This is a genomic window from Vicinamibacteria bacterium (assembly GCA_035570235.1).
Classification (GTDB): domain Bacteria; phylum Acidobacteriota; class Vicinamibacteria; order Fen-336; family Fen-336; genus DATMML01.
The window spans coordinates 1-40,451 of sequence record DATMML010000019.1 but is presented as its reverse complement, the minus strand read 5'-3'; the positions used below and the strand labels follow the sequence as shown (position 1 = coordinate 40,451).

37 protein-coding genes are annotated in these 40,451 nt (G+C 67.6%); 20 read left to right on the top strand and 17 right to left on the bottom strand.

The annotated features are described in order from the left end of the window. The coding region (locus tag VN461_03655; protein ID HXB53853.1) for a chromosome partitioning protein ParB at positions 1-843 on the bottom strand (843 nt) is incomplete at its 3' end. 55 nt (positions 844-898) lie between these two features. Here VN461_03655 and VN461_03650 point away from each other — a divergent pair. Continuing rightward, positions 899-3,586, top strand: a complete 2,688-nt coding sequence (locus VN461_03650) for a PIG-L family deacetylase (protein ID HXB53852.1) — start codon at positions 899-901, stop codon at positions 3,584-3,586. Positions 3,587-3,589: 3 nt separating this feature from the next. Here VN461_03650 and VN461_03645 read toward each other — a convergent pair whose 3' ends face one another. Further along, the gene (locus VN461_03645) at positions 3,590-5,293 is read right to left on the bottom strand and encodes an amidohydrolase (GenBank protein ID HXB53851.1); all 1,704 of its coding nucleotides are present in this window, start codon (positions 5,291-5,293) and stop codon (positions 3,590-3,592) included. A gap of 699 nt (positions 5,294-5,992) precedes the next feature. Between VN461_03645 and VN461_03640 the strand changes: the two genes are divergently transcribed. Further along, positions 5,993-7,714: a vanadium-dependent haloperoxidase gene (locus tag VN461_03640; protein HXB53850.1), complete on the top strand. Its 1,722-nt coding sequence runs from the start codon at positions 5,993-5,995 to the stop codon at positions 7,712-7,714. Positions 7,715-7,770: 56 nt separating this feature from the next. Here VN461_03640 and VN461_03635 read toward each other — a convergent pair whose 3' ends face one another. The 10 genes from VN461_03635 to VN461_03590 all read right to left on the bottom strand — a co-directional run bounded on the left by VN461_03635 (position 7,771) and on the right by VN461_03590 (position 13,254). Further along, positions 7,771-8,994, bottom strand: coding sequence for a DNA polymerase IV (locus tag VN461_03635; GenBank protein HXB53849.1), 1,224 nt, complete (start codon positions 8,992-8,994; stop codon positions 7,771-7,773). Beyond that, the gene (locus VN461_03630) at positions 8,973-9,248 is read right to left on the bottom strand and encodes a hypothetical protein (protein ID HXB53848.1); all 276 of its coding nucleotides are present in this window, start codon (positions 9,246-9,248) and stop codon (positions 8,973-8,975) included. The genes VN461_03635 and VN461_03630 overlap by 22 nt, the downstream gene beginning before the upstream one ends. 3 nt (positions 9,249-9,251) lie before the next feature. Then, positions 9,252-9,524, bottom strand: coding sequence for a EutN/CcmL family microcompartment protein (locus VN461_03625; GenBank protein HXB53847.1), 273 nt, complete (start codon positions 9,522-9,524; stop codon positions 9,252-9,254). Between the two features lies 1 nt (position 9,525). Beyond that, positions 9,526-9,792 carry a EutN/CcmL family microcompartment protein gene (locus VN461_03620; GenBank protein HXB53846.1) on the bottom strand — a complete coding sequence of 89 codons (267 nt, stop codon included), beginning with the start codon at positions 9,790-9,792 and terminating at the stop codon, positions 9,526-9,528. A 7-nt stretch (positions 9,793-9,799) separates the two neighbouring features. Then, positions 9,800-10,069 carry a EutN/CcmL family microcompartment protein gene (locus tag VN461_03615; protein HXB53845.1) on the bottom strand — a complete coding sequence of 90 codons (270 nt, stop codon included), beginning with the start codon at positions 10,067-10,069 and terminating at the stop codon, positions 9,800-9,802. A gap of 15 nt (positions 10,070-10,084) precedes the next feature. Next, complete coding sequence (gene eutM, locus VN461_03610) at positions 10,085-10,369, bottom strand: ethanolamine utilization microcompartment protein EutM (protein HXB53844.1); 285 nt, start codon at positions 10,367-10,369, stop codon at positions 10,085-10,087. Between the two features lie 49 nt (positions 10,370-10,418). Then, entirely contained in the window at positions 10,419-11,186 is a 768-nt protein-coding gene (locus VN461_03605) for a class II aldolase/adducin family protein (protein ID HXB53843.1), read from the bottom strand. Then, complete coding sequence (locus tag VN461_03600) at positions 11,183-11,458, bottom strand: hypothetical protein (GenBank protein HXB53842.1); 276 nt, start codon at positions 11,456-11,458, stop codon at positions 11,183-11,185. The genes VN461_03605 and VN461_03600 overlap by 4 nt, the downstream gene beginning before the upstream one ends. Then, positions 11,455-12,045 (bottom strand): tetratricopeptide repeat protein, encoded by a 591-nt coding sequence (locus VN461_03595; protein ID HXB53841.1) that lies wholly within the window; start codon positions 12,043-12,045, stop codon positions 11,455-11,457. Before VN461_03595 ends, VN461_03600 begins: the two co-directional genes overlap by 4 nt. Before the next feature lie 75 nt (positions 12,046-12,120). Next, complete coding sequence (locus VN461_03590; protein HXB53840.1) at positions 12,121-13,254, bottom strand: citrate/2-methylcitrate synthase; 1,134 nt, start codon at positions 13,252-13,254, stop codon at positions 12,121-12,123. Between the two features lie 133 nt (positions 13,255-13,387). Between VN461_03590 and VN461_03585 the strand changes: the two genes are divergently transcribed. Beyond that, positions 13,388-13,852, top strand: a complete 465-nt coding sequence (locus VN461_03585) for a universal stress protein (protein HXB53839.1) — start codon at positions 13,388-13,390, stop codon at positions 13,850-13,852. Between the two features lie 2 nt (positions 13,853-13,854). Here VN461_03585 and VN461_03580 read toward each other — a convergent pair whose 3' ends face one another. After that, positions 13,855-14,565 (bottom strand): SDR family oxidoreductase, encoded by a 711-nt coding sequence (locus tag VN461_03580; protein HXB53838.1) that lies wholly within the window; start codon positions 14,563-14,565, stop codon positions 13,855-13,857. Positions 14,566-14,578: 13 nt separating this feature from the next. Next, complete coding sequence (locus VN461_03575; GenBank protein HXB53837.1) at positions 14,579-15,583, bottom strand: beta-ketoacyl-ACP synthase III; 1,005 nt, start codon at positions 15,581-15,583, stop codon at positions 14,579-14,581. A gap of 312 nt (positions 15,584-15,895) precedes the next feature. Here VN461_03575 and VN461_03570 point away from each other — a divergent pair, with 312 nt between their 5' ends. From VN461_03570 to VN461_03525, 10 genes are all read left to right on the top strand, one after another. Continuing rightward, complete coding sequence (locus VN461_03570) at positions 15,896-18,007, top strand: tetratricopeptide repeat protein (protein ID HXB53836.1); 2,112 nt, start codon at positions 15,896-15,898, stop codon at positions 18,005-18,007. Positions 18,008-18,127: 120 nt separating this feature from the next. Beyond that, positions 18,128-18,556 (top strand): PaaI family thioesterase, encoded by a 429-nt coding sequence (locus tag VN461_03565; protein HXB53835.1) that lies wholly within the window; start codon positions 18,128-18,130, stop codon positions 18,554-18,556. Positions 18,557-18,566: 10 nt separating this feature from the next. Beyond that, positions 18,567-19,070 carry a 5-(carboxyamino)imidazole ribonucleotide mutase gene (purE, locus tag VN461_03560; protein HXB53834.1) on the top strand — a complete coding sequence of 168 codons (504 nt, stop codon included), beginning with the start codon at positions 18,567-18,569 and terminating at the stop codon, positions 19,068-19,070. Positions 19,071-19,078: 8 nt separating this feature from the next. Continuing rightward, the gene (locus VN461_03555; GenBank protein HXB53833.1) at positions 19,079-20,071 is read left to right on the top strand and encodes an NAD-dependent epimerase/dehydratase family protein; all 993 of its coding nucleotides are present in this window, start codon (positions 19,079-19,081) and stop codon (positions 20,069-20,071) included. 79 nt (positions 20,072-20,150) lie between these two features. Continuing rightward, the gene (locus VN461_03550) at positions 20,151-20,312 is read left to right on the top strand and encodes a hypothetical protein (GenBank protein ID HXB53832.1); all 162 of its coding nucleotides are present in this window, start codon (positions 20,151-20,153) and stop codon (positions 20,310-20,312) included. A gap of 603 nt (positions 20,313-20,915) precedes the next feature. Further along, positions 20,916-22,838 (top strand): multicopper oxidase domain-containing protein, encoded by a 1,923-nt coding sequence (locus VN461_03545; GenBank protein ID HXB53831.1) that lies wholly within the window; start codon positions 20,916-20,918, stop codon positions 22,836-22,838. A 97-nt stretch (positions 22,839-22,935) separates the two neighbouring features. Further along, positions 22,936-23,553, top strand: coding sequence for an SCO family protein (locus tag VN461_03540; protein HXB53830.1), 618 nt, complete (start codon positions 22,936-22,938; stop codon positions 23,551-23,553). A gap of 89 nt (positions 23,554-23,642) precedes the next feature. Further along, complete coding sequence (locus tag VN461_03535; GenBank protein HXB53829.1) at positions 23,643-24,803, top strand: hypothetical protein; 1,161 nt, start codon at positions 23,643-23,645, stop codon at positions 24,801-24,803. 197 nt (positions 24,804-25,000) lie between these two features. Further along, a complete protein-coding gene (locus VN461_03530; GenBank protein HXB53828.1) occupies positions 25,001-26,221 on the top strand; it encodes a carbohydrate ABC transporter substrate-binding protein in 1,221 nt (406 codons plus the stop codon). An 80-nt stretch (positions 26,222-26,301) separates the two neighbouring features. Further along, positions 26,302-26,913: a TlpA disulfide reductase family protein gene (locus VN461_03525; GenBank protein HXB53827.1), complete on the top strand. Its 612-nt coding sequence runs from the start codon at positions 26,302-26,304 to the stop codon at positions 26,911-26,913. Between the two features lie 202 nt (positions 26,914-27,115). Here the strand turns inward: VN461_03525 and VN461_03520 are convergent, their stop codons facing one another. Next, positions 27,116-27,502: a LuxR C-terminal-related transcriptional regulator gene (locus tag VN461_03520; GenBank protein ID HXB53826.1), complete on the bottom strand. Its 387-nt coding sequence runs from the start codon at positions 27,500-27,502 to the stop codon at positions 27,116-27,118. A gap of 1,442 nt (positions 27,503-28,944) precedes the next feature. Here VN461_03520 and VN461_03515 point away from each other — a divergent pair. From VN461_03515 to phnE, 4 genes are read left to right on the top strand one after another with little or no spacing between them, the layout of a single operon-like run. Beyond that, the gene (locus VN461_03515) at positions 28,945-29,790 is read left to right on the top strand and encodes a putative selenate ABC transporter substrate-binding protein (protein ID HXB53825.1); all 846 of its coding nucleotides are present in this window, start codon (positions 28,945-28,947) and stop codon (positions 29,788-29,790) included. Positions 29,791-29,829: 39 nt separating this feature from the next. Next, on the top strand, positions 29,830-30,648 hold the full coding sequence (locus VN461_03510) for an ATP-binding cassette domain-containing protein (protein ID HXB53824.1): 819 nt from the start codon (positions 29,830-29,832) through the stop codon (positions 30,646-30,648). Next, positions 30,645-31,475: an ABC transporter permease subunit gene (locus tag VN461_03505; GenBank protein ID HXB53823.1), complete on the top strand. Its 831-nt coding sequence runs from the start codon at positions 30,645-30,647 to the stop codon at positions 31,473-31,475. Before VN461_03510 ends, VN461_03505 begins: the two co-directional genes overlap by 4 nt. Further along, positions 31,472-32,233, top strand: a complete 762-nt coding sequence (gene phnE, locus VN461_03500; protein HXB53822.1) for a phosphonate ABC transporter, permease protein PhnE — start codon at positions 31,472-31,474, stop codon at positions 32,231-32,233. Before VN461_03505 ends, phnE begins: the two co-directional genes overlap by 4 nt. Positions 32,234-32,302: 69 nt before the next feature. Here phnE and VN461_03495 read toward each other — a convergent pair whose 3' ends face one another. Both VN461_03495 and VN461_03490 read right to left on the bottom strand, forming a co-directional pair. Next, entirely contained in the window at positions 32,303-33,331 is a 1,029-nt protein-coding gene (locus tag VN461_03495; protein ID HXB53821.1) for an ion channel, read from the bottom strand. Between the two features lie 157 nt (positions 33,332-33,488). Further along, on the bottom strand, positions 33,489-34,412 hold the full coding sequence (locus VN461_03490) for a hypothetical protein (GenBank protein ID HXB53820.1): 924 nt from the start codon (positions 34,410-34,412) through the stop codon (positions 33,489-33,491). A gap of 118 nt (positions 34,413-34,530) precedes the next feature. On the opposite strand from VN461_03490, the gene VN461_03485 reads away from it, so the two are divergent. The 3 genes from VN461_03485 to VN461_03475 all read left to right on the top strand — a co-directional run bounded on the left by VN461_03485 (position 34,531) and on the right by VN461_03475 (position 40,237). After that, complete coding sequence (locus VN461_03485; GenBank protein HXB53819.1) at positions 34,531-37,743, top strand: two-component regulator propeller domain-containing protein; 3,213 nt, start codon at positions 34,531-34,533, stop codon at positions 37,741-37,743. A gap of 368 nt (positions 37,744-38,111) precedes the next feature. Beyond that, on the top strand, positions 38,112-39,068 hold the full coding sequence (locus VN461_03480) for a VWA domain-containing protein (GenBank protein ID HXB53818.1): 957 nt from the start codon (positions 38,112-38,114) through the stop codon (positions 39,066-39,068). Between the two features lie 98 nt (positions 39,069-39,166). Next, on the top strand, positions 39,167-40,237 hold the full coding sequence (locus VN461_03475; protein ID HXB53817.1) for a tetratricopeptide repeat protein: 1,071 nt from the start codon (positions 39,167-39,169) through the stop codon (positions 40,235-40,237). The last annotated feature ends 214 nt before the right edge of the window (positions 40,238-40,451 follow it).

Sequence of the window (40,451 nt, the reverse complement as noted above, 5' to 3'; positions counted from 1 at the left end):
CTTGGTCGTGTCGAAGGCCTCGAGGGCGGAGAGCAGCTTGGTGAAGGTCTGGTCGAAGGAGGGCAGCGTCTTGCGCTGCCGCGTCAGGGGTGTGGTGCGGGCGAGCACGTAGTTCTTGACGAAAGGATGCTTGATCCCCCGCTTCTTCAGGGCCGCCACGACCTTGGCCAGGGCCTCGTCCACGGCCCGGACCTTGTCCGCCCGCTCGACCCGCGTCTCGAGGGTCTCCACGAGCTTCCCCTTCAGGAACTTGTCCACCCGCTTGAGGATGGGGGCGAAGGCCCCCCCCGCGAAGCGGCGGTTCTCCTCATAGAGGAGGCCGAGGGTGATGAGGTGGGGGGCCTCGAACTGGAAGGCGTAGTCGTCCTCTCCGCTCCTCGGGTCCTCCTTGGCGAGCCCCCGGTACATGCGGATGACCTCGAGCGACTTCTCCTTCAGGTTGTGGGCCTTCTCCGTGTTCAGGGCCAAGATTTGATACGCCACCTCGGCCTCCGGGATGAGGATAGCGGGCACCCACTCCGCCTTCAGCTTCTCGAGGACGGTGCGGCGGTGGTGGCCGTTGGGCGTCCAGTAGACCCCGGGTTGCGGGGAGACGACCACGATCGGGTCGATGAAGCGGCCCACCTTCCGCACCATCTCCTGGAGCCGCTTCGCATGGGTGGGGGAGAGGTCCCGCTGATACGGAGTGGCCACCACTTTCTCCAGGGGGAGGGCGCAGAAGGCCTGCCAGTGTCCCCCCAGGGGTTCGCGATAGACGGCCAGCACGTGACCCCCATCCTCCTCCACCCGGGCCAGAAGGCCGGCCACGGCCTTGGGCGGCTCGCCGTCTTTGGGTGCGGGCACGTGCGGAGGCTACCACAACCGCCCCCGGTTAGAATTCGCAGAGAAAGGAGCCGTCATGACCGCTCTCCGCCGCACCCTCTATCGCGTCGCCCTCCTCTTGGTCTTCCTCGAGACCGTGGCGGCCCCTGCACGGGCCCAGCTCGTCCCCCTCCCCCCGGACCGGGGCGGCAATGGCCTCGGCCTCGCCCTCCGGCGGCTGCCCGTCACCGGCCGCGTGCTGTACATAACGGCCCACCCCGACGACGAGCACAACGGAGTGCTGGTCCGGCTCTCCCGCGGCCTCGGCCTCCGCACCGGGCTCTTGACCTTGACGCGCGGCGAGGGCGGCCAGAACGCCATTGGCCCCGAGCTCTTCGAGGCCCTGGGCGTGCTGCGCACGGAGGAGCTCCTGGCCCTGCACCGCTACGACGCGGTGGAGCAGTACTTCTCGAGGGCCTACGAGTTCGGCTACTCCTTCAGCGTGGAGGAGACGTTCGAGAAGTGGGGGCGGGAGGAGACCCTGGGGGACGTGGTGCGGGTCGTGCGGGTGTTCCGTCCGGATGTGATCCTCACCCTCCCCCTGGAGGCGGGAGGCGGAGGCCTGCACCACCAGGCCTCGGCCCGCTTGGCCCGGGACGCCTTCCGGGCCGCCGCGGACCCGGCCCGTTTCCCCGAGCAGATTCGGGCGGGGCTCCACGCCTGGCAGGCCCGCAAGATCTACCAGGGAGGGACCGGGGGCTTCCCGGAGAAGATCGGGGGCACGCCGGTGCGCGTTTCCACCGGCAACTACGACCCCCTGCTCGGCATGTCCTGGCAAGAGTTCGGGAGCCTCGCCCGCGCCAGCCACCGCTGCCAGGGCGCCTCCCAGATCAAGGCCGACCCCGGGCCCGCAGAAGGCGTCTACTACCTCGTGGACAGCGAGCCCCGGGTCCCGGGCCCGGAGAGCGACGTGCTCGACGGCATCGACATCTCCCTCAAGAGCCTGCTCCGGTTCCTGCCCGGCACGGAAGGGAAGGCGGCGCTCTTCGCTCCTGCCCTCGACACACTCCAGGCGAAGATCGTGGCCGCGCAGTCGGTTTTCGATGTCCGCTCCCCGGAGAACACGGCGGCGCCCCTGGCCGAGGCCTTGAGGACGCTGCACGGTCTAGAGGACGCGACGAAGGAGCTCCCGGAGGCAGCGCGCTTCGAGCTCACGGACCGCCTGGGTCAGGAAGAGAAGGGCCTGCTCGCCGCCCTGGCCTTGGCTCAGGGTCTCGTTTTCGAGGCCCGGGTGGACGACGGGGAGGTCGTGCCCGGCCAGACCGTCGGGGTGAGCGTCTCCCTCTTCAACCAGGGAGCGAGGCCGGTGAGCGTCGCCGGGATCGAGCTTCGCGCGCCCGCGGGATGGACGGTCCGGCGCACGTCCGGGGATCCGCCGCCGGTCTTGCCGGGAAGAGAGGGCCTCCGCCTGGCCTTCGCGGTCACGGTGGGGGAGAGAGCACGCTACTCCCAGCCCTATTGGCATCGCCGGCCGCAAGGGGACCGGCTGGATCTGGACGTTCCCGCGGACGAGACGCAGCCCTGGAGCCCTCCCGACGTCACGGCCTCGCTCCGCTACGGGGTCGCCGGCGTCTCTGGCCGCCTGGAGACGGCCGCCCTGTGGCGCTACGAGGGGCCGTTCGTGGGAGGCGAGAAGCAGCACGTGCTCGAGGTCGTGCCCGCGCTCTCCGTGCGGCTCTCCCCCGAGATCGCGATCCTTCCCGTGGGGACCACGCCCCGCCGCGAGTTCCGCGTCTCCGTGCGGAACAACGACAAGGGAGCAGCCGCGGTCAAGGTGCGGCTGGAGGGCCCTGCGGGATTCGCGATCCAGCCTCCCGAGGCCCCGCTCGACTTCCGCTACGAGGGCGAGGAGATCGCGGCCCGCTTCTTCGTGAGTCCCCCCCCCGGCCTCAAAGAGGGCGAGGTCGCGCTCAAGGCGGTGGCCGTCCGGGGGGGGCAGGAGTTCCGGGAGGGCATCCAGGTCGTGGCCTACGACCACATCCAGGAGCGGCACCTCGTGCGTCCCGCGGCCGCCCGGGTCCTGGGCCTCGACGTCCGCACCCTGCCCGGCGCGAGCGTGGGGTACGTGCTGGGCCCTGGCGATGCCGGGCCCGACGCCCTGCGCCAGCTCGGCGTGCCCGTGAGCCTCCTCGGCCCCGACGACCTGGCCTATGCCGACCTCTCGACCTACACCACGATCGTGGCCGGCATCCGGGCCTACGAGGTGCGCGAGGACCTCAAGGCCTACAACCATCGGCTGATGGCCTATGTGGAGGGGGGAGGGCACCTGGTCGTGCAGTACAACCGCGCTTCCTTCAACTCCCTTCCCGGCGCGCGGCCCCCGGCCGCGGGCCAGCCGGTGGCGGACAGCCCCTACGTGCCCTATCCCGCCCACGTCACGTCCAATCGGATCACGGACGAGACGGCACCGATGAAGGTCCTGGTCCCCGAGCACTGGCTCCTCACCACTCCCAACCGCATCGGGGCGCGGGACTGGGAGGGCTGGGTGCAGGAGCGCGGCATCCAGTTCCTGGAGGCCCGCGATCCCCGCTACCTCGAGCTCCTGGCCGCCACCGATCCCTTCCCTCTGAACCCGGGGGAGAAGAAGGGCATCCTGGTGGAGGCGAGGGTCGGCCGGGGGACCTGGACCTACGTGGGCCTCGGCCTCTTCCGGCAGCTCACGGCGGGGACGCCCGGGGCCTACCGGATCCTGGCCAACCTCGTGAGTCGGCCGCGAGCCCGCTAGCCCTCAACGGGCGGGGGTGGTCTTCTCGAGACGTATTTTCCCGTCCACGATCGTATAGATGACCTCGGTCTTCATGATCTCCCCGTCGGGGACGGTCATGATGTCCTTCGACAGCACCACGAGGTCGGCGAGCTTCCCGGGCTGGATGGAGCCCCGCGTCTCCTCCGCAAAGGCGCCGTAGGCCGCGTCCAGGGTGTAGGAGCGGAGCGCCTCCTCGCGGGTCATGCGCTGTTCCGGGTTGAACCCCCCGGGCGGGTTCCCGGTCGCGTCCTGGCGGGTGACGGAGGCGTGGAAGTTCTGGATCGCGCTCAGGTCCTCCACGGGGGCGTCGGTGCCGTTGATGAGGCGGGCCCCCGCCTTGAGGAGCTTCCGCCAGACGTAGAGCTCGTCCTGGACCCGGGCGCGGCCCAGGCGGCTCTCCGCCCAGGGCCCGTCCGACGGGCAGAAAATTCCCTGGACGGAGGCGATCACGCCCAGACGACCAAAGCGCGGGACCTCGGCCGCGTCCAGGATCTCCGCATGCTCGACGCGGAAGCGCGGATCCTTGACCTGGGGGAATTCTTTGAGGGCCTTCTCGTAGACGTCGAGGACCATCCGGTTGGCTCGGTCTCCGATGGCGTGGGTGCAGACCTGGAAGCCGTGGGCCAGGGCGTAACGCGAGGCCTCCAGGATGGTCTCTGGGGGGGTCGTGAAGAACCCGGAGTTCCCGGGGTCGTCGTTGTAGGGGGCGAGGAGGGCTGCCCCGCGCGAGCCCATGGCCCCATCCGCGTAGAGCTTGACGGCCCGGATCGTGAGCAGCCCCTCTCCCAAGTTGATCTCGGGCTTCGTGACGCGGCGCAGGGTCTCGAGGCCGGACAACATCACGTAGATGCGCACGGGCAGCTTGCCCTGCTGCACGGCTTCCTTGTAGAGGGCTACCGTGTCCAGGTCCACGCCGGCATCGGCCAGGCTGGTGATCCCCTTCCTCACGCAGTCCTCGAGGGCAATCTGCAGGGCCCGTCGCATCTCCTCCGGCGGGGGCTTGGGGATGTGCACCAGCTCCTGCGCCCGGTCCACCAAGATGCCAGTGGGCCGGCCGGCCTCGTCCTTGATGATCTCCCCCCCTTTCGGGGCGGGGGTCTCCCGCGTGATCCCCATCAGCTCCAGGACTCTCCGGTTCACGAGCATTGCGTGGCCGTCGACGCGCGTGAGCACGACCGGGTTGTCGGGAGAGATGGCGGAGAGCGCGTCTTGGGTGGGAAAGCCGCGAACGGTGGGGACGCTGGGCTCCGTCCATTTGCCCTCGTTCCAGCCCCGGCCGCGGATCCAGTCCCCCGCCTTCTTGCCCTTCACGGCCCCGGCTACGCTCTCCACGACCTCCCGATAGTTCCGGGTCCCCTGGAGGTCCACGCCTAGGCGCGCGGCCCCGACGGAGAGAAGGTGGACGTGGCTGTCGCTGAAGCCGGGGATCACGGTCTGGCCCTTGAGGTCGATGACCCGGGTAGTGGGGCCCACCAGAGCCGCCACCTCCTTGTCCGTGCCCACGGCGCGAATGAGGTTGCCGGCGATCGCCACCGCCCGGGCCTTGGGCCTCTGCGCATCCAGGGTGTATACGGTGCCGTTCTTGAGGACGAGGTCGGCTTTGGGGTTCTGCGCCTGGGCGAGGGCGGCGAGGCCGCTCAGGGCCAGGGCCACCCCCCCGGGGTGGGTCCATTTCTTGAGCTTCAAGACCAAGGCTCCTTTCTACGGGTCAGCAGTATATCGTTGCCCTTGCCCGGGCCCGGCAACCCCCTCCCGTCAATGGCCCGCGCGCTCCTCCTGGAGGAGCACCTCAGCACCTTTCCCACCATCGCCTTGGAGGTCCTTCCGGAACTCGACCCCCCCGGGAGGAAGCTTTGAAGGGGTGACCGCCACCCGATCGCCCTTGCGAACCCCGAGGCTAAGAAGGGCGGTCGCGAAGGCGTCGGAGAGGCCCTCCAGCGTGCCCGCCCCAGCCGAGCGCTCTTGAGAACGACGAACGGGTGGTCGGGCCGCCGAAGGGCGGTCTCCGCCAAGAGCTCCAGGAGGGTCGTCTCCGGACAGGGGACGAGCGACCGGGGGACGCCCGGGTCGTAGCGCCAGCCACCTCATGGAGCGCGCCAAGGGTATCACTCGCTGGAGCTCCCCACGATACGGGCGGTCGGCCGGTGCGGAAACGAGGGGCGGGTCCGCGCCGGGCCGGCCTCAAGGTAGCCTGCCGGGCGGCTCATCGGACTCTTCTCGGACCCGAACGTGACGCACGCCACCGACGGGGGCGGGCGATGCGGTCACACTCCTGCGCGAAACGAGGTCGTCGAGAGTTGCTGGCGGGGCCACCCCACTCGCAGATAGGGCTCGATGAATCACTCTCGGCGGGATGGTCCTCCACTTTTCAAGGAGTCGTCTTCCATGGACAAGACAAGCAATCTCAGAATCGGAAACGGGGCCGCGAAGAATCAAGGCCAAGTCTCCACCGCTGAGTCTTGCGCGGGCTCCAGCCGGCGTGCGTTTCTGGGCCAGATCCGGGGAGCGGCCGCGGCCACTCTTGCCGCGAGCGCAGTAGAACTGGGCCCCTTAACGAGACCAGTCGGCGCCCAAGAAAGGACGCGGGGGGGGGACGAGCGCGCCCGAGAATCCTTTGAGGTTCGGGAGCGCGCCGCAGAGGAAGAACGGGAACTTCCGATTCCCCCCCAGGTTCCAAACGGAGATGAAAAGCGCTATCGCAACTTCCTAGGGAATTTTTCCAAGGGATTGCCCCACAACTCGATCGGCGAAGTAGACCGGGAATCCTATGAGCAGCTCCTCGATGCGGCGGGCGATGGTACGGCGGCTGCCTTTGAGAAGGTTCCCCTCGGTGGAAACGTCAAGCTTGTAAATCCTATGGCCGGCCTGGCCTTCGACTTGGAAGGGACGGACTCCCACCAACTAGCCATCGGACCCCCGCCCGCCGTCGCCAGCCAGACCCGTGCCGACGATATGGTGGAACTCTACTGGATGGCCCTGTGTCGGGACGTGAATTTCACCGATTACGGCAGTGATCCAACGGCGCAGGCAGCCTCTGCCGAGCTGTCCTCTCTTGCTGCCTTCGCGGGGCCGAGATCTGGCGGCGACGTCACCGCGCAGTCGCTTTTCCGGGGTTTTACTGGGGACGACGTGATTGGGCCCTATGTCTCACAATTCCTCCTGAAGCCCTTTAACTATGGGCAAATCCCCATCAGGGGGCAGATCACGACTTATCTTCCGGGAATAGACTACTTAACTACCCAGGCGGCGTGGCTAGCGGCACGCAACGGCCAGGGACCATTCGCCAAAAACCAGAACGATCCCGATCTCCGGTACATTCGGAACGGGCGTGATCTGAGTGCGTATGTTCACGCCGACCAGGTTTTCGAGGCGTTCTACAACGCCGGAATTTGGCTCTTCACCCACGGGGCGCCCGCGAACCTGGGCAATCCCTACTCGGGCCTTTCGAAGCAGTCGTCCTTTGCGACCTTTGGCGGGCCCCATTTCTTGACCCTGCTGGCCGAAGCCGCAAACCGCGCGCTCAAGGCGGTGTGGTACGCGAAGTGGTTTGTGCACCGCACTCTAAGGCCGGAAGACTACGGTGGGCTCGTGCACGTCCATAAGACCGGCCAGGCCAGCTATCCACTACACACCGACGTGCTCAAATCGAACGCGCTTGCCCGGACCCTCGCGCAGTACGGCACGTACTTTCTTGCCCAGGCTTATCCGGAAGGATGCCCGCAGCATCCCTCCTACGCACAGGGCCATGGCTCTGTCGCGGGTGCCTGCGCAACCATTCTGAAAGTGGCAATAGACGGGGACGTCCAATTCAACACCCTGACCGGCGGCACCATCCAGATGGCCAGCGAGGACGGCCTCTCTCTGGTTCCGTACGCGGGTTCGGATGCGAACCAGATCAACGTCACCGGCGAAATCAACAAACTCGCCTCCAATGTCGGAGTTGCCCGCAACCATGCGGGCGTTCACTGGCGAACCGACTACTCTGATGGTCTGAAACTCGGAGAAGCCATCGCCCTGAGCATCCTCCGGGATCAAAAGGAGGTCTACGGCGAGACGTTCTCAGGCTTCAGGATCACAAGGTTCGATGGAACCGCGGTGACCGCCTGATTCTGGCGTAGGGGTGGGGACGAGCGTCCGCGGCACTGCTCTCTAATCTCGCCTGATCAGCGCCCGCGGGGCGGCTTGGGCAGGGGCGGGCTCGGGCGGAGCAGGCTGGCCCGGGTGAGGGTCCCCTCCCCGAAGCGGTTGGCCACGCGGTCGCGGATCTGGTCGGCGGCGGAGGGGAGAACGGGCGGCGCGAAGAGGTCGAGCTGGGAGGCGGTGCCCCCGAACCCGGAGGCGTAGACTCCGAGCAGGCGCACCTTGCGGGAGCCGTGGACACCATCGAAGAGCCGGCGGATCACCCGGAAGAGCTCGTTTCCCGAATCAGTCGGTTCGGCCAGCGTTTCCGCCCGGGTCAGGGTCCGGAAGGTCTCATCTCGGTACTTGAGGGTGAGGGTCCGTCCGCGGAGTCCCTGGCCCCGCAGCCGCCGGGCCACGCCGTCGGCCAGGTCCAGGAGGGTCCGCCGCAGGACCTCACGGTCGGCGGTGTCGGTGGCGAAGGTGTGCTCCTGGCCGAGACTCTTGGCCTCGCCCGGGTCAGCCACCACCGGGCGGTCGTCAATCCCCCGGGCCAGCAGGCGCAGGTCGTGGCCGTGCGTGCCCAGGCGCCGCTGCAAGAGGCGGGCTTCGGCGGCGGCAAGGTCCCCGATGGTGACGATACCCACCTTCTGCAGCTGCTCCTCCATCTTGGGGCCAACCCCCCAGAGCTTGCGGACGGGGAGGGGGGCCAGGAACTCCGCCTCTCGGGCGGGGGGCACGACCACCAGGCCGTCCGGCTTTCTCATGTCGGAGGCGATCTTGGCCACGAGCTTGGAGGAGGCCACCCCCACCGACGCGGTCAGCTCCGTCTCCCGTCGCACCGCGTCCTTGAGCTTGCGCGCGATCTCCTCCCCCGGGCCCAGGGCGCGCCGGCTCTGGCTCACATCCAGGAAGGCCTCGTCGATGGAGATCGGCTCCACGCAATCCGTGAATCGGCGGAGGACCTCCATGATCTCTGTGGAAACGCGCGCGTACTTCTCCATGTCTACGGGAAGGTAGACGCCCCGGGGGCAGAGACGGTAGGCCTGGGAGATGGGCATGGCGCTCGCGACCCCGAAGGGCCGCGCCTCGTAGGAGGCGGTGGACACGACCCCGCGACCCCGACCTCCCATGGGGTCGGCCCCCACGATGACGGGCAACCCCCGCAGCTCGGGGCGGTCCCGCTGCTCCACCGCGGCATAGAACGCGTCCATGTCGACGTGGAGGATGGTGCGGGGGAGCTTCTCTAGTGGCCGAGGGTCCGGCACATGCCGCTCTGCACGCAGGGTTTGTCCGGCTCCATCACGCACCGGTCCCCACCGGCGGAGACGCCGAGGAGGGAGTGGCTGGGGTGAACCAGGGCCACGACCACGGCCGCGCGGCCGGCTCCCCCCTCGCGCACCGCCGCCTCCAAGGCCGCCACCCGGGCCTCCAGGCTGGGGGCATCTCCCGGCCCGGGCACCGCGCCCCGGACGTCGAGGAGCACCTCCTCCGCGAGTTGTCGGATGCGTTCGTCGTCCATGGCCTAGTCCAGGTGCTCCACCGTGTCCACGACCCCGACCACGGCCGCGTCCACCGGGGCGGTGCCCTGGCCGAGCACGAGCTGCGCCGCCCGGCCCTCCTGCACGAGGAGAACACGATCCCCGGGGCCGGCGTCCACCCCATCGATGGCCAGCACGGGGGTCCCGCGGGGCTGGCCTTCGAGGTCGAGCGGCTGCACGAGCAGCAGCTTGGAGCCCTCGAGCTTGCCGTTCTTCTGGGTCGAGACCACGTTCCCCAACACCCGGGCGATGAGCATGTCAGCCCACGTTCCAATGGTCCACGATGCCGATGATGGCGGCGTCGGTGGGGACCTCCGCGGGCAGGAAGGGGAAGGAGGCCTCGCGGCCGCGCACGTAGAAGACCTCCTCGCTGACCCCCGCCCCCACGGAGTCCACCGCCACCAGGGGCGGGCCCGCGACCGCGCGGTCGGGGCGCAGGGGCTGGATCACGAGCAGTTTGGTGCCGAGGAGGCCCTCGTCTTTGCGGCTGGCCACCACCGTGCCCACAACCCGGGCCAGGAACATGCGCGCGCTACTCCTTGACCTCGACCGCGTCCACCACCCCCACGATGGCGGCGTCCACGGGGCAGTCCTTGAGGCCGGAGGCCATGCGGGCGGAGGAGCCAGTCACGATCAGGACCCGGTCCCTAAAGCCCGCGTCCACGGTGTCCACCGCCACCAGGTACGATGCTTCGTCCTTGCCGTGCGGGTCTTGGGCACGCACCACCAGAAGCTTCGCCCCCAAGAGGCGCTCGTCCTTCCTCGTGGCGACGACGGTGCCGACGACCCGGGCCAGAATCATGCCGGGCCTCCGGGCTTACTTGGCGGCCTTGCCGATGGGGAGGACGTCTTCCAGGTTGGTGTGGGGCCGGGGGATCACGTGCACGGAGACGAGCTCGCCCACCCGCCGGGCGGCCGCCGCCCCCGCGTCGGTGGCGGCCTTCACCGCGGCCACGTCCCCGCGGACGAGGGCGGTGACGTATCCCGATCCGATCTTCTCGTAGCCCACGAGGGTGACCTTGGCCGCTTTCACCATGGCGTCGGCGGCCTCGATCATGGCCACCAAGCCCCGCGTCTCGATCATCCCCAGCGCTTCACCCATGCTGCCTCCCCTCGGACGGCCTAAGCTTTCCCGCGCCCCACCTCAAAAGTCAAGCGCCCGCGAACCGTTCCACCGCCTCCGCCACCAGCCGCACCAGGGCCTCCCGCGACAGGACCACGCTCTCGCCGGTGCCCACCGGCACGGGGTGGCCGCAGGACGGGCAGTCCACGCAGGAGGGCGGCGGGTAGCCGGCCGCCACCCGAAGGTCCCGCAGCCGCTCCACGTCGGCGGGGGGGAGCAGGTTGTCTTGGCCTAGGGTGCGCGCCACCAGGGCCACCCGCGCCAGCTGCTCCAGGGTCTCCATCCGCTCCCAGGCCCGGAACACGTGCTCCCCCACCGTGAGCGCCCCGTGGTTGGCGAGGAGCAAGCCGTGGCCCTCGCAGGCCGCCCGGCCCACGTTGTCGGCCAGCTCCGGGGTGGAGGGGGTGGCGTAGGGGATCACCCGCACCGGACCCAGGGTCACGACCGCCTCCGCGATCAGGGGGCGGTCCAGGGGGATCCCCGCCACCGCAAAGCCGGTGGCGGTCGGGGGGTGGGCGTGGACCACCGCTCCCGCGTCGGCCCGGCGCCGGTAGATGGCGGTGTGCATCAGGACCTCGGTGGAGGCGCGGCCTCTGCCCTCGGCCCGCCCCTCGAGGTCGGTCCGCACGATGGCCTCGGGGGTGAGGAAGCCCTTGCAGGCGCCGGCGGGGGTGATGAAGAGATGGTCCCCCTCGCGGACGGAGATGTTCCCCTCGTTGCCCGAGATCAGCCCCCGCGCATAGAGCCGGCGCCCCACCTCCACGATCTCGGCCCGGATGCGCGCCCCCTCGCTCACGAGGCTTGGGAGACGGCGAGGAGGGCCCGGTCGCGGCAGGCGGCCGAGCAGAAATACTCCTCGTGCCCGCCCACCACCGCCCGCAGCGCGCGGCTCCGGGGCAGGAAGGTGTTGCAGATCCGGTCCCGCACCAGATCCTCGGGGGGCGGGGGTTTCCCGGGCCCGGGAGCGGCCCCCCGGGGACCGAGCCAGGAGGAGAGCGCCCGCATGCCCAGCCGCACCAAGAGAAGGGCCATCAGGAAGCGGAACAGAATGGCCAAGAGTCGGATCAAGAGGACCTCCGGGCGGCCCGGACCTGGTCGATCTGCTTGCGCAGACCCTGGAGCTGGGGGTCGTCGGGGAAGCGCTTCAAGAGGCTCTCCCAGACGGCCACCGCCTCCTGGGGCCGGCCCGTCTCCATGAGGGCGATGCCCTTGTTGAAGAGGGCTTTCTTGTGGCCGGGGTCCTTCTGGAGGGCCTTCTCGAACTCCATGAGCCCCTCGGCTGGCTTGCCCCCGTTGACGAGGCAAGCCCCCAGGTCCACGCGGACGTCCGGCTGGTCCGGGTTCAGGGCCAGGGCCTCCCGGTAGTAGCGCGCGGCTTCATCGAAGCGGGAGTGGTCCATGAGCAGGTTGCCGAGCTCCACCCGCACCTGGGAGTTGCCCTTCTCGCGCGCGGCCAGGGACTCCAGGGCCTTGAGCTCGTTGGGATCGAGAGCGGGGGGGCTCGCGGGGGGGCGGGAGCGGTCCGCCGCTCCGGCCATGGAAGGAGCGACCGGCCGGGGGTCGCCAGGGCTGCTCCCCAGGTTCGCCACCATGTAGCCCAGAACGAAGCCGAAGAGCATTCCCCCCACCGCAAAGACCATTGGTTCGCGTTTCATGCCCAGACCGGATGAGAGCGCAGAAGATCAAGAATAGGTCGTCCCGCGGAGGGCGTCAACGCGGGCCCCTCCCGCCTACCCCCGCTGGTCGAGGGGGAGGTAGGGGACGTTGCGGGGGCCGGTGTAGGCGCTCTCCGGGCGGATCAGCTTGTTGTTGGAGAGCTGCTCGAGCACGTGGGCGGTCCAGCCCGAGATGCGCGAGACCGCGAAGACGGGGGTGAAGAGGTCGGTGGGGATGCCGAGGGAGCGGTAGGCGGAGGCGGAGTAGAAGTCCACGTTGGTGTTGAGCCCCTTGCGGGCGCGCACGATCGCTTCGATCCTCTCGGAGAGGGCGTACCAGCGGCCGTCCCCCGCCTCCTCGCCCAGGGCGCGGGCGAGGGGACGGAGGTGGGTGGCCCGCGGGTCCTCGGTGCGGTAGACCGCGTGGCCGAACCCCATGATCTTCCGCTTGGCCGCGAAGGCCTCGGCCAGGAAGGCCTCCGCCCGATCGGGGGTCCCCACCGTCTCCAGCATGTGCATGACCGCTTCGTTGGCTCCCCCGTGGAGCGGGCCCTTGAGGGTGGCGAGGGCGGCGGTGATGGCGCCATGCATGTCGGCCAGGGTCGAGGCCGCCACCCGGGCGGCAAACGTGGAGGCGTTGAACTCGTGGTCGGCATGCAGGACGAGGGCCACGTCCAGGGCGCGGGCCGCGGTCGCGGTGGGCCGCTGGCCGGTGAGCATGTAAAGGAAGTTGCTGGCGTGGGGGAGGGCGGGGTCGGGGGCCACGGGGTCCGAGCCCCGGCGGACGCGGTCGATGAGGGCCACCAGGGTGCTCATCTGGGCGGTGAGGCGCCGGGCCTTGGCTTCGCTCGCGGCCACGCCGTCGTCCTCGGCCGCAGGGTCGAGGGCGCCCAAGGCGGAGACCAGGGTGCGGAGGGCGGTCATGGGATGGGTTCCCGCGGGCAGGTCGCGCAGGACCCGGACCACGGGCGGAGGCACCTCCCGCTCCGCGGCCAATGCCTCCGTGAAGGCCTTGAGCTCGGCCGGGCGGGGGAGGACGCCCCGGTGGAGGAGAAACACCACCTCTTCGAAGGTGGAGCTCTCGGCGAGCGCGTGGATGTCGATGCCCCGGTAGGCCAGGATCCCGCGCTCGCCGTCGATGGACGAGATGCGGCTCTCGCTCACCACCACGTTGCGGAGCCCGCCCGCCGGTTTCTCCGTCTCCGCCATGCCCCGCGCCCCTTTAGGGGGATTATTCCGTCCCCGGGCGCGCCAGGTCAAGGTGGGTGCGGAGGCGGGGAAAAAAGGCTCGACCGCCAGAACCCGGAGGTCTAGAATCTCGTTTGTTGGAGTCCCCCCAAGGATGATCAACCTCAAACGGATCCTGGTTCCCACCGACTTCTCGGAGAGCGCGCGCCACGCCCTGACCTACGCCGTCTCCTTCGCCCGCGAGTACAAAGCGGAGATCATCCTCCTTCACGTGGTGGAGAACCTGACCGTGGGCTACGCGAGCGACCTCTTTCCCGTGCCCATGGCCGAGGTCTTCGAAGAGATCTCCGGCTACGCCAAGATCGAGCTCGGCAAGCTGGCGGCCGAGGTCCGCTCCAAGATGGCGGAGGTCCGGGAGCGCGTGATCCAGGGCAAGCCCTCCGCCGAGATCCTGCGCATCGCGCGCGAGGAGACGGTGGACATGATCGTGCTCGGCACCCATGGCAAGGGTCTCCTCGACCAGGCCCTCTTCGGGTCCACCGCCGAGCGGGTGCTGCGCAAGGCCCCCTGCCCCGTCCTCACCGTGCGCCTGTCCGAGCACGAGTTCGTCGAAGAGTAGGCCTACCAAGCGACCGCGCTGCCGTCGTAGTGGGTGAAGGTCCCCGACCGCTGCGCGGTCAGGCCGGCGATGAGGCGACGCAAGCCCCGGACGCTGTCCTCCTTGTTCACGGGGGCATCGGGGCCGCCCATGTCCGTTCGCACCCACCCCGGACAGAGGACCGCCACCTTGATGCCCCGGCCCGCGAGGTCCCGGGCCAGGGAGGCCATGACCATGTTCACGGCCGCCTTGCTGGAGCGGTAGGCGTAGAAGCCTCCGCTGGTCTCCGCGATGGAGCCCATCGAGCTTCCAAGGGTGATGATCTTTTGCTGCTCGCTCGCCGACACGTGCTCGACGAAGGCCTCCGCCATCTTCAAGGGGGCCATGGTGTTCACGCGCATCACCTGGGCCCAGGCCTCAAAGTCGACGGCCCCGAAGAACTGGCCCCGATCTCCCCCGGCCCGGAGCCGGGGCCCGAAGATCCCGGCGTTGTTAAGGAGGACGTCGAGGGCGGTCCCGGCAAGGTCGTGGGCCAGCGCGTCGATCTGGGGGAAGTCGGCCACGTCCAGGGCATGCACGCGGAAGCGAGCCCTCGTCGCCGCAAGCGCGCGCAACTCGTCCGCCCCCTGCGGACTCCGGCAGCAGGCGTGCACCTCCCAGCCCTCGGCCGCGTACTGGCGGACGAACTCCAAGCCCAGCCCGCGGTTTGCTCCCGTGATCAGTATCGTGGGCATGCGGCGGGAAGGTCTAGGGCCAGTCCACTCCCGACCAGCGCAGCAGAACCGACCCCACCGTGAAGCCCGCCCCCACCGCGGCCAGCAGGACCAGGTCGCCCTGGTGCAGGCGCCGCTCGTCGAGGGCGGTGCCCAGGGCCAGGGGGATGGTGGCGGCGGTGGTGTTGCCGTACTTGTGGATGTTCCTCACCACTTTCGCCTCCGGCAGGCCCAGCCGCTCCCGGGCGGCTTCGATGATACGGGCGTTGGCCTGGTGGGCCACGAAGAGGTCCACCTGGTCCACGGTGAGGCCATTCCGCTCCAGCACCCGCCGGCTGGCCTCGGGGAACTTCCGCACCGCGTACTTGTAGACCTGCTGGCCCTCCTGGTGGACGGTGTGCATCTTCTTGTCCACTGTCTCGTGCGAAGCGGGATGGGCGCTCCCCCCCGCGGGCATGTAGAGGAAGCAGCCCCCGGAACCGTCGACCTCGTGCTGGAAGTCGAGGATTCCGGACCCGTCCTCGCCCGCCTCCAGGAGCACCGCCCCCGCCCCGTCCCCGAAGAGCACGCACGTGGCCCGGTCCTGGTAGTTCAGGATGGAGGTCATCACATCCGCCCCGATGACGAGGACCTTCTTGTGGGCCCCCGTCTCGATGAACTGGGCGCCCATGGTGAGGGCGTAGAGGAAGCCCGAGCAGGCTCCGGAGACGTCGAAGCCCCAGGCGTGGGTGGCCTTGAGCTTGTCCTGGATCAGACAGGCGGTGGCGGGAAAGATCATGTCGGGGGTGACGGTGGCCACGATGATGAGGTCCACCTCGCCCGGCTCAACGCCCCGCCGGGCCAGAGCGTCGCGGGCGGCGCGGAGGGCGAGGTGGCTGGTGGGGGTGCCCGGCTCCACCACGTGCCGCTCCTGGATCCCGGTGCGGGAGCGGATCCATTCGTCGGAGGTGTCCACGATCTTCTCGAAGTCCGCGTTGGTCATGACCCGCTCGGGGACGTAGAGTCCGAGGGCGGTGATGCAGGCCCGTCTCTGGCTCATCGGCTCCTTCCTCATCCTCGCCGCGCGGGCGGCGAGGTAGTCCGCTATTAGACTGGAGGGGGCGGACTAGGGTCAAGCCGAGCGGGCGATGGGCGTGGCCGAGCTCCCGCCGGTGCCCGTTAACCCGGCTCGGCTCGCCAACCTGGGACTCAATACGGCGCCCGGACGCGGCGCCTGATCGGGCTCTGGACGGAGCCAGGCGCGGCCTTGACAGGGTGCGGCGGCCTGCCTATGTTCAACTGAACCTCGGTTCCACAAAGCATACGGCTCCGCGCTCGTGCCCTGGGGGTACCCCGCGCCCGAGAGGCCTCCATGCGAACGACAGCCATAGCCGCCGCCACCCTTCTAGCCAGCGCGGCGCCGGTATGGTCGGGCCCCCCACCCTGGCTGGGCGTGAGGAGCCCGCACTTCATCGTAGCCACCGACGGGAGTCAGAAGCAGGGCCTGGAGGTGGCGCACCAGTTCGAGCAGATCCGGGGGTTGTTCCAGACCGTTTTCCAGGCCCGGGTGGACCCCGGCGAGCCCATCCTGATCCTCGCCGTCAGGGACGAAGGGGGGATGAGGCAGCTGGTCCCCGGTGCGTGGGAGCGGAAGGGTGGACCGCACCCCGCGGGCATCTTCGTGAGCCAGGAGGACAAGCACTACATCGCGCTCCAACTGGGGGCGGGAGCGGTGGGCGTGGGTGAGACGCAACCCTACCACGTGATCTACCACGAATACGTGCACCTGTTGACCCGGCTCAACTTCCGGCACCTGCCCGTCTGGCTCAACGAGGGCTTGGCCGAGTTCTACGGCAGCGCGCGGATAGATGACAAGGAGATCCGCTTTGGTCTGCCGCTGCCCGCCCACATCCAGCGCCTGCGGGCGACCAAGCTGCTCCCGCTCCGCGAGTTCCTGGACGTCGACAAGACGTCGTATTACTTCAACGAGGCAAGTCGTACGTCGATTTTCTACGCCCAGGCCTGGGCGCTCACCCACTACATGATGATCGAGCAGCGGCAGCAGAAGAAGTTCGTCCTCAGTGACTTCGTGAAACGGCTGCAGGCGGGCGAGGACGAGCAGACCGCAACCCGCGAGGCCTTCGGTGATCTGGGCGCGCTCGAGTCGGCCCTCTACTCCTACGTAAGCCAGCTCCGGTTTCCGTCTCTGAGGACCCAGGCCATCCTGCTTCCCGCCACCTTCAAGGTCTGGACCATGTCGGAGGCAGAATCGGCGGCCCTCAAGGGGGACTTCCTCATGCGCACGGGCCGAAGCCGTGAAGCGGAAGCGCTCCTGGACGAGGCGCAGCGCCTGGATCCGAGCTTGGGCCTGGCCCCGGAGGCGATGGGCCACCTCCGGAGGCACCAGCGGCGCTCGAGGGAGGCGACGGCCTGCTTCGCCCGCGCGGCCGAGCTCTCTCCGCAAAACTACCTGGCCCTTTACTATCACGCCACGTCCGAGGCCGAGGAGGGAGAAGCGGTCGTCGAGCGTCATCGGCAGGAGCTCCGGCGGGCCATCGCGATCAACCCGGCCTGGCCCCCCGCGCTGGCGCATCTGGCCTGGATGGACCTGAACTCGGGCAAGGACCTGCCGGAGGCGCTCGATCTCGCAAAGAAGGCGGCGGACCTCACCCTCTCGAGCCCCGCCCATGCCCTCCTCCAGGCCCGCGTCCTGGTGAAGCTGGGCCGGCCCGACGACGCCCGCCGGACGGAGGACGCGGTCCTCGGCTGGACTCGCAGCGACCCGGACGCATTGCGGGCGCTCCTTGAGTTCTACGAGAAGGACGAGCGGCTGCCGGATGCAGAGCGGGCGATCCTGGCCGCCCGGCAGGCCAATCCCAAGAACCTCCGGGTCAGCGTCGAGGCGGCGCGGTTTTTCGAGCGGCACCAAGGCTGGGACAAGGCGGAGGCCGTGCTGCGCGATGCGGTCGCGACCCGCCCGGACGCCCCCGAGGCTTACGCCTCCCTCGCGGGTTTTCTCGATGCGCGTGATCGCTTCGAGGAGGCGGAGGGGGTGCTACGCGCGGGACTGAAGAGCCATGGAGACTCCTCCGTGCTCCAGAACCATCTCGGCTACCTCTATGCGGACCGCGGCGTACGCGTGGAGGAAGGGCTCGCGCTCATCAACAGGGCCCTCTCGACGCGGCCGGACTCGCCCGCCTACCTGGACAGCCAGGGATGGGCCCTGTTCCGCCTGGGCCGCTTGGAGGAGGCGGAGCGGGCCATCGCAAAGGCCCTCACCACCTACGAGGGCGCGACCATCCTCGATCACATGGGCGACGTCCTCTCCCGGCGTGGGCGGCGAGACGAGGCCCTGGACTACTGGAGGAGCGCTCTGGCCCGACCGGCCTTGGGCGACCTGCGGTGGCCGGGGCAGAAGGCGGCCCTCGAGCGGAAGATCAAGGATGCGGAGGGTCCCAGGCCCTCGCCCACCGCGACACCCTGAACCATCCAGCGGCGGTTCAACACGCCTTGACCAGCGCGGAGATGCCGGAGGACCCTCCCGACGCCATGGGTGCGGGCGCGGTTTGACCCACCGCCGCCGGGCCTCTAGAGTGGCGGGGCCATGAGCTTCGGCCCCCGCGACGTGCTCAAGATCATGGAGGAGCAGGTCCCCTTCAACAGGTTCCTGGGCATCCGCGGGGAGCGGGTGGAGCGGGGCCGGGCGGTTCTTGTTCTCCCCGTACGCCCGGAGTTCGTGGGGGACTTCCGGCGGCCCGCGCTCCACGGCGGCGTGCTCTCCAGCCTCATCGACACCGCGGGCGGCGTGGCCGCCTGGTCCGCCCTCGGCCCGGGGGAGTCCGTCTCCACCGTGGATCTGCGGGTCGACTACCTAGAACCGGCCGGTCTTTCCGGACCCCTGCGCGCGGAGGCCGAGCTCGTCCGCAAGGGCAACCGCGTCTGCCACGTTCGCGTCACCCTCACCCAGGAAGGCGTGCTGGTGGCGGAGGGCCGGGGCGTCTACAACATCAACCGCAAACGGAAGGAAGCATGAGAAAGGAAGCATGAGAAAGAAGAGCGCCGGGAGCGGGCCCCTGGTCGGCGTCATCATGGGGAGCCGGTCCGACTGGGAGACCATGCGCCACACGGACGAGACCCTGTCCCGCTTCGACATCCCCCACGAATGCCGGGTTCTCTCCGCCCATCGCACCCCCGCCGCGACCCAGGATTACGCCGGAAAGGCGGAGGAGCGGGGCCTGGAGGTGATCATCGCCGCCGCGGGCGGCGCCGCTCACCTGGCGGGAGTGGTGGCCGCCCACACCCTGCTCCCCGTCCTAGGCGTGCCCATGGAGAGCCCGGCCTTGAAGGGGCTCGACTCCCTCCTCTCCACGGTGCAGATGCCGGGGGGCATTCCCGTGGGGACCCTGGCCATCGGCAAGGCGGGAGCGATCAACGCGGCGCTCTTCGCGGTGGCGATCCTTGCCAACGGGCGGCCGGAGCTCAGGAGGGCCCTGCGGAAGTTCCGAAGCGAACAAACCCGGGCCATTGAGCAGGAGACGCTGCCCTGAAGGTCTTGGTGGTGGGAGGGACCCGCTTCGTCGGCTACCAGCTGACGTGGCGGCTCCTGGCCGCGGGCTGCCGGGTCACCCTTTTCAACCGGGGCCAGCGCGGAGATCCCTTCCAGGCGCGCGTGGAGCGGCTGCGCGGCGACCGCACCACGGGCGATTTCGCGCGACTCTTGGCCGGCCGCGAGTTCGACGCCGCGGTCGACTTCACCGCCTATCGCGCGGAGGACACGCGGCAGGCGGTGGACGTCCTGGGCGGGAGCCGCGTGGGCCACTACGTGATGATCAGCACCGGCCAGGTCTACCTGGTGCGTGACTCCTGCCCCCGCCCCGCGCGGGAGAGCGACTACGACGGCCCCACGATGCCCGCTCCCCCCGACCCCGAGGAGTGGAAGGAATGGGACTATGGGATGGGGAAGCGGGGGGCGGAGGAGGTGCTGGCCGAGGCCTGGGCCCGCTCCCGGTTCCCGGCCACGCGCCTGCGCATTCCCATGGTGAATGGCGAGCGCGACCACTTCCGCCGCCTGGAGAGCTACCTCTGGCGGCTCCTGGACGGGGGCCCCCTGCTCCTCCCCGACGGCGGCCAGACGCCCACCCGCCATGTCTACGGGGATGCCGTCGCCCGCGAGACCCTCCGTCTGCTCGGCAACCCGGCAACCTTCGGCCGGGCCTTCAATCTGGCCCAGGACGAGACGCCGACCCTGGCCGAACTCGTGGGTACGACGGCGGAGGTCCTCGGGGCGCCCGCCCGCCTGGTCGCCGTCTCCTCCGGCCGGCTACGCGAGGCCGGCCTCGACCCCGTGGAGATCTCCCCTTTCAGCGGCCGCTGGATGTCCTTCCTGGATCCCTCGCGGGCCAAGGAGGAGTTGGGCTTCCGCCACGAGCCCCTCCGCCACTACCTCGACAAGATCGTGACCGCCTTCCTCACCCATCCCCCCCTGGAGCCGCCGGCCAGCTACAAGGGGCGCGAGGCGGAGGTGGCCCTAGCGGGCATGATTGCCTGAATCACCGTCTCTCCGGGAGGCGGGAGGCACGCATGACTGGGCCCAACGGATGGTCCCCGCCCGCGGTGGGTTAGGACCCTTGCGCACGGCCCTCGTCGGCCTGGCCTTCTTGTTGAGCGGGGCCGCCGCCCTCGTCTACCGGGTGGTCTGGCAGCGGATCCTGGCCCTGCACAGGGCCTTGATCGTGGCCGCGTTCATGGGGCCGGCCTCGGCCTCGGCAGCCACCTCGGGGGCCTCCTGAGCGCCCGCGTCGATCCCCGCCGCGCCCTGCGCCTCTTCGCTGCCCCGGAGGTGGCGGTGGGCATCCTGGAACGCCTCTCCCAAGCGCGGCCGGCCCAGTCTAATCCCACCACCCGGCGCGGCCTGAACTACGAGCTTTCCCCCGCGACGAGTTCTTGAGCCCCGCTCGGGCGGGGCCCTGACGCCACAGGCGCCGCCCGAGCAAAAGGACCGGGCCTTTCCCACCTCTTTGGGAGCGGGGGCGCTTCCCCGCGCCCTCCAGGCGGCAGGGTCGGCGAAGAGATGGGACTAGGCGAGCGAACCGCCTAGTTTGCTTTTTCTTTGCTGTCCTGGAGATGCCCTGGCAGGGGCAGGAAAACCTGCACCACGAATCTCCGCGGGGGTCGTTGTCTCTCGGCAGCACGCAGGGCTACCTTCAAGCTCGCTCAGGTCGCGCAAGCGAAACTCGCTCCGCCTCAGACACGCACGCGAGGGCTTATGAGCATTGCGAGCAGGCTTCCCAGGTGCGGTTCAGCGTCACCCGTACTCGAGCCATGCTCCTGCCTCGCCCCGCCGCCGGACGAAGCGCCGATCAAGCAGCTCCCCTTAGCTTGGAGGTGATGGCATGTACTTCAACGTATTCGGCGAGAGGGTCTCCGGAGCGCGCTACCGCGAGATGCTCAACGCGGCGAAGAACCGCCGTGAGCTGATTGCGGCCGGGCTCACGAGCAGGCGCGAGCTTTTTAAGATGGGGCTTCTCACCGCGGGGGGGATGCTGGTGGCCAAGAGCGGCTTGAGTTCCCGCGCGTATGCCCAGACCGTCAACGGCGGGACCAACCAAAACTGTCTGCCCAACAACCAGCCGGCCAGTCCACCGACGAGGCCGTTCATCGAGCCTCTTCCCATCATGCCCGTCGCGCAGACGGTTCCATTCCTGAGTCCGACGCCTACCCTCTGCCCGAACACGGGGGCGGGCGAGGTTCGCGCGGCTTGCCACCAAGCCCCCCAACTCGATGGCAGCCGCTTCCCGGTCGTACCATCCGCACTGTACAGATTCACCCAGCAGGTGATTCAAGCCGTGCAGTCGCCGGACCTTCCGCCGCAAGCCATCTGGGGCTTCAGCGACGGCGTGCACAGCACGAGCCCCGGCCCAACTTATCGGGCTCAATACGGGAAACCGCAGCTCACGCGGAACATCAATGCCCTTCCCCCCGCGAGCCAGAACGGTGGCTTTGGGATACCGTCGGTCACGACCCATCTTCACAACGCCCACAATCCATCGGAGAGTGACGGCAACCCCTGTGACTTCTACAGCCCTGGGCACTTCTGTGACCAGTACTATCCGAACGTCCTAGCCGGGTTCAACTCCGACCACCAACCCGAGGGTGACATCAACGAGTCCTTGAGTACCTTGTGGTACCACGATCACCGCGTCGACTTCACTTCCCAGAACACCTACAAGGGTCTGGTGGGGTTCTATTGCCTGTTCAATCAGTTCGATACGGGCAGTGACGACACCGGGTTCCGTCTTCCCGATTTCCCGCAGCACGATATCCCGCTGGTCTTCGCGGACAAGGTCTACGATCCGACGACTGGCCTTCTGGCCTTCGATCTGTTCAATCTCGACGGGATCCTGGGCGACAAGTTCCTGGTGAACGGGAAGATCCAGCCGTTCCTCGAGGTTGAGCCGCGCCGATACCGCTTCCGGCTCCTCGACACAGGTCCCTCGCGGTTCTATGAATTCTTCCTGACCGACCTCAACAACCTCTCCACCGTCAATCCGTTCTTCGTGATCGCCAATGACGGCAATCTTCTGCCAAACCCGGTCCAGGCGCAGAGCGTGCGCATCGGTGTCGCCGAGCGCGTGGACATCATCATCGACTTCAGCAAGTTTGCCGGCAAGACCATCTATCTGGAGAACCGCTTGAACCAGCTCAATGGTCAAGGCCCGGTGGACAACTTCGGGCCAAACGGCACCTCCCGGGAATGTACCCAAGTCTTGGGCACGACCATCAATCAGATTCTGTCGCCGGGCCAGGGAAATCTGCTCTTGCAGTTCCGGGTGAGCGGAAGCGCGGTCCGGGACGACAGTGTGGATCCCGCCACCAATCCGTCCTTCTATCAGCTCCCGAGCACGGCGGTAGAGCCGAGGGTCGTCCGCACCTTCAAGTTCGACCGCCTGAATGGCCAGTGGTCCATCAACGGGCAGTTCATGGACTGCAACCAATTCCGGTTCACGGTCCAGCAGAACAGCTCGGAACAGTGGCTCCTCACCAACCTGACCGGCGATTGGACCCACCCCGTGCATATCCATCTGGAGGAACACCAGATCCTCTCGCGCAACCGCGACCGCCGGATACCGGCCGTCGAGCGTTCCCGCAAGGACGTGACGCAGTTGCGTCCGAACGAGCGCGTGCAGCTCTTCTTCCGCTTCCGCGATTGGCTGGGCAAATACCCGATTCACTGCCACAACGTTGTCCATGAAGACCACGCCATGATGGCGCTTTGGCACGTTCAGCCGGAGGGAGACGAAGTCCTGGTCCCGTAGCGGCGAGTTGGAAAGCCACGCTCGCCGCGGCCGTTGCGCGAAGGGCGCAGGTAAGGAGTTGGTCATGACAAGCTTGTCAAGGCGAAACCTGCTGGGGATGGCGGCGATGACGCCGGTTGCCGCGCTCCTGCCGCGAACAACCCATGGCGCCCCCGCCTTCGCCGCGGCAACCGCGGAGTATGGGCGGAGGCGCATACAGGAGCTCCACTTGCCGAACGTTCCCCTGACCACGCACGAGGGGCAGACGGTGCGTTTCTACGATGATCTGGTCAAGGACAAGGTCGTTACCCTCAATTTCTTCTACACCCGTTGTGACGGGATCTGTCCGACGGTGAGCGCGAATCTGGCCAAGGTCCAGAAGCTGCTCGGAGACCAGGTAGGCAAAGAAGTATTCATGTACTCGTTCACGCTCAAGCCGGAAGAGGACACCGTCGACGCAATCAAACGCTACCGCGCGAGCTTCGGCGCCCGGCCCGGTTGGACGTTCCTAACGGGCAAGCCGGACGACATAGAGAGCCTTCGGAAAGCAATCGGGTTCTCCTATCCCGACCCGGCCATCGACAAGGATAAGACGCAGCACATCGGGAACGTCCGCTACGGCAATGAACCTCTGATGTTGTGGGGCGCCTGCCCCGGGATGGCCCATCCGCCGTTTGTCGCGGAATCCATTTCCTGGATGGTCCACCCCGACACGAATCGAGTGCAAGCACCGTGAAGGGCGAGCCCAGGACCTCTGGTTGCGGAGTCTTCGAGAGTCCGGGCCCTGGCCGAGCGGCCGCGGGCACGCCTCGGAGGAGGGATCAAATGATGACAGGCATTAGGAACCACGCTGTCTGGAGGCTCAAGGCCACCCTCGTGCTGCTATGGGCGGCCTCTACCCTCGCGACTCAAGGGGCGAGCGGTTGGCAGGCCGACGACCGCTTCAACCCACCGCCCTGCGATTTCAACGACAACTTCTACACTGCGAACGGCATTAGTGTGGCCCAGCTCAACCAGTCCGTGGCCGGACGCTTCGGCACCTTCCGACTGACGGGCCCTCCCGCGGGACCAAACCAGGTCAACTGGGTCAACGACCGCACCTGCACGAGCAACGATCCTACGCGGAGGAACGTGCGCATTCTGGCCACTACGGGGGGTTACGTGGATGATGGCACCGGATCCCCGACCGATTTCATCTCCATCCTAGCTTTCCTGACCAACCAGAATGTCTTCACCGGCGTGGCCAACCCCCGCAACATCCAAATGGTGGACGTGGTGAGCAACTTCGAGGCCTATGCTGCGCTCAAGCAGAGGCTGCCCGATGGTACTTTTGCCCTTACGCCCTGCGGCACCATGGGCACGGGTGCGACGCCGTGCTTTCCCGTGACCAGCGTCGCCACGCCCCAACTCCGTCAGGACTGGCGTTTTGCCACCAATCGCAGTGCCATCGACGGCAGCGACAACAACAATCCATTGGGCAATCCCCCGAGCAATAGCCCGTTCGGCTATTTCTGCGACGATCTCCTAGGGATGTGGATCATCACCTACTTCTGGTACACCGTCGACCCCGCCAACCCGGGCCCGACGTGTGGACCGATCCTCCAAGCGCTGGGCAAGAAGAATGGGTTGAGCCTGGATGGAACCCCCATCATCAAGACCGCGGACGAGCTCAACAACCAACTCGAGGCCAACGGATGCGGTGCCGAGGGCAAGGAGGATCCCGGGGGCGCCGATGGAGGAGCCATATGGCTGGTCTGCCCTGCCATCCCGGATCCGCGAAACGGAGGAATCGCGGGGGATGCCTTCTTGGACCAAGTCCGGAAACCCAATGGGGCCCCGCTCGATCTTGCGATCACGGCCAACTTCCTGTGCCTGAAGTTTGGAGGAGCATTCTGCAGCGAGCTCACTTCGTTCCAGGCCGCGGCCGCGCAGGCCGGCGAAACGAGGGCGTCGACATCGAGACTCTCCGCTAAGGGATCTAGGTAGGAGGGGACTCATTGCCCCTGGCAGGGTCAAGGCCCTGCTAGGGGTAGCTGCGTCTCATGGTAAAGACGACCGCCCCGATGCCCGGTCCGCCGAAACCTCCGGGATCCCGCCGCGATTTCATCCGGCTCGTAGCGGGGGCCGCGGCCATGGGGCCTTTCTTTGCCTTTCCTGGCCGCGCCAGAGCCAACGGGAAGACCTTGAGGGTCGCGAAGTGGGCGCATTTTCTGCCAGAGTTCGACGTGTGGTTCGACGAGATGGCCAGCGAATGGGGCCTTCAGCACGATACCACCGTCATCGTGGATCGCGTTCACGTGGAAGAGGTCCACGCGACCGCGATGGCGGAGGCGAAGGGCGGCAGTGGCCACGACCTGTTCATGTTTCCCTGGCCGCCGGCCGAGTTTCAGCGACAGCTGATCGACCACACGGAGATCTACGAGAGGATCGCCTCCAAGTACGGGAATGTCGACCGGCTCGGACACCGGTCGACCTACGATCCCGCGACCGGGAGATATTTTGCCTTCGCCGACTCCTGGATTCCGGCCCCTTTCCAATATTTGGAAGACTACTGGCGAGCAGTCGACATTCCCCTCGGGCCCATTCACTACGATGGCTTGCGCAGCGGTGGAAAAAGGCTGCGAGACAAGCTGGGCATTCCCACGGGCCTGCCCCTGACCCCCAGCCTCGAGAGCAACGTCGCCTTGCACAGTCTCCTGTTCGCATTCAACAGCCGCATCTTGGACGTAGACGGGAATACCGTCATCGACAAGACCCATCGCACCGTCGCCGCATTGGACTATGTCAAGGCTCTTCACCGGGAGACGGGGGCTCCCGAGCAGCTCACTTGGGGCCCTTCCGCCAACGTTCAGGCCGTCCTCGCCAAGAAAGCCTCCTGCACCATCAACAGCATCAGCCTTCTGCGGACAGCGGAAAACAAGGTCCCCGACGTCGCCAAGGTCCTCCGGCTTAGCCCGCCCCTTCTCGGCTCCGGCGGAGCCGGCGTTCTCGGGCTTCCGCACGTCACCAGCTGCTCCGGCGTGTGGAACTTTGCCGAGAATAAGGGCGGGGCCCAACAATTCCTGGTCGACCTGATTGACAGCTCTAAGACCATCTACGACAAGTCCGAGGGCTGCAACCTTCCGATCTTTCAGAAGACCCTTCCCAACCTCATCGTCCGCCTGGAGAGCGATCCCAAGGCCGACCCTCCCGGAAAGTACAAGGAGCTGAAGGATGCCCTGCATTGGACCCACAATCTGGGCTTACCGGGATACGCCAATCCCGTAGCCATGGAGGTGTTCAACACGTTTGTCATCCCGAGGATGTTCCTCGGAGTGGTGAGGGGCGGACTGAGCGCGGAGGAGGCCGCCCGGGCGGCGGCCGCCGAGATTGGGCACATCTGCGAGAAATGGAAGCGCGCCTGACCAAGGGCGCCGTGGCTTGGGCGAAGCGCACGACGCTCCGCCCCGCGACGCGATCGCGATGTGCCGGAGACCCGAGGTCGATGATGACTGAACCCGTCCGGAGGCTTGGCCTTTCGATCGCTCTCGTGGCCCTTGCGTCGGGGGCGTCTGCCACCGCACCCGTGCCCCGCACATCACAGGACTTTGCGATCGTGGAACCCACCGGGGGGCAGACGCTGCTGTCCCGTTGGAAGGGCAAGGTGGTGGTGCTGGAGTTCGTACTCGTCGACTGCCCACACTGCGCCCGCGTGTCACAACTGCTAGCTAAGCTCCACAAGGAGTTGGGTCCCCGTGGCTTTCAGCCCGTCGGCGTGGCCTTCGACAACGGCATTAGCGGGAAGAAAGCTACGGACTTTGCGCTGCGCGTTGGAGCCACCTATCCCATCGGCTACAGCACCGCCGCCGCTGTCGATAGCTACTTGGGTCGCACCGCGGCGGAGCGGGTCATGGTGCCCCAGATTGTTGTCATCGATCGCAAGGGGACCATACGGGCCCAGAGTCGGCCGGTGCGTGAATCGGCCTTGGAAGACGAGAGCCACTTGCGCGATCTCATTGAGACCCTTCTGAAGGAGAGCGCGGGAGCGACGACCCGCGAGCGCCCGGCTCTTTCTCCCTCGCGGGAACCCGCGCTGGTCATGGACCCGGATCGCTAGAGATCCGCGATCGGCGGGCTTGCCCATAGCAGACCATGGGCCCCGTCGGGGATGGCCCGCGCTTCTGTCGATGGCGCGCGTCACTGGAAGTGGACGTGCGGCCGCGGGTACGAGCCACGAGGGTGGGTGGGGGCGTTAGCCTCGGGCCGCGGGAATCCACGCCCCCGCAGGCCCTGCCCTTGGGCCAAGGCCGGCCATTGGGTCAGTCTTCGGCCGCGAACCCCTCGCCCTTCAGCGCGAGTTTGTCGGGAGAAAGACCGCGCCGGTCATCGATCTGCAGCTTGCTGAGAACATTTGAGACGTGAAACTTAGCCGTGCGTTCCGAGATGCCCAGGGCACTGGAAATCTCCTTGTTCGACAAATGACGCATCAGAAGCCAAAGCACCTGTCCCTCCCGGGCCGTGAGAGAGTGACCGGACAGCAAGGGGGCGTTCAGCAGCGCCTTGGTGGTCTTGATGAATGCCAACATGACCGCGCGGGGCACCCAGACTTCTCCCCGGAGGATCTTCCGCATGGCCTGGGACAGTTCCCTCTGCCACGCCTCGTGCAGTTCCACGAAGCCATCGATGCCCCAAAAGAAAAGCCGCATCTTCTCCGCGAGGCTACAGTCTCCCGGCGAAAGAAGCGCCAGAAACTTGCTGCCCGGCAACTGCGCGCGAAACCGGCCCGCGAGAGGCCCCAAGTCCGCCTTCAATGAGCATGCGTCTAGGAGAAGGAGCCGTGAGGGGCGGGGCGCTCTGACGACCTCGGCCTCGTGCACTGCTGAAGGCAACATGTGAACAGGCACGTCCTTCATGCCGGATACCACCTCCTCCACGGCACGCGTGAGGAGAGGATGCGCACTCAAGACTTGGATCGGGATCGCCACTCGAACCGTGACCTATGACCGCATGGTCCTGAGGGGCAGGGTTTGCGACCCAGGGTTCACGAACTGGAGCCGGCGAGAGACGGGCGGCACGAACGGGGTTATACAAGGGGCTGCCGCGGCCTCCAGTGATTCCCGGCACGATAACGGGCCCGCTCCGGCGGTGCCGAAGAGCCTTTGGGCCCCGGACCGCACGTCTTTGAGCCAGGTCTTTTGAGAGCCTGGCGGGATCTCATGCGGGGAGGACTCGTAGGGCGGGCCGAGCCTCCTGTGTCTCATGGGGTCCTTTCTGCGAAGCGGTGGCGCAACGCCCCTTCCGCGGCCCAGCAGGAGCGGAGATTCTCTCGCCCGGTGCCCGTCCGCATGGGTGTCGGGACGGTCCGATCCACCCGGAGACAACGCGGGTTGGGCGGAACACTACAATTTCCTGAACGGGCACGGCCGTGACGTGAGTCACAAAACGATCAAGATCTTTACATGAACTCAGAGACTGCGTCTTTTGCCTAAGGGCTACGGCCAGGGAACGACTTCAAGTGTTTGATGAGGTAATGACGGGTGGCCCGCCAGGCGGCAGGGCCCATTGACGACGGCAAGGGCGGAATTGCGGGTGTGCTCAAGTCTTCTCGACGACCGTCTCGACCGGGTGGGAGAGGCGGCCCAGGGTGCCTTCCGCCAGCACATCGTTGCCGCCCACCATCACATTCCCGAGGTCGAGCACGCAGGGCCGCCTCTCGCAGGCTTGCCCGGCCCGGTCCAACCCCGCCTCGCCGCGCGTCTCAACGACGATGTCTTCCCGACAACGAGTTCTCGACCCCTGGGCCGGGCCCTAGATCCAGAAGCGACGGCGACAAGGATCGCGTTCGGTCAAGGATCTGATGGGCCAGCCGGGGGTCCTCGGCGATCGCCCCCTCGCTGATCATGATGTAACCGCTCATGAAGGCCGCGAGGCTTCGGTTCCGCGATTGCGGGTACAACTGTGCGCTTACGGCGATTTAATTCTCATGCTCGCTGGTATGCTCACCCCTGATCAGGTAGGCTTGCCCGGTATTGGCGCATCCCTGTCGCGTCGACCGTTAACCGCCCACGATGAGATTGGGTGAGACACGCGGGCCCCGGCCCGTACCGATCCAAACGAGCCCTCTGGGCCTCTTTCTGCGGAACTGACCATGCTCTGTGTGCGAGCCTTGCTGGCGACCCTGCTCCTGTGGCCGTTGACGGCTTCCGCCGCCGACGTTCTCAGGGTGTCTGCCATTCCCGACGAGGCGCCCACCGAACTCCTGCGCAAGTTCGCGCCCCTCGGCAAGTATCTCGAGGCGGAGATCGGCATTCCGGTGGAATTCTTCCCCGTGACCGACTACGCGGCCGTGGTCGAGAGCTTGGCGGCCAACAAGCTCGATTTGGCCTGGCTGGGCGGGTTTACCTTCGTGCAGGCGAGGCTCAAGACCGGCACCGCCATCCCCATCGTCCAGCGGGCGGAGGACGAGAAGTTCACCAGCCGTTTCATCACCGCGCAGGACAGCGGCATCAACAGGCTTGCCGATCTGAAGGGCAAGACCTTTGCCTTCGGCTCCGTCTCCTCGACGTCCGGGCACCTGATGCCCCGCTATTTCCTGCTTCAGGAGAAAATCGATCCGGACAAGGACTTCAAGAGCGTCGCCTTCTCGGGGGCCCACGACGCGACGGCGGCCTGGGTGGAGTCGGGCCGCGTCCAAGCGGGCGTGCTCAACGCGTCCGTTTGGGACAGGCTTGTCGAGCAGAAGAAGGTCGATATCAGCAAGGTGAAGGTCATCGCTACCACGCCCCCCTACTACGACTACAATTGGACCGTTCGCGGCGACCTCGACCCCAAGCTGGTCAAGAAGCTTACCGATGCCTTCTTGAAGCTTGATCCAAGCAATCCCGCGCACAAGGAGATCCTGCAGCTCCAGCGTGCGAGCCGCTTCATCCCGACCAAGGCGGAGAACTACAAGGGCATCGAAGAGGCGGCCCGTGCATCCGGGCTCCTCAAATAGAGGGCAGACTCGCCCCTCCCTCGCCGCCCTTGAGCGCCAGTGAAAGTCCTCATTGACGGGCTGACGCTCACGCTGCCCGGCGACCATCGCGCCCTCGCCGGGCTGAGCCTTGCCATCGAGTACGGGGAGCGGGTGGCCATTATCGGCCCGTCGGGGGCAGGCAAGACGAGCCTGCTTCGCGTCATTGCCTCGTCGATCCGGCCAACTTCGGGCACCGTGGAGCTTGACGGCGCCGACCCCTGGGGTCTATCGCGGGCGGCCCTGCGCTTCCTGCGTGCGCGCATTGGCCTCATCCACCAGTCTCCGCCGCTGCCCCCCCGACAACGAGTGGTCACGGCGGTTCTGGCCGGGCGCCTGGGCGTCTGGCCGCTCTGGAAGAGCCTAGCTTCGCTCCTCTATCCGCTGGACATTCCCGGGGTGCGGGATACCCTCACCCGGCTCGAGGTGGCGGATCGCTTGTTCGACCGGTGCGGCCGCCTTTCCGGCGGGCAGCTGCAACGGGTCGGTGTGGCCCGGGTGCTGTACCAGCGGCCCCAATTGATGCTTGCCGACGAGCCCGTCTCCTCCCTCGATCCGCAACTTGCCGACCGGGTGATCGGCGAGTTGAACCGAGAAGCGACCCTGCGCGGCGTGACTCTGGTGGCCAGCCTTCACGCCGTGGATCTCGCCCTGACCTGGTTCCCGCGCATTGTGGGGGTGCGGAACGGTACCATCGCCTTCGACCTTCCCCGCGCGAGCGTCACCACCGCGCTGCTCACCGACCTGTATGCCTCAGAATCTCCGGTGCCCCCCACTCAGGACAATCGCTTGATCGAGCTGCCGGAGCGGGGCGTCAAACCCCACCCCATCTACCGATGAGCACCCCTCCGGCTGAGCGCCGCGACCCCGCGGCGCTGCCCCGCCTTTTCATCGGTCTCCTCGCCATCGGGTTGCTGTGGCCGGGGCTTCGCCTCACGGAGTTCAGCCCCGCGACGCTGTTCGACCCCCGGAGCAGCGAGGTCACGGTGCGTTTCCTCCGCAGCTTCTTTCCCCTCGAGACTTCCCGGGAGTTCCTACGGCTGGTGGGGAAGTCCACCCTGGAGACGCTGGCCATGGCGACCGCGGGCAGCGCGCTCGCGGTGCTCATCGGCTTTCCCTTGGCCCTCATAGTCACGCGCCGGCTGTCGATCTCCGCCATCGGGCCGACCCGCGGCCACCGGCTGGCCGCCGGCGGGCGCATGCCGGCGCGCGGGGTCCTGCTCCTGCTCCGCAGCGTCCCCGAGATCGTGTGGGCCCTGCTGCTGGTGCGCGCCCTCGGCCTCGGGCCCGCGGCGGCCGTGCTGGCGATCGCCATCAACTACGGCGGCATGCTGGGCAAGGTCTACCACGAGATCTTCGAGTCCGTGGACGGGCTCCCCACACGCGCGATCCTCGAAGCGGGCAGCGGCCGCCTCAGCGCCTTTTTCTACGGCACCTTTCCCCTCGCCCTACCCGAGTTCGTCTCCTACAGCATCTACCGCTGGGAGTGCGCGGTGCGCGCCTCCGCCGTCATGGGCTTCGTGGGCGCGGGTGGCCTCGGACAGCAGCTCGAGCTTTCGATGCGCATGCTCTCGGGGGGCGAAGTCAGCACCATCCTCCTGGTCTTCTTCCTCCTCGTCCTGGTGGCGGACGGCCTAAGCGCGGCGATGCGGCGGATGTTGGTATGAACTTCATGCCTTGGCTGCTGCTGGCCGGACTCTGTGCGGCGGCGGTGGCGAGCTTCGCGTACCTCGGTCTCGATCTCTCCGGGCTGACGAGCGGCGAAGGGCAGCGCCGGATGCTGGAATTCGTGGCCGCATTCTTTCCGCCCGAGACCTCCCCGGCATTCTTGGCCAGGGTCTTTAAGGGCTCCCTCCAGACTCTGGCCATCTCCGCCGTGGGCACCCTTCTGGCGGCAGTCTTCGGCGTACTCGCGGCCCTGCCCGCGGGGGGGCGACTGGGTCGGATGGCCCGGGGGCCGGCACGCGTTGGGCTCAACTTGCTGCGCTCGATTCCAGAGCTGGTGTGGGCGGTGTTGATGGTGCTGGCGGCAGGGGTGGGGCCGTTCGCGGGGACCCTGGCCCTTGCCGTTCACACCACGGGCGTGCTGGGCCGTCTGTTTGCGGAGACCCTGGAGAACTCGCCGCCGGGTCCCACGGCCGCGTTGCGCGACTCGGGTGGCTCGGCGGTAGCCTCCTTTCTCTACGGTACCCTGCCCGTGGCGCTGCCGCAGTTCAGCTCCTACACGCTGTATCGCTGGGAAAACAACATCCGCATGGCCACCGTGCTGGGCTTCGTGGGAGCGGGCGGGCTGGGGCAGATGCTCTACGTCTCGCTGTCCCTCTTCAAGCAGAGCGAAGCGGCCTCGGTGCTCATTGCCATGCTCGTCATCGTCGCCCTGGTCGACCTTCTGAGCGCTTGGTTGCGAGAGCGTCTCGCTGGTTGAGGGCCAAGCGGCTCGGCATGGGCCGGGCCACGGTGTGAGAAAGCCGCCAGGGCACGGCGGGCGGCCGGGCTAGGCCTTCTCGATGACCTTCTCGACCAGGTGGAGCTTTGCCACGTCGATGCTGACGCGGCCGTCGGGCGAGTCGTGGAACATGTCGGCGAACTTGGCCCCCCAGATCACCTCTTGGGGTTTGTAGGAGGAGCGGGCATGCACGGTCTGGGAGAAGGTCTCGTCGAGCGCGGTGAGCAGGATCAGGACCTCGGCGTCCGCGGCCGCGAACTCCTGCGCGCTCATCCCGTAGAGAGGGCTCGACTCGTTGATGGGGTGAACGATCACCCAGTGCAAGGGCATGAACACGACCCGCTTGCGCTCCAGGGCCAGCTCGTGGAATTTGCGGACCGGCGCCCCCTCCACCTGCTCCCAAAGGCCGAGGCTGACCGTGGCCTCCACCTGGGTGAGCTGGTTGCTGCGCTCGTTGACGATCCGGAACATGAAGGCGGTGATGTCGCGATAGGGGGCGACCACCGCGCTCTCGCTGAAGAGGATCTGCGCGCTGGGGCGGGAGACGCGGGCGAAGAGGAGGCCGGTGGCGAGGGCGAAGCCCATGAGCCCGAACAGGGCCTCGAAAGTCACGAGCAGGTTGGCGGGGACCCCGCTCGGGCTCATCCGGCCGTAGCCGATGGTGGCCAAGGTCTGCACGCTGAAGAAGAACGCCTCCGCGAAGCGCTCCGCTGGGGAGCCGCCGGCGCTGCCCAGCAGGGCCCCCGGCCCGCAAAGGTAATAGCCGGTTGCGAAGAACGCGTTGACCGCGAAGTAGCCGAGGGCGATGAGCAGGAAGAAGCGCGTCCAGGTGACGTTCAAAACCCAGTGGTAGAGGCTCAGGGAGCGGAGGGGGGAGAGCCCCCGGCGGCTGACGTTGAAGCTGCCGTCCCGGTTGAGGAAGCGCTGGCGGCTCTTCTGGGCGACCCGGCTCCCGAGGCCCAGGTCCTGGTTGGGGTCGTCCCGGAGGGGAGTGGCGGTCAGGACGGCTCCTGACCTCCCCTCATCCGCCGTGTGTACTCCTGCCCCCGGTCGATTTAAGTGCCCTTCCCGCTTCACGCCCGGGCCTCCGTCTCCCGCCCGCTAGGCCGGGGGGCGGAAGCTCTCGAGGCCCCGCTCCGGGGGACTAACAGGTCGCGGCGGGCGAGGGGGAGCCCTTCCGCTCCCGGCTCCTGCCTCATGGTCTCGATCGGCTCCTTCCCGGCAAGCACCTGCCCTACTTCAAGAAGAGCGCCCTCCAGTCGGGGAGGGCGGGGGTGGGCTCAGAGGAGAGAGCCTTCTCCACGGCGAAGGCGGCCATCTTCTCGACGGCCCAGGGGAAATGGGCGTCCTTGAAGCTCTTGTAGTCCATGTCCGGGGTGTAGTTGGTGAGGTCGATCCCGTAGAAGAGGCCGTCCTTCACCGCAAACTCCAGTGCGTTCATGTCGTAGCCCAGGGCCTCGTTGAACTTCAGGGAGAGCTCCTCCGCTTTGTCGCGCAGGGGGCGGGGAAGGATGTCGTAGTCCTGGTGGTAGCCGCCCAGGCCCCCGGGCGCGGGGTCGTAGCGGATAGCCCGCGCCCAGCGCCGGCCGATGGTGGGGATCCGGATGTAGGTGTCCCACTCGATGAACTGCTGGAGCATCATGGTCGAGGTGCCCGAGGTGTTGTAGTGGTGGAGCAGCTCCTCCAGGGAGTTGATCTTGTTCACGTTCTTCCAGCCCCCGCCGAAAGCGGGCTTCATGATGCAGGGGCAGCCGACGTAGTCGAGGTACATGGTGAAGTCGGTGGGCCAGAGGTTGCGCAAGCTGTCTGCGGTCACGTCCTCCACATAGGCGCGGTTGGGCAGGACCACCGTCCGCGGTTCCGCGATGCCCAGCTTCTCTGCCGCCGCGTACCCGAAGAACTTGTCGTCCGCGGTGCGCCAGAATGTGTTGTTGATACAGTAGGTTCCCTGCAGGGCCGCCATCTTCAGATAGACCGCGTAGTAGGGAACCTCATGGCTCATCCGGTCGAGCACCACCCGGTAGGGCACAGGCTCGTTCAGCTTGGTCCCGCCCAGGTGTATGTACTCGGCGGTGACGCCCTTGGCCAGGGAGTTGACCTTCGCGATGAAGGCGTCGGGGAAGGAGTTCTCGCGACCGCGGAGGACGCCGATTCGCATGGGATCTCCTTTGCGAGAGGCCGGCGGGACGCGCCCGAGACGCGGATTCTAGCATCCGTGACCGGCGTGGCCAAGGCAAGACTGCGCGCAGGCGAAAGGAGGCATAGAATGCCCACCAATGGCCCCGAAGGGTTCCCGTCGGCCCCCGCGCCTCAAGGGCACGCTCGCGGTCCTGGCCGCGGGGGCTCTCCTCTTCGTCTCCCCGGGAGTGGACGCCCAGGGCCTGGACCCGCGGAAAGCCCTCACCCAGTTCAAGCTAGACGTCTGGACCACCGCCGAGGACCTGCCCCAGAACTCCGTGACCGCCCTCGTGCAGACCCGGGATGGCTACCTGTGGCTGGGCACCTATGGCGGCCTCGGTCGCTTCGACGGGGTCCGCTTCACCGTCTTTGACACCGCCAACACCCCCGAGCTGCGGAGCAACGGCATCCAGGCTCTGCTCGAGGACGGCCGGGGCGCGCTCTGGATCGGGACCAACGGGGGGGGCCTCTCTCGCTTCCAGGACGGCCGCTTCACCACCTTCACCGCCGCCGACGGCCTCTCCAGCGACATCGTCCGCGCGCTGCATGAGGACCACGAGGGGAACCTCTGGATCGGCACCAACGACGGGCTCTGCCGCTTCCGGGACGGTCACTTCACCACTTACACCGCCCGGGATGGCCTGACCAACGGGGTGGTGCGCGCGATCGGAGAGGATCAATCGGGGGTGCTCTGGATCGGGACCAACGGAGGCGGGCTCGAACGGCGGGAGGGGGAGCGCTTCCGGGCCACAACCACCAAGGACGGCCTTCCCAGCAACTTCATCTTCGCCCTCCTCCGGGCCCGGGACGGCGCTTTCTGGATCGGGACGAACGGGGGCGGGCTCTGCCGGCAGAAGGATGGCCGGCTCGAGACCTTCACCACCCGCGAGGGCCTCCCCAGCAACATCATCTGGTCCCTCCACGAGGACGCCAAGGGCAGCCTCTGGGTGGGCACCTACGGGGGAGGGCTCGCCCGCTTCCGAGACGGAGAGTTCACCGCCTTCACCAGCCGGGATGGGCTGTCCAACGACTTCGTGCGCGCGGTGTGGTCGGACCGGGAAGGGAGCCTCTGGATCGGCACCTACAGCGGAGGGCTCTGCCGGCTGCGGGACGGAAAATTCACCACCTACACCACCCGCGAAGGGCTCTCCCACAACTTCGCCCGCACTGTCCTGGAGGACCGGAGCGGCTCCCTTTGGATCGGCACCACCGGGGGCGGTCTCTGCCGGCTGCGGCAGGGGGCCTTCCGCTGCTACGACGCCCGGGATGGGCTGGCCCCGGACGTGCGTGCCCTGTACGAGGACGCGGCGGGCGTACTCTGGGTGGGAACGGCGGGGGCGGGGCTGTTCCGGGCCAAGGATGTCGGGTTCACTCGCTACACCACCGCCGAGGGCCTGGCCCACTTGAACGTCTCCGCCATCTCGCCCGACGGCCAGGGCGGCCTCTGGATCGGGACCAACGGAGGAGGCCTGAGCCGGTTCACGGGCGGACGGTGGACGACCCTCTCCACCGCCGACGGCCTGGCCGGGAATTTCGTTCTCGCCACCCACGCCGACCGCAACGGGATCTTGTGGGTGGGAACGGACGGCGCGGGGCTCTCCCGCTTGGAGCAGGGACGCTTCACCGTCTTCAACCGCAAGAACGGACTGGCCAGCGACATCGTGTTCTGCCTCCACGAGGACGCAGGGGGAACGCTCTGGATCGGCACCTCGGGGGGCCTCTCCCGGCTCCAGGACGGGAAGCTCACGACCTTGACCACCCGGGAGGGCCTTCTGGATGACGTGGTCTTTCAGATCCTGGAAGACGGGGACGGGCGCTTCTGGCTGAGCGGCAACCGGGGAATCTCCCGCGTGGCCCGGAGCGACCTGGAGGCGGTGGCTTCGGGGAGCCGCCGGACAGTGGCCGCGGTGGGCTTCGGCACCGCGGACGGCATGAAGACCAACGAGTGCGCCGGAGTGGCTCAGCCGGCGGGCTGGAAGGGCCGGGACGGGCGGCTTTGGTTCCCCACCGCCTTGGGCGTGGTGGTGGTGGACCCCGCGCGCATCCCCCGGAACACGCTCCCCCCTCCGGTGAAGGTCGAGCAGATCGTGGCGGACGGTGTGCCCGTGACCGCCCCCGAGGCACCCCCGGGCAAGGAGCGGTGGGAATTCCAGTACACCGCTCTCAGCTTCCTGGCCCCCGGCAAGGTCGAGTTCAAGTATCGGCTCGACGGCTTCGATCGTGAGTGGATTCCCGCGGGGCGGCGGCGGACGGCCTATTACACCCGCCTCCCCCCCGGCCGCTACACCTTCCGGGTCACCGCCTCCAACAACGACGGGGTGTGGAACGAAGCCGGCGACACGCGCGCGCTCCTCATCCGGCCGCACTTTTACGAGACGCCCTGGTTCTACGCGCTTTCCGGCCTAGTCGTCGTCCTCGGCGCGGCCGGCGCCTATCGCCTTCGCGTCAGCACCCTGCAAGCACGCCAGCGGGAGCTCGAGGGGCTAGTGGAGGCCCGTACGCGAGACGTGATGCGGGAGAAGGAGCGGGCGGAGGGGGCGCGGGGGGAAGCGGAGAGGCAGAAGGAGATCGCCCAGGAAGCGGACCGCATGAAGGGGGAACTGCTCTCCATCGCGGCCCACGACCTTAAGAGCCCCCTGCAGTCGATCATCGGATACACCGAGCTCATGGGGGCGGATGCCGCCGCCTCCCCCCCCACCTTGGAGTTCGCGGGGCAAAGCGCTCGTGCTGCCCAGCGGATGCTCGACATCGTGAATCGGCTGCTCCAGAGCGACGCTCTGGAGCGGGCAGGCCTGCCCGTCGTCACCCATGCCGTCGACGTCGGCCGTTTGGCCCTGGCCGTGGCCAGCGTCCTGGAGTCGCAGGCCGAGGCCAAGAAGCAGCGGATTCACGTCTCCGCCCCCGACGCCAGTCCGGTGGAGGGCGACGAGGAATGGCTGAGCCAGGTCCTGGAGAACCTACTGGGCAACGCGATCAAGTACTCGCCGCCCCGCCGCTCGATCTGGCTGAGCGTGGAGCGGACGCCGGCCGTCGTGCGCATCGAGGTCCGCGACGAGGGCCCCGGTCTGACGGAGGAGGACAAGGCCAAGCTCTTCGGGCGCTTCCAGCGTCTCTCCGCCCAGCCCACGGGGGGCGAGTCCGCGACCGGTTTGGGCCTGTTTATCGTGAAGCAGCTCGTGGACCTGCACCGGGGGCGCATCTGGGCGGAGAGCGATGGCCCGGGGCGGGGCGCGCGCTTCCTGGTCGAGCTCCCCCTGGCGGAAACGGGCCTCGGGGCCAGCTCCGCCACCAGCGTCAAGCAGGCCGGCTGAACCCGGCGGCGCGCCCCGCCCTTCGAACGCCGCGACCAAACGCGGCGAGGATTTGGAGCCCCCCGCGCAGCTCCGGAAGGGTAGGCCAGAGTGTCGCGCCCCCGCTCAATCCTTCTGTCAACCTCCGACGCTGTCACCTTGGTTCCTTAGTCGCCGAAGACAACCGATGAGACTTGTGAACTCGGGCCCGTGCCAGCCCAGGCACCACGCGTCCGCCCGGAATGGGTGCATGGGCCCCACGGATGAACAAGGTTGCGACAATGCATCGCTACGCCACGTCAACTCAGATGCCCTGGCGAGCCAATCTCAGGGGTGGGGTCCCAAAGCGCTGACGGTGTCTTGACTAATCGATCTGAAGCGGGAGGACTGTGTGTTGCGCCGGGGCGGTAAACTCTCTATTGAGGGTACGCTCTCGTAGCCTCCTTACCGGGGTCCCCTTCGTGGTTCACCTGCTTCCCATAACTCTCAGCTGCTGGTTCGGCGCGCTCGGTGCCCAAGCTGCCGACCAGCCGGCGCCGCGCTTTGAAACGCGAGTCGAAGTCGTGAAGGTCAGTGTCCTCGTGCACGGAGCCGAGGGTCCGATCCTGGGTCTCCGCTCCACGGATTTCGAGGTACGTGACAACGGAGTGCCGCAGGCACTCGAAGGCGTGGTTTTCGAGGAACTCCCGCTGAACGTCATCCTAGACTTCGACGTGAGCGGGAGCATGAACTTCGACGTTAGCCAAAGCGTGAAGGGACAGAGGATGACCGCGCTGAAAAGCGCGGCTCACGCGCTCGTCGCCGGCTTGCGGCCGGGCGATCAGGCGGCCCTTCTCACCTTCGCGACGATGGTTCGCCTGCGCCAACCCCTCACCTCTGATCTCACCGCCCTTCATACCCGCATCAACGCCCTCGAGGGAGAGGGGGGCACGTCGCTGGTGGACGGCACCTTTTCCGCGATCGCCCTGGGCGATGCTGTCCCGGGGCGCGTCCTAGCTGTCGTCTTCACTGATGGTCAGGAGAATACGAGTTGGCTTCGCCAAAGCGACGTTCTGGACGCGGCCAAGCGTAGTGAAGTCGTGGTCTACGGCGTGCGCGTGGGTGGGGAGGACTCGGGTTTCCTAGACGATGTCGCATCCACGACGGGCGGCCGGCGTTTGCAGGCGGGGTCGCCCGAGGGATTGCAACAGGCTTTTCTCGAGATCCTGAGGGAGTTTCGGACCCGGTACCTCCTGAGGTACACGCCGCGGGGCATCAAGCGGGAGGGTTGGCACCGCCTCGACGTACGCGTGAAGGGACGGCCTGCAAAGGTGCTGCTGCGAAAAGGCTACCTGGTCACGCCATGAACTTGGCTGGTGTGCTCGTCGCTTTGAGCATGGGGGCCCAGGCTTCCAGCGCGCGGGAGGCTGCTTTTGCCAGAGGTGAGGAGTCCCGCACTAGTCCCATGGCGGGCGGGATCGGATGCGCGAAGCTGGTGGAGGAGTACCGGCACGGTGACCGTCAGCCGGCGATCACGGAGACCATCGACCGGACCGTGATCGCGTACGCGAAGCTAGTGGAGGAGTACCGGCACGGCGACAGTAACCGCGCGATTGCGGAGGTCATCGACTGGAAACCGGAGGCCGTCTTGGACGCAATCCAGGAGGTCGAGAAAGCAGAGAGGCCACCTCTCGCCGGTGGGCCCGCAAGGGATGTTCTGGCGTCGTTTCCGGCGGCTGTCATGCTGCACACCGAGGCCGGCCTCTACCTCAACTACCGGCGCGGCGTCGGGCCCAACCAATGGCCCTTGGCGATGCGCCTGGCCGAACTCAAGCCCGTGACGTCAGAGCAGGGCGCCTTTCTCCGTGCGTGGTACCACGCCTTCGGTCTGTACCTTCTGGGCAGCTACCTGCATCCTGAGGCATTCGCCCTCCTCGGACGTGGTCTCCAGCGTTTCCCCGACGATGTTTCGATCGCGCTGGCGCTCGGGCAGGCCAGCGAGTCCATCGGCACCGTCCCCCGGAAGGGTGAGCTCGTGTTCGTGCGGCCCGACCCTTCAAAAGAGCGAAAGTTCCCCTTGCGCGCGGCAGAAGACATCTACCGTAGCCTCCTTGCCCGGGATCCCTTGCTGGGCGAGGCCAAGTTGCGCCTGGGGCGGGTCCTGGCGCTCACCGGCCGCGCCGATCTGGCGCTGGGCGAGCTTCGCGTCGTGGCGACTGGTAACGATGCCCGCCTCCGCTATCTGGCCCACCTCTTCTCGGGCGACATCCTCCGTCGTGGCTCGCGGCTCGTGGACGCGCGCCCGGAGTTCAGGCAGGCGCTCGATGCCTGGCCCGGCGGCCAAGCCGCGGCCCTCGGCCTGGCCGAGACGCTGCACTCCCTCGGCGAGAGGGCCAAAGCTGCCTCAGGGCTTACGGCTGCCATCCAAGATAACGGTGACTCCGTGCGTTCGGACCCGTTCCGCAGCTACTCCGTTGGCGACGAGGCCGAGCAGAGGCAGTTGCTGGAAATGGTGAAGGCCATGGCAAGGAAGTAAGTTAGGCACCGCAGATTCATACTCGGCCGCCTCGTGTCGAAGGCGGACGTCGAGGAGTTGACACGCCACCACCCTCAACCCGGGCGCCCGAGCCAGCCGCGCACCGCCCTTCCGCCTCAGGTATTGGCCAGGAACTCCCTTAGGGCCAGGTTGACGGCCTCCGGCTGCTCGAGGTTGGCGAGGTGACCGGCCTTGGGAATGACGACCAGGCGAC

Coding starts and splice junctions, on each gene's coding strand:
- VN461_03650 (HXB53852.1), top strand. CDS start 899: ATGACCGCTCTCCGCCGCACCCTCTATCGCGTCGCCCTCCTCTTGGTC.
- VN461_03640 (HXB53850.1), top strand. CDS start 5,993: ATGGACAAGACAAGCAATCTCAGAATCGGAAACGGGGCCGCGAAGAAT.
- VN461_03630 (HXB53848.1), bottom strand. CDS start 9,248: ATGGACGACGAACGCATCCGACAACTCGCGGAGGAGGTGCTCCTCGAC.
- VN461_03625 (HXB53847.1), bottom strand. CDS start 9,524: ATGCTCATCGCCCGGGTGTTGGGGAACGTGGTCTCGACCCAGAAGAAC.
- VN461_03620 (HXB53846.1), bottom strand. CDS start 9,792: ATGTTCCTGGCCCGGGTTGTGGGCACGGTGGTGGCCAGCCGCAAAGAC.
- VN461_03615 (HXB53845.1), bottom strand. CDS start 10,069: ATGATTCTGGCCCGGGTCGTCGGCACCGTCGTCGCCACGAGGAAGGAC.
- eutM (HXB53844.1), bottom strand. CDS start 10,369: ATGGGTGAAGCGCTGGGGATGATCGAGACGCGGGGCTTGGTGGCCATG.
- VN461_03595 (HXB53841.1), bottom strand. CDS start 12,045: ATGAAACGCGAACCAATGGTCTTTGCGGTGGGGGGAATGCTCTTCGGC.
- VN461_03590 (HXB53840.1), bottom strand. CDS start 13,254: ATGGCGGAGACGGAGAAACCGGCGGGCGGGCTCCGCAACGTGGTGGTG.
- VN461_03585 (HXB53839.1), top strand. CDS start 13,388: ATGATCAACCTCAAACGGATCCTGGTTCCCACCGACTTCTCGGAGAGC.
- VN461_03580 (HXB53838.1), bottom strand. CDS start 14,565: ATGCCCACGATACTGATCACGGGAGCAAACCGCGGGCTGGGCTTGGAG.
- VN461_03575 (HXB53837.1), bottom strand. CDS start 15,583: ATGAGCCAGAGACGGGCCTGCATCACCGCCCTCGGACTCTACGTCCCC.
- VN461_03570 (HXB53836.1), top strand. CDS start 15,896: ATGCGAACGACAGCCATAGCCGCCGCCACCCTTCTAGCCAGCGCGGCG.
- VN461_03565 (HXB53835.1), top strand. CDS start 18,128: ATGAGCTTCGGCCCCCGCGACGTGCTCAAGATCATGGAGGAGCAGGTC.
- purE (HXB53834.1), top strand. CDS start 18,567: ATGAGAAAGAAGAGCGCCGGGAGCGGGCCCCTGGTCGGCGTCATCATG.
- VN461_03545 (HXB53831.1), top strand. CDS start 20,916: ATGTACTTCAACGTATTCGGCGAGAGGGTCTCCGGAGCGCGCTACCGC.
- VN461_03540 (HXB53830.1), top strand. CDS start 22,936: ATGGCGGCGATGACGCCGGTTGCCGCGCTCCTGCCGCGAACAACCCAT.
- VN461_03535 (HXB53829.1), top strand. CDS start 23,643: ATGATGACAGGCATTAGGAACCACGCTGTCTGGAGGCTCAAGGCCACC.
- VN461_03525 (HXB53827.1), top strand. CDS start 26,302: ATGATGACTGAACCCGTCCGGAGGCTTGGCCTTTCGATCGCTCTCGTG.
- VN461_03520 (HXB53826.1), bottom strand. CDS start 27,502: ATGCGGCTTTTCTTTTGGGGCATCGATGGCTTCGTGGAACTGCACGAG.
- VN461_03515 (HXB53825.1), top strand. CDS start 28,945: ATGCTCTGTGTGCGAGCCTTGCTGGCGACCCTGCTCCTGTGGCCGTTG.
- VN461_03505 (HXB53823.1), top strand. CDS start 30,645: ATGAGCACCCCTCCGGCTGAGCGCCGCGACCCCGCGGCGCTGCCCCGC.
- phnE (HXB53822.1), top strand. CDS start 31,472: ATGAACTTCATGCCTTGGCTGCTGCTGGCCGGACTCTGTGCGGCGGCG.
- VN461_03490 (HXB53820.1), bottom strand. CDS start 34,412: ATGCGAATCGGCGTCCTCCGCGGTCGCGAGAACTCCTTCCCCGACGCC.
- VN461_03485 (HXB53819.1), top strand. CDS start 34,531: ATGGCCCCGAAGGGTTCCCGTCGGCCCCCGCGCCTCAAGGGCACGCTC.
- VN461_03475 (HXB53817.1), top strand. CDS start 39,167: ATGGCGGGCGGGATCGGATGCGCGAAGCTGGTGGAGGAGTACCGGCAC.